At 65.5% G+C, this 52,888-nt stretch carries 66 protein-coding genes, 1 tRNA gene, 1 pseudogene and 1 riboswitch (1 of these 69 cut by a window edge); of the genes and pseudogenes, 41 read left to right on the forward strand and 27 right to left on the reverse strand.

The features are described 5' to 3' along the window. The 5 genes and pseudogenes from AUL32_RS25515 to AUL32_RS01285 all read left to right on the forward strand — a co-directional run. Positions 1-396 (forward strand): annotated as a pseudogene (locus AUL32_RS25515) (helicase); the annotation flags it as partial. Between the two features lie 16 nt (positions 397-412). Further along, positions 413-760, forward strand: a complete 348-nt coding sequence (locus tag AUL32_RS01270; RefSeq protein ID WP_062111080.1) for an RNA-binding S4 domain-containing protein — start codon at positions 413-415, stop codon at positions 758-760. A gap of 515 nt (positions 761-1,275) precedes the next feature. After that, positions 1,276-1,614, forward strand: coding sequence for a ferredoxin FdxA (gene fdxA / locus AUL32_RS01275; protein ID WP_061974273.1), 339 nt, complete (start codon positions 1,276-1,278; stop codon positions 1,612-1,614). 809 nt (positions 1,615-2,423) lie between these two features. Continuing rightward, positions 2,424-3,038 (forward strand): CarD family transcriptional regulator, encoded by a 615-nt coding sequence (locus tag AUL32_RS01280; protein WP_062111081.1) that lies wholly within the window; start codon positions 2,424-2,426, stop codon positions 3,036-3,038. Positions 3,039-3,327: 289 nt separating this feature from the next. Then, positions 3,328-4,194 carry an RNA polymerase factor sigma-32 gene (locus tag AUL32_RS01285; RefSeq protein WP_061974277.1) on the forward strand — a complete coding sequence of 289 codons (867 nt, stop codon included), beginning with the start codon at positions 3,328-3,330 and terminating at the stop codon, positions 4,192-4,194. 87 nt (positions 4,195-4,281) lie between these two features. Here AUL32_RS01285 and AUL32_RS01290 read toward each other — a convergent pair whose 3' ends face one another. The 4 genes from AUL32_RS01290 to thiB all read right to left on the reverse strand — a co-directional run bounded on the left by AUL32_RS01290 (position 4,282) and on the right by thiB (position 9,534). Further along, positions 4,282-5,826, reverse strand: a complete 1,545-nt coding sequence (locus tag AUL32_RS01290) for a M48 family metalloprotease (protein ID WP_082639187.1) — start codon at positions 5,824-5,826, stop codon at positions 4,282-4,284. A 276-nt stretch (positions 5,827-6,102) separates the two neighbouring features. Continuing rightward, positions 6,103-6,837, reverse strand: coding sequence for a thiamine ABC transporter ATP-binding protein (gene thiQ / locus AUL32_RS01295; protein ID WP_062111082.1), 735 nt, complete (start codon positions 6,835-6,837; stop codon positions 6,103-6,105). Further along, the gene (locus AUL32_RS01300; RefSeq protein WP_244497598.1) at positions 6,834-8,456 is read right to left on the reverse strand and encodes an ABC transporter permease subunit; all 1,623 of its coding nucleotides are present in this window, start codon (positions 8,454-8,456) and stop codon (positions 6,834-6,836) included. Before AUL32_RS01300 ends, thiQ begins: the two co-directional genes overlap by 4 nt. Positions 8,457-8,520: 64 nt before the next feature. Continuing rightward, positions 8,521-9,534: a thiamine ABC transporter substrate binding subunit gene (thiB, locus tag AUL32_RS01305; protein ID WP_062111182.1), complete on the reverse strand. Its 1,014-nt coding sequence runs from the start codon at positions 9,532-9,534 to the stop codon at positions 8,521-8,523. Positions 9,535-9,579: 45 nt separating this feature from the next. Next, positions 9,580-9,681, reverse strand: a riboswitch (TPP riboswitch). 367 nt (positions 9,682-10,048) lie between these two features. Here thiB and AUL32_RS01310 point away from each other — a divergent pair. Then, positions 10,049-10,699, forward strand: a complete 651-nt coding sequence (locus AUL32_RS01310; protein WP_062111083.1) for a thiamine diphosphokinase — start codon at positions 10,049-10,051, stop codon at positions 10,697-10,699. Between the two features lie 60 nt (positions 10,700-10,759). After that, positions 10,760-10,836, forward strand: a tRNA-Arg gene (locus AUL32_RS01315). A gap of 63 nt (positions 10,837-10,899) precedes the next feature. Here AUL32_RS01315 and AUL32_RS01320 read toward each other — a convergent pair. From AUL32_RS01320 to AUL32_RS24390, 20 genes are all read right to left on the reverse strand, one after another. Continuing rightward, entirely contained in the window at positions 10,900-12,123 is a 1,224-nt protein-coding gene (locus AUL32_RS01320) for a hypothetical protein (protein ID WP_062111084.1), read from the reverse strand. Then, complete coding sequence (locus tag AUL32_RS01325; protein ID WP_062111085.1) at positions 12,120-12,371, reverse strand: hypothetical protein; 252 nt, start codon at positions 12,369-12,371, stop codon at positions 12,120-12,122. The genes AUL32_RS01320 and AUL32_RS01325 overlap by 4 nt, the downstream gene beginning before the upstream one ends. Next, entirely contained in the window at positions 12,364-12,699 is a 336-nt protein-coding gene (locus tag AUL32_RS01330; RefSeq protein ID WP_062111086.1) for a hypothetical protein, read from the reverse strand. The genes AUL32_RS01325 and AUL32_RS01330 overlap by 8 nt, the downstream gene beginning before the upstream one ends. Beyond that, a complete protein-coding gene (locus AUL32_RS01335) occupies positions 12,696-13,373 on the reverse strand; it encodes a hypothetical protein (protein WP_156421275.1) in 678 nt (225 codons plus the stop codon). Before AUL32_RS01335 ends, AUL32_RS01330 begins: the two co-directional genes overlap by 4 nt. Positions 13,374-13,417: 44 nt before the next feature. Further along, on the reverse strand, positions 13,418-13,690 hold the full coding sequence (locus AUL32_RS01340) for a hypothetical protein (protein WP_062111088.1): 273 nt from the start codon (positions 13,688-13,690) through the stop codon (positions 13,418-13,420). A 4-nt stretch (positions 13,691-13,694) separates the two neighbouring features. Further along, on the reverse strand, positions 13,695-14,180 hold the full coding sequence (locus tag AUL32_RS01345) for a hypothetical protein (protein WP_062111089.1): 486 nt from the start codon (positions 14,178-14,180) through the stop codon (positions 13,695-13,697). After that, the gene (locus AUL32_RS01350) at positions 14,177-15,100 is read right to left on the reverse strand and encodes a DUF5131 family protein (protein ID WP_244497600.1); all 924 of its coding nucleotides are present in this window, start codon (positions 15,098-15,100) and stop codon (positions 14,177-14,179) included. Before AUL32_RS01350 ends, AUL32_RS01345 begins: the two co-directional genes overlap by 4 nt. Continuing rightward, positions 15,100-15,339, reverse strand: coding sequence for a hypothetical protein (locus AUL32_RS01355; RefSeq protein WP_062111090.1), 240 nt, complete (start codon positions 15,337-15,339; stop codon positions 15,100-15,102). The genes AUL32_RS01350 and AUL32_RS01355 overlap by 1 nt, the downstream gene beginning before the upstream one ends. Positions 15,340-15,387: 48 nt before the next feature. Next, positions 15,388-16,515 carry a DNA polymerase III subunit beta gene (dnaN, locus tag AUL32_RS01360; protein WP_062111091.1) on the reverse strand — a complete coding sequence of 376 codons (1,128 nt, stop codon included), beginning with the start codon at positions 16,513-16,515 and terminating at the stop codon, positions 15,388-15,390. Between the two features lie 3 nt (positions 16,516-16,518). Further along, positions 16,519-17,556 carry a DUF2303 family protein gene (locus AUL32_RS01365; RefSeq protein WP_062111092.1) on the reverse strand — a complete coding sequence of 346 codons (1,038 nt, stop codon included), beginning with the start codon at positions 17,554-17,556 and terminating at the stop codon, positions 16,519-16,521. Positions 17,557-17,583: 27 nt separating this feature from the next. After that, positions 17,584-17,937, reverse strand: a complete 354-nt coding sequence (locus AUL32_RS01370) for a hypothetical protein (protein WP_062111093.1) — start codon at positions 17,935-17,937, stop codon at positions 17,584-17,586. Between the two features lie 14 nt (positions 17,938-17,951). Beyond that, positions 17,952-18,632, reverse strand: a complete 681-nt coding sequence (locus AUL32_RS01375) for a hypothetical protein (RefSeq protein WP_062111094.1) — start codon at positions 18,630-18,632, stop codon at positions 17,952-17,954. After that, the gene (locus tag AUL32_RS01380) at positions 18,629-19,201 is read right to left on the reverse strand and encodes a hypothetical protein (protein WP_062111095.1); all 573 of its coding nucleotides are present in this window, start codon (positions 19,199-19,201) and stop codon (positions 18,629-18,631) included. The genes AUL32_RS01375 and AUL32_RS01380 overlap by 4 nt, the downstream gene beginning before the upstream one ends. After that, the gene (locus tag AUL32_RS01385; RefSeq protein WP_062111096.1) at positions 19,201-19,476 is read right to left on the reverse strand and encodes a hypothetical protein; all 276 of its coding nucleotides are present in this window, start codon (positions 19,474-19,476) and stop codon (positions 19,201-19,203) included. The genes AUL32_RS01380 and AUL32_RS01385 overlap by 1 nt, the downstream gene beginning before the upstream one ends. 25 nt (positions 19,477-19,501) lie before the next feature. After that, on the reverse strand, positions 19,502-19,789 hold the full coding sequence (locus AUL32_RS01390) for a hypothetical protein (protein WP_062111097.1): 288 nt from the start codon (positions 19,787-19,789) through the stop codon (positions 19,502-19,504). Beyond that, positions 19,780-19,983 (reverse strand): hypothetical protein, encoded by a 204-nt coding sequence (locus tag AUL32_RS01395; RefSeq protein WP_062111098.1) that lies wholly within the window; start codon positions 19,981-19,983, stop codon positions 19,780-19,782. Before AUL32_RS01395 ends, AUL32_RS01390 begins: the two co-directional genes overlap by 10 nt. Continuing rightward, entirely contained in the window at positions 19,983-20,369 is a 387-nt protein-coding gene (locus AUL32_RS01400; protein WP_062111099.1) for a hypothetical protein, read from the reverse strand. The genes AUL32_RS01395 and AUL32_RS01400 overlap by 1 nt, the downstream gene beginning before the upstream one ends. Further along, positions 20,366-20,506, reverse strand: coding sequence for a hypothetical protein (locus tag AUL32_RS24915; protein WP_156421276.1), 141 nt, complete (start codon positions 20,504-20,506; stop codon positions 20,366-20,368). The genes AUL32_RS01400 and AUL32_RS24915 overlap by 4 nt, the downstream gene beginning before the upstream one ends. Beyond that, the gene (locus AUL32_RS01405) at positions 20,503-20,853 is read right to left on the reverse strand and encodes a hypothetical protein (protein ID WP_156421277.1); all 351 of its coding nucleotides are present in this window, start codon (positions 20,851-20,853) and stop codon (positions 20,503-20,505) included. Before AUL32_RS01405 ends, AUL32_RS24915 begins: the two co-directional genes overlap by 4 nt. A gap of 445 nt (positions 20,854-21,298) precedes the next feature. Next, complete coding sequence (locus AUL32_RS24390) at positions 21,299-22,012, reverse strand: XRE family transcriptional regulator (RefSeq protein ID WP_244497602.1); 714 nt, start codon at positions 22,010-22,012, stop codon at positions 21,299-21,301. An 82-nt stretch (positions 22,013-22,094) separates the two neighbouring features. Between AUL32_RS24390 and AUL32_RS24395 the strand changes: the two genes are divergently transcribed. From AUL32_RS24395 to AUL32_RS01440, 5 genes are read left to right on the forward strand one after another with little or no spacing between them, the layout of a single operon-like run. Continuing rightward, positions 22,095-22,403 carry a transcriptional regulator gene (locus AUL32_RS24395; protein WP_082659061.1) on the forward strand — a complete coding sequence of 103 codons (309 nt, stop codon included), beginning with the start codon at positions 22,095-22,097 and terminating at the stop codon, positions 22,401-22,403. Next, positions 22,403-22,873 carry a hypothetical protein gene (locus AUL32_RS01425; RefSeq protein ID WP_062111104.1) on the forward strand — a complete coding sequence of 157 codons (471 nt, stop codon included), beginning with the start codon at positions 22,403-22,405 and terminating at the stop codon, positions 22,871-22,873. Before AUL32_RS24395 ends, AUL32_RS01425 begins: the two co-directional genes overlap by 1 nt. Further along, positions 22,870-24,120, forward strand: a complete 1,251-nt coding sequence (locus tag AUL32_RS01430; RefSeq protein ID WP_156421278.1) for a DUF7146 domain-containing protein — start codon at positions 22,870-22,872, stop codon at positions 24,118-24,120. The genes AUL32_RS01425 and AUL32_RS01430 overlap by 4 nt, the downstream gene beginning before the upstream one ends. Beyond that, the gene (locus AUL32_RS01435; RefSeq protein ID WP_062111107.1) at positions 24,117-25,472 is read left to right on the forward strand and encodes a DNA-methyltransferase; all 1,356 of its coding nucleotides are present in this window, start codon (positions 24,117-24,119) and stop codon (positions 25,470-25,472) included. The genes AUL32_RS01430 and AUL32_RS01435 overlap by 4 nt, the downstream gene beginning before the upstream one ends. Then, complete coding sequence (locus tag AUL32_RS01440) at positions 25,469-26,485, forward strand: helix-turn-helix domain-containing protein (protein ID WP_082659062.1); 1,017 nt, start codon at positions 25,469-25,471, stop codon at positions 26,483-26,485. Before AUL32_RS01435 ends, AUL32_RS01440 begins: the two co-directional genes overlap by 4 nt. Positions 26,486-26,490: 5 nt before the next feature. Here the strand turns inward: AUL32_RS01440 and AUL32_RS01445 are convergent, their stop codons facing one another. Further along, positions 26,491-26,925, reverse strand: a complete 435-nt coding sequence (locus AUL32_RS01445; protein ID WP_062111111.1) for a type II toxin-antitoxin system HicB family antitoxin — start codon at positions 26,923-26,925, stop codon at positions 26,491-26,493. 45 nt (positions 26,926-26,970) lie between these two features. Then, a complete protein-coding gene (locus AUL32_RS01450) occupies positions 26,971-27,165 on the reverse strand; it encodes a hypothetical protein (RefSeq protein ID WP_062111113.1) in 195 nt (64 codons plus the stop codon). Positions 27,166-27,273: 108 nt separating this feature from the next. On the opposite strand from AUL32_RS01450, the gene AUL32_RS01455 reads away from it, so the two are divergent. The 11 genes from AUL32_RS01455 (at position 27,274) to AUL32_RS01505 (ending at position 38,277) form a co-directional block, all read left to right on the forward strand. Next, a complete protein-coding gene (locus tag AUL32_RS01455; protein WP_062111114.1) occupies positions 27,274-29,013 on the forward strand; it encodes a DNA primase family protein in 1,740 nt (579 codons plus the stop codon). A gap of 272 nt (positions 29,014-29,285) precedes the next feature. Beyond that, entirely contained in the window at positions 29,286-30,164 is an 879-nt protein-coding gene (locus AUL32_RS01460) for a hypothetical protein (protein ID WP_062111116.1), read from the forward strand. A gap of 108 nt (positions 30,165-30,272) precedes the next feature. Further along, positions 30,273-30,851, forward strand: a complete 579-nt coding sequence (locus AUL32_RS01465; RefSeq protein WP_156421280.1) for a phage tail protein — start codon at positions 30,273-30,275, stop codon at positions 30,849-30,851. Between the two features lie 228 nt (positions 30,852-31,079). Further along, positions 31,080-31,727, forward strand: coding sequence for a hypothetical protein (locus AUL32_RS01470; RefSeq protein WP_082659068.1), 648 nt, complete (start codon positions 31,080-31,082; stop codon positions 31,725-31,727). Then, positions 31,724-33,700 carry a phage terminase large subunit family protein gene (locus AUL32_RS01475; protein WP_082659063.1) on the forward strand — a complete coding sequence of 659 codons (1,977 nt, stop codon included), beginning with the start codon at positions 31,724-31,726 and terminating at the stop codon, positions 33,698-33,700. The genes AUL32_RS01470 and AUL32_RS01475 overlap by 4 nt, the downstream gene beginning before the upstream one ends. Positions 33,701-33,711: 11 nt before the next feature. Then, a complete protein-coding gene (locus AUL32_RS01480; protein WP_244497604.1) occupies positions 33,712-35,337 on the forward strand; it encodes a phage portal protein in 1,626 nt (541 codons plus the stop codon). Then, positions 35,334-35,582 carry a hypothetical protein gene (locus AUL32_RS01485; protein WP_244497605.1) on the forward strand — a complete coding sequence of 83 codons (249 nt, stop codon included), beginning with the start codon at positions 35,334-35,336 and terminating at the stop codon, positions 35,580-35,582. Before AUL32_RS01480 ends, AUL32_RS01485 begins: the two co-directional genes overlap by 4 nt. A 7-nt stretch (positions 35,583-35,589) precedes the next feature. Further along, the gene (locus AUL32_RS01490) at positions 35,590-36,627 is read left to right on the forward strand and encodes a head maturation protease, ClpP-related (RefSeq protein ID WP_062111122.1); all 1,038 of its coding nucleotides are present in this window, start codon (positions 35,590-35,592) and stop codon (positions 36,625-36,627) included. Between the two features lie 12 nt (positions 36,628-36,639). After that, positions 36,640-37,017, forward strand: coding sequence for a head decoration protein (locus AUL32_RS01495; RefSeq protein ID WP_062111124.1), 378 nt, complete (start codon positions 36,640-36,642; stop codon positions 37,015-37,017). Positions 37,018-37,031: 14 nt separating this feature from the next. Beyond that, positions 37,032-38,057, forward strand: coding sequence for a major capsid protein (locus tag AUL32_RS01500; protein WP_062111126.1), 1,026 nt, complete (start codon positions 37,032-37,034; stop codon positions 38,055-38,057). 1 nt (position 38,058) lies between these two features. Next, the gene (locus AUL32_RS01505) at positions 38,059-38,277 is read left to right on the forward strand and encodes a hypothetical protein (protein WP_062111128.1); all 219 of its coding nucleotides are present in this window, start codon (positions 38,059-38,061) and stop codon (positions 38,275-38,277) included. Between the two features lie 34 nt (positions 38,278-38,311). Here the strand turns inward: AUL32_RS01505 and AUL32_RS24920 are convergent, their stop codons facing one another. After that, positions 38,312-38,515: a hypothetical protein gene (locus AUL32_RS24920; RefSeq protein WP_156421281.1), complete on the reverse strand. Its 204-nt coding sequence runs from the start codon at positions 38,513-38,515 to the stop codon at positions 38,312-38,314. 143 nt (positions 38,516-38,658) lie between these two features. Between AUL32_RS24920 and AUL32_RS01515 the strand changes: the two genes are divergently transcribed. The 18 genes from AUL32_RS01515 to AUL32_RS01600 form a co-directional block, all read left to right on the forward strand. After that, positions 38,659-39,468: a hypothetical protein gene (locus AUL32_RS01515; RefSeq protein WP_062111132.1), complete on the forward strand. Its 810-nt coding sequence runs from the start codon at positions 38,659-38,661 to the stop codon at positions 39,466-39,468. Further along, on the forward strand, positions 39,468-39,992 hold the full coding sequence (locus AUL32_RS01520) for a phage baseplate assembly protein V (RefSeq protein WP_062111134.1): 525 nt from the start codon (positions 39,468-39,470) through the stop codon (positions 39,990-39,992). Before AUL32_RS01515 ends, AUL32_RS01520 begins: the two co-directional genes overlap by 1 nt. Positions 39,993-40,003: 11 nt before the next feature. Then, entirely contained in the window at positions 40,004-40,393 is a 390-nt protein-coding gene (locus AUL32_RS01525) for a GPW/gp25 family protein (protein WP_062111136.1), read from the forward strand. After that, positions 40,390-41,310, forward strand: a complete 921-nt coding sequence (locus tag AUL32_RS01530) for a baseplate J/gp47 family protein (RefSeq protein ID WP_062111138.1) — start codon at positions 40,390-40,392, stop codon at positions 41,308-41,310. The genes AUL32_RS01525 and AUL32_RS01530 overlap by 4 nt, the downstream gene beginning before the upstream one ends. After that, positions 41,307-41,945: a phage tail protein I gene (locus AUL32_RS01535; protein WP_062111140.1), complete on the forward strand. Its 639-nt coding sequence runs from the start codon at positions 41,307-41,309 to the stop codon at positions 41,943-41,945. Before AUL32_RS01530 ends, AUL32_RS01535 begins: the two co-directional genes overlap by 4 nt. Positions 41,946-41,953: 8 nt before the next feature. Continuing rightward, positions 41,954-44,311 (forward strand): hypothetical protein, encoded by a 2,358-nt coding sequence (locus AUL32_RS01540; RefSeq protein ID WP_062111142.1) that lies wholly within the window; start codon positions 41,954-41,956, stop codon positions 44,309-44,311. A gap of 7 nt (positions 44,312-44,318) precedes the next feature. After that, the gene (locus tag AUL32_RS01545; RefSeq protein WP_062111144.1) at positions 44,319-44,498 is read left to right on the forward strand and encodes a hypothetical protein; all 180 of its coding nucleotides are present in this window, start codon (positions 44,319-44,321) and stop codon (positions 44,496-44,498) included. Between the two features lie 55 nt (positions 44,499-44,553). Continuing rightward, complete coding sequence (locus AUL32_RS01550) at positions 44,554-44,949, forward strand: hypothetical protein (protein WP_156421282.1); 396 nt, start codon at positions 44,554-44,556, stop codon at positions 44,947-44,949. Then, positions 44,949-45,260, forward strand: a complete 312-nt coding sequence (locus AUL32_RS01555; protein WP_062111148.1) for a hypothetical protein — start codon at positions 44,949-44,951, stop codon at positions 45,258-45,260. The genes AUL32_RS01550 and AUL32_RS01555 overlap by 1 nt, the downstream gene beginning before the upstream one ends. 1,124 nt (positions 45,261-46,384) lie before the next feature. Beyond that, positions 46,385-46,870 (forward strand): hypothetical protein, encoded by a 486-nt coding sequence (locus AUL32_RS01560; RefSeq protein ID WP_062111150.1) that lies wholly within the window; start codon positions 46,385-46,387, stop codon positions 46,868-46,870. Beyond that, positions 46,867-47,088, forward strand: a complete 222-nt coding sequence (locus AUL32_RS01565) for a hypothetical protein (RefSeq protein ID WP_062111152.1) — start codon at positions 46,867-46,869, stop codon at positions 47,086-47,088. The genes AUL32_RS01560 and AUL32_RS01565 overlap by 4 nt, the downstream gene beginning before the upstream one ends. Before the next feature lie 78 nt (positions 47,089-47,166). Continuing rightward, positions 47,167-48,393, forward strand: a complete 1,227-nt coding sequence (locus AUL32_RS01570; protein WP_062111154.1) for a phage tail protein — start codon at positions 47,167-47,169, stop codon at positions 48,391-48,393. A gap of 26 nt (positions 48,394-48,419) precedes the next feature. Next, the gene (locus AUL32_RS01575; protein ID WP_062111156.1) at positions 48,420-48,938 is read left to right on the forward strand and encodes a phage major tail tube protein; all 519 of its coding nucleotides are present in this window, start codon (positions 48,420-48,422) and stop codon (positions 48,936-48,938) included. Between the two features lie 3 nt (positions 48,939-48,941). Continuing rightward, the gene (locus AUL32_RS01580; protein WP_062111158.1) at positions 48,942-49,361 is read left to right on the forward strand and encodes a hypothetical protein; all 420 of its coding nucleotides are present in this window, start codon (positions 48,942-48,944) and stop codon (positions 49,359-49,361) included. 186 nt (positions 49,362-49,547) lie between these two features. Then, on the forward strand, positions 49,548-51,461 hold the full coding sequence (locus AUL32_RS01585; protein ID WP_280137544.1) for a phage tail tape measure protein: 1,914 nt from the start codon (positions 49,548-49,550) through the stop codon (positions 51,459-51,461). Positions 51,462-51,463: 2 nt separating this feature from the next. After that, positions 51,464-51,895 carry a phage tail protein gene (locus tag AUL32_RS01590; RefSeq protein WP_062111162.1) on the forward strand — a complete coding sequence of 144 codons (432 nt, stop codon included), beginning with the start codon at positions 51,464-51,466 and terminating at the stop codon, positions 51,893-51,895. Beyond that, on the forward strand, positions 51,895-52,116 hold the full coding sequence (locus AUL32_RS01595) for a tail protein X (protein ID WP_062111164.1): 222 nt from the start codon (positions 51,895-51,897) through the stop codon (positions 52,114-52,116). The genes AUL32_RS01590 and AUL32_RS01595 overlap by 1 nt, the downstream gene beginning before the upstream one ends. Before the next feature lie 3 nt (positions 52,117-52,119). Beyond that, positions 52,120-52,888, forward strand: partial view of a phage late control D family protein gene (locus AUL32_RS01600; protein ID WP_062111166.1) — the 5' portion only. It continues 302 nt past the right edge of the window; 769 of the gene's 1,071 nt are visible here — the first part of the coding sequence; the start codon lies at positions 52,120-52,122; its stop codon lies beyond the right edge, outside the window.

Raw genomic sequence — 52,888 nt, forward strand, 5'->3', positions numbered from 1 at the left:
GAAGCGCCGGTCGGGGAAGCCGGCGAGGCGCGTCCCGACAACCGCCAGCGCTTCGGGCGCGGCGGTCAGGGGCAGGGCCAAGGCCAGGGTGCCGGACGAGGCGAAGGCGGCGGCGAGGGTCGCGGCCAGCGCTTCGGTGGCAAGGGCGGCGGTGAGCGGCGCGAGGGCGCCCGACACGACGGCCCGCGTGAGCAGGGCCGGGGCAGCGAGGGCGGCAGCCGGGAGGAGCGTTTCGGCGGTCCGCGCGGCGGCGGCAAGCCCCACGCCAAGCCCGAGCGCGATGCTGGTCGGAACGGCAGCGGTCACGAGCCGCGTCGCTCCGACAACAAGGGGAAGCCGATCGATCCCGACAGCCCCTTCGCCAAGCTCGCGGCGCTCAAGGACAAGCTGAAGTAAGGAGGCCGGAGGGCGCATGGTGGCAGGCGGCGAACAGCGCATCGACAAGTGGCTGTTCTTCGCGCGTGTCGTCAAATCGCGCTCTCTGGCCCAGAAGCTCGCGGTGTCCGGCGCCGTACGCGTCAATCGCGAAAAGATCGGCCATGCCGCGCGCATCGTGCGGCCTGGCGACGTTCTCACCATCTCCGTGCACGAGCGCGTCCGCGTGCTTCGCGTGTTGGACCCGGGCCTGCGCCGTGGCCCGGCCAGCGAAGCGGCGCGCCTGTTCGAGGACCTGACCCCGCCGGCTCAGCGCCGGGCGGACGATCGGGACCTCAGCGATCTCGTCGACGCCGAGGACGAGGCGGCCGGCGAGGAGAACTGACGGCAGTTTCGGTCTGGAAACTTGGGATAAAGCCTCCCGGGGTCGATCGGGCGCGTCCCTTGTCGGGTTACTTCGTCGTGAGCGCTTAAGCTAAGCCGCCCGCCTCGACTGCACTTCACCCCCGTGAGGCGGATCAAGTCTTTCTCTCGCATCCTTGCTCGCAGGTTTTGTTTCGCGTTCCTAGCTGGCGCTCTCGCCCGTCCGTTCACCCCAGCACATCCGGTATTGATGGAGCCGAGCGGTTGCGAGCCATGTCGCCTTCCGTCCAACCCCCTGCGGCGCTTCGTCAGGGCGAGGACGATCCTTCCCGCATTGGCGGCAATTAGAGCAAGGAGTCCCTTGCCAGCGGGGCTGCGAGGGGCTACCTCCGCGATCAACCGGGCGCGGCCGATCCTCGCGCCCTCGCGAAGCGTCCCCGATTTCGGCGTGGCGTCTCGCCATCTCCTCAAGAGAGCGTTCTTTCCGGGCCAGGGTCCGTCCGGCACGGATTGGGCGCTCAGTTTCGGGAACATGCCATGACCTATGTCGTCACCGACAACTGCATTCGCTGCAAGTACATGGACTGCGTGGAAGTCTGTCCGGTGGACTGCTTCTACGAAGGCGAGAACATGCTGGTCATCCATCCCGACGAATGCATCGACTGCGGCGTCTGCGAGCCGGAATGCCCGGCCGAGGCGATCAAGCCCGACACCGAGCCCAATCTCGACCAGTGGCTGAAGCTGAATGCCGATTATGCCACGCAGTGGCCCAACATCACTGTGAAGCGCGACGCACCGGCGGACGCCAAGGAGATGGACGGCGTCGACGGCAAGCTTGAGAAGTTCTTCTCCACTGCTCCGGGGCAGGGCGACTGAGGACACCAGGGTCTCGCCCTCCCGAACGGACGGGTGAGACTTTTGACGGACACCCTTTGGCGGTAAGGCGTTCGCCTCCGCGAGGGTGGGGCGGCGCGCGGGGACCTGCACGGTCCGGTCCGATGGCTTGGTTGACCGAGCAAACCGCCTGCCGGTCTGTGTCTCGCAGACCCGGTCTCGAAGTCCAAGATTGCCGCCCATGTTCCTCAAGCGTTGCGCGCGAGCAGGCGGCACGTCTATGGGCTCAAGGCCTCGTTCCGGTTTCGAGACCGGGACGCAAGCTTCGGGACAGGGGAGGCGACTTGCCGCTTGATCCCGGCGTCGCCTGCTTCTAACGTCGGTTTCGTGTGCCGCCATGGGCGGGCCGCCTCGGTCGAGCCCGAGCGGCCTGGGCGGATCACCAGCGGTCGTTCAACCCGGCCCGTCACCCCTCGAATGCCCTCCGGTCGGCCGGCGGCGACGCATTCTCTTTCGCACACGCGAAAGATGCGCGCGTGCGTGCGTCTAGAGGTGCGCATTTTGGTTGAATTTTTGATCGGAAGAGGGTATTATTTCTGCAACAGTCGAACGTTGCCGCCGAATGCTCGCATCCGGCCGACGCTCACGGCGCTTCCGAAAGGTCTTCCCGAACGTCCGCGTCCTGCGACCGCCACCGCTCAGGCGGGCTGTCGCTTGGTCGTCGTGAAGGTCGGTCCCGGAGGTCCAGACTGCACCGGCTCATTCGGGTCGGCACGCTCAGTCCGCGGCCTTGCGGTCGTGCCGTGCATAGCGGCCTTCGTCGCTCTGCACAACAGGGAGTTTACCAGCGTATGAGCAATCAGAAGAAGACCTCCCAGCGTCAGGGTTTCAAGACAGGCGAGAGCATCGTCTACCCCGCTCACGGCGTGGGCCAGATCGTGGCGATCGAAGAGCAGGTGGTCGCGGGCATGAAGCTCGAACTCTTCGTGATCGACTTCGAGAAGGACAAGATGCGTCTCAAGGTGCCGGTCGCCAAGGCCGAGCAGGTCGGGATGCGCAAGCTGTCCGAAACGGATTTCGTGGAACGCGCCCTGAAGGTCGTCCAGGGCCGGGCCCGCGTGAAGCGCACCATGTGGAGCCGTCGTGCGCAGGAATACGACGCCAAGATCAATTCCGGCGATCTGATCGCCATCGCCGAGGTGGTGCGCGATCTCTACCGCGCCGAATCGCAGCCCGAGCAGTCCTATTCCGAACGCCAGCTTTATGAAGCGGCGCTCGGCCGCATGGCGCGCGAACTCGCCGCCGTGAACGAGGTCAGCGAGACCGAGGCGGTTCGCCTGATCGAGACCAACCTCAACAAGAACCCCAAGCGCAACGCCAAGGTTCTGGACGAGGACGAGTCGGAAGGCGAAGGCGAAGGCGAGGACGATCTCGTCGCCGAAGCCGAGCAGGAAGAAGCCGCCTAAGGCCCTTTCGCTTCTGCGCTTCCCTTGAAAAAGCCGGCCAGACCCCTGGCCGGCTTTTCTTATGCGTCAAGACCTGATACGACCGAAACATGGGTCGAGCCATGACTCCCCATGCTTTTCCCCCTTCTCCTTGACCTTGAAAATAATGCGCTATCTTGTGCAAAAAAGTTTCCGGTTGCCGGAACCTTCCATCGAGACACGCATTTTAACTCATGAAGGACGGCGTGTGCCCCGGGCTGGCGCTGTCCCATGTGATCTGTGTTTTCGACGTCCTCGGAAGGTTCCCGCCATGAAGTCCCAGTCCACGCGTCGCCACCTCATCCAGGCCGCCATGGCTGCTCCCTATCTGGCGAGGGAGGAGGAATACGAGTTGGCCGTGCGCTGGAAGGAGAACCAGGATCAGGAGGCGCTCCACAAGATCACCTCGTCGCATATGCGGCTCGTGATCTCCATGGCGTCGAAGTTCCGCCATTTCGGTCTGGCGATGAACGACCTGATCCAGGAGGGTCATGTCGGCCTGCTGGAAGCCGCCGCCCGGTTCGAGCCGGAGCGGGAAGTGCGCTTCTCCACCTACGCGACCTGGTGGATCCGCGCCTCGATCCAGGACTATATCCTGCGCAACTGGTCTATCGTTCGCGGCGGCACCTCGTCCGCCCAGAAGGCGCTGTTCTTCAACCTGCGTCGTCTGCGCGCCCGTCTCAGCCAGGGCAGCGAGAGCCTGTCGGGCACGGAGATGTACAAGGAAATCGCGACGGCGCTGAAAGTGTCCGAGGGCGACGTGGCATTGATGGACTCGCGCTTGTCCGGCCCCGACTCCTCGCTCAACGCCCCGCTGATGGAAGACGAGTCCGGCTCGGCCGACCGTCAGGATTTCCTCGTCTCCAACGAGCCACTGCCGGACGAGATGGTGTCCGCCTCGATCGACGACGAGCGCCGCGTCATCTGGCTGCGCTCCGCGCTGGATGTTCTCAGCGAGCGCGAGTTGAAAATCATCCGCGAACGCCGCCTGCAGGACGAGGGCGCGACGCTGGAAGCGCTCGGCTCCAAGCTCGGCATCTCCAAGGAGCGCGTGCGCCAGATCGAGACCCGCGCTCTGGAAAAGCTCCGCGCCGCGCTTCTCAAGGCCAACCCGGACGAGGCCGCCTTCATCAGCTAGAAGGCAGGTTCGCTCCGGTCTTGAAATGAGAAAGGCCGCCGAAAGGCGGCCTTTTCGTTGGGCAGGTTCGGCTCGTCGAAGTCGGCCCTACTCCGCGACGATCTTGTAGCGCTCGCCCGGTTCCACTTCGCTGTCGGCGGTCATGTCGTTCAGCAGACGGAACATGTCCACCTTGCGATCCACGCCCTGGATGCGATTGGCGATCGAGGCTTCTGTGTCGCCGGCCTTGGCGGTGACGATGCGGATGCGCAAGGGTTTCAGATTGTCGCGCTCGGCCGGCGAGAGAAGCCGGAACGACTGGGCGATGCCACCGGAAATGCCGGCGAGCCGGCTGGACGAGTCCGCCGGCAGGGCGGTCAGGAAGCGATAGACCTGCCCGCCGATGCGGATCACCGTGACGTTGAACACATAGGACCCGCCGGCGGCCTGCGCCGTCACGGCCGGCAACCCGTTCACCTGAATGGTGCGGATCGACGTCTTGTCGAGACCGCCGACCCAACCGCTCTGGATATAGTCGGTCAAACTGGTCGATTCCGGCACGGCGATGCCATCGAAGCGCACGGCCGTGTCGCCTGGGCCAGTGGCCAGAACCGCTTCGGCCGTGTTGTCGATCACGAAGCCTTCGGGCACCGAGAAGGTGATGCCGAGGCCGGGATGGTAGAAGGTGCGGGCGCGCACATAGCCTTCCGACGCCGTGTCGCCGAACAGCATGCCGTCGATGCCGTTGAGATAGCGGTTCCGGTCGGTGACGCCCGTGCCTTCCGGGCCGAAGACGGCCGCGTGCCGGCGTGCCAGCTCCATGCGCTGCGGCGCGGCCGGGTGCGAGGCGAGGAAGTCGAGCTGCGGATTGGTGGCCTGGAAGGCGTTGCGGAAATTGGAGAAACTGTCCATCGCCTTCAGGAAGCGGGCAGCGGCGTAAGGGTCGTAGCCTGCATCGCCCGTCTGCTTGATGCCCATCGCGTCGGCCTGGAGCTCCTGATTGCGCGAGAAGCTGGCAAGGTTCAGCCGCCCGCGCGCCAGGGCCGCGCGCGCCGCCGTGTCGCTCGACAGGACCTCGGACACGACACGCCCGGCCAGCTCCGCCGCCTCCTCGCGCTGCTGGCGCTCGATGCCGTGATTGGCGCGGACATGGCCCATCTCGTGGGCGAGCACGGCCGCCACTTCGGCCGAGTCGTTGGCAAGCGCGAGCAGGCCGCGCGTCACGTAGAGAAAGCCGCCGGGCAGGGCGAAGGCGTTGATGTTGGGCGAGTTGAGGACGGTGATGCGATAGGCGCGGTTCGGGTCCTCCGACACGGCAGCGAGTTTGCCGACGATGCCGGCCAGCATCAGCTCGAGCTTGGGGTCGGAATAGGCGCCGCCATAGGCTGTCAGGATCTTGGGATGCTGGGACTTGCCGATGGTCGACTGCGGGTCGGAGGCCTGCACCGCGTCGAACGACACGGGCTGCCGGCTCTGCCCCGGCAGATAGCCCGATTGCACGTCGGGGCTGACGGCCGCCTCCTCCAGCCCGGCACCCAGAGTGGTGCAGCCGGCGAGAAACCAGAGCGGTCCCGCGACGATCGCCCCCTTGAGCGCGCGGCGAACCATCGAGCTGGTTCGTGCGACGCCGAGCGGCGAAACCTCATGCACCATGTCCGACGATTCCCTGCGGTAACGTTCCTGCGAGATCGACCTGATCTATCCCAGACCCGCCGCACCGCGAAAGGGTTGGCGCGTCACACAGAATTTCAAAACGACACATGGGTCGTTTCTTTTCGCGATGCCTTGGGAAAAGGACCAAATTACGGTTTCCAGCGCCGGGCAGTCCGGATGCCTCGGGCTTTCGAAGGCGAGTGCATCGCCGCTGAGCCCTCGTACCGAAGCTGGGCCTTGCAGAATGCCTCCCATCGTCTCCGCCTTGAGGTTGCATCAGAGGCCTTCGCGTGGCGGAGCGCGCTCGCCGAGATAGGCGCGAAGTCGAGAGTCGGCGCTCCGGTCGAGAAGCTCGGCCACCGGCCCGGTCAGGCGGATATGCCCGTCTTCCAGAAAGGCGAGCCGATCGGCAAAGCCGCGCGCGTCGTCCGGGTGGTGCGTCACCATGACGATGGTCGGCGGCCGGGGGCTTCGGGTGCGCAGGGACGCGACGAGCGCCAGCATCTCGGCCCGCAGCGCCGGCCCGAGCGCGGCGAAGGGTTCGTCCAGAAGCAGAATGGGGCGCTCGCGCAGGATGACGCGGGCGAGCGCGACGCGCTGGCGCTCGCCGCCCGACATGTCCGACGGCCGCCGCTTGGCGAAGCCTTCCAGCCCGACCTCGGCCAGTGCCGATCTGGCGCGCTCGCGCGCGGCGCGGCCGAGCCGGGCGCGAGGTTCGATGCCGATCGCGACATTTTCCTCGGCCGTCAGATGGGCGAAAAGGTTGTTGTCCTGAAACATCATGCTGATCGGCCGCGTGGCGGGCTCGTCCCGCGTCCGGTCCACTCCTTGAAGTCGGACCGTGCCCGATTCCGGCCGCAGGAACCCCGCGACGAGATCGAGCAGCGTCGACTTGCCGGCACCCGAGGGGCCGATCAGAGCCAGCCATTCGCCTGCTCCCACTGCGAGGTCGAACCGCATTTCGACGCCCTCGTAACGATGCGTCACGCCGCGCAGTTCGATCGCCGTCATGCGGCCGGCCTTTCCTGAAACCCGCGCTCAGCGAGTAAGATGAGACCGAGGCAGAGCGCGCCCAGGAGCAGCGCCAGACCTTCCGCGTCGGTGGAGCGGTAGGACCCCATGCGCTGAAGAAGCAGGGTCGGCAGCGTCACGAAATCCTGGCTCCCGAACAGCGCGACCGAGCCGAGATCGCCCAGCGCCGTCGCAAGGCCCAAGGACGCGGCGAGCGCCAGCGGCCGGCGCAGCGCGGCGAGTTCCACATGCCGCAGCCGCGCCCAGCCGCGAAGGCCGAGGCTGGAGGCCAGACGCCCGGCCCCAACGGCCGCCGCCTCGGCCTCCGGTGCCAGAATGCGCGTGGCATAGGGCAGGATCACCATGGCGTTGGAGAGCACCGCGACGAAGGGCGCAAAGCGCGTGACGTCCCCGAGCAGGCGGAGCGCCAGAAACCAGCCCGCACCGATGACGATCGAGGGCACCACGAGCCCGAGCGCCGGCACGAGGCGCAGGACCAGCCCAAGCCCGCCCGACAGGCCGGAGGACAGGACGAGGGCCAGCGACAAGGTGAGACCCAGCACCGTCGCGCTGCCGGCGATGGCGAGGCTGGTCAGCGCAGCACGCTGGAACTGTGGATCGGCGACGAGCCTGCCGAGATCGGCCTGCAACCCGCTCCAGACGATCGCGGCGAAGGGCGCCAGTAGGAACAGAAGGCCGAGGGTCAGCACCAGCCAGTCGGCGGCGCGTTTGAGCGGGGCGGGCGGGTCGAAGCGGCGCTGCGGTGCGCCGAGCCCGAAGCCACCGAGGGCCCCGCCCGCGCGCGCTACGATGGTCGGCAGCAGGAACAGCGCGACGAGGGCGACCTGCGCCAAGGCCAGCGCCAGCGCGCGGCCGGGCGCGAAGTCATAGCGCAGTGCCTGATAGATCGCGACCTGAAGCGTCGTCCCCGCCGGCCCACCGCCGAGCACCAGAACCAGGGTGAAGCTCGTGAAGCAGAGCATGAAGACGAGGGCGGCCGCGCCCGGCAGCACGGCGCGGAGCGCGGGCGCTTCCACGAGGCGAAAGGTCGCGAGCGGCGACAGCGCCAATTGGCCCGCGAGCCTCCAGCTTTCCGCCGGCACCGCCTGCAACCCGCCCATCGCCATGCGCGTCACCAGCGGCATGTTGAAGAAGACATGGGCGATGAGAATGCCGGGCAGGCCGTAGATCGAGGGGCGGGGAAGCCCGGCCCAGACCATGAGATCGGCCACCACGCCGTTTCGCCCGAACACCGTGACGAGCCCCAGCGCGCCGACCAGCACGGGCAGCGCCTGCGGCAGGAGCAGAAGCTTCAGGAGAAGCGCGCGGCCGGGCAGGCGGTTGCGATGCAGCGCCAGGGCGAAGGGAACGCCGAACAGGAGGGACAGCAGCGTCGAAAGGATCGCCTGGGTCAGCGTGAAGCGGATGACGCCGAGGAGATAGGGATCGGTGAGGCTCGCCAGCGCCGGCGCCAGCCCCTCCGTCCCGGTGCCCAGGATCAGGAAGGGCGCGAACAGGAAGGCCAGAACAAGCGCAAGCGCACCCAATGCCGCCCCGCGCCGAAAGCGCCGGTCGGCAGCGGACAGAAACAGGCGATCCTGCTCGGCGCTTCGGTTCAAACGCTTCGACCGCCCGTGCGCAAAAGGCGGTCCGCCGACAAGCCTGCGGCCGGCTGCGTCCCGCTCAACGCCCCAGCGCGCGAAGCCATTCGGCCGTCCAGGCTTCGCGATGGGTGGCCACCGTCTCGGCATCGATCGCCAGCGGCTTGGCCGGCTGCACCAGCGTTTCGAAGGCCGGCGGCAGCGGCTCGGCGGGTTTGGTGGCGGGCAGGGCCCAATTGCCGGTCGGGATCAGCTTCTGGAAAGCAGGCGTCAGGGTGAAGGCGAGGAAGCGCTGCGCGAGCTCGGGCTGTTTCGACGTGCGCAGCCGGCCCGCAAGCTCCACCTGGAGATAGTGCCCCTCCGAGAAGGCCGCCGCCTTGTAGCGCTCGGTGCCTTCCTCGATCTGATGATAGGCGGGGGAGGTGGTGTAGGAGAGTACCATCGGCACCTCGCCCTTGGTGAAGAGCCCGTAGGCCTCGCTCCAGCCGGGCGTCACGGTCAGGATGCGGCGCGAAAGCGTGCGCCACTTTTCCTCGGCACCATCGCCATAGACCGCCTTCATCCAAAGAAGAAAGCCGAGACCGGGCGTCGAGGTGCGCGGATCTTGGATCGCGATCTTCTGCTCGGGATCGCCGTTCACCAGCTCGTCCAGGCTGGCGGGCGGGGTCTTCACCACCTCCGTGTCGTAGACGAAGGCGAGATAGGAATAGTCGAAGGGCACGAACACATCGTCCGAGAAGCCGCCGGGAATGGCGAGCGGCGACAGATCGACCCCTGAGGGCGCGAAAAGCCCGGTCTTCTTGAACTCCGGCACCAGCTCTGCGGTGAGGCCAAGCGCGATGTCGGCCTGTGTACTCTCGCCCTCCAGCTTCAGCCGGTTGAGAATGGCGACGCCATCCTCCAGCCCGACGAAGCGCAGGTCGCAGCCGCATTCGGCCTCGAAGGCCGCCTCGACCTTGGGGCCGGGACCCCAATCCGGTACGAAGCTCTCGTAGGTATAGACAGTGAGAACCGGCTTGCCGCCGTCCTGCGCCAGTGCAGGGGAAAGACCCGCGAGGGAGGCCAGAAGTCCGGCGGCGAGGGCAGGGCGAAGCATCCCGTTCTCCATGGTTTCAGATGAACGAAAACGCCTTCGGGCCAGTGCCGCGACGCTCTCCATCCCTCCGCCGGTGCGAGCCGGATCAGGTTCGTCGGGTTGGGCCGTAGCGCCTCTCAGCCCCGAAGGGCACCCCGTGTGAGCGGGATCTTAACTAGCGGGGCAGAGGAAACGCGGCAAGGGCGTTTGGGGCGCGGGGCCGAGGAGGGGCAGGCGCCTGTCGATCGTCACTTGCTAGCCGGCGCTGACCAAACCTTGCGGAGCATTGAGCCGCATCGCGTTCAGCCAGGTTCAGGCAGCGGACGGCACCATCGGACCCCAGCGCGGGGGCCGGCCTGCCCCCTGGCATTCGGCCTGGCTCCACCCTATGAGGCGTTGATCGAAACCCTTGCAAGGCGGGCTGCCCTCGCGGCTTTCCGGTCGGGCGTGATACCGCTCGGGTCGGTCTTGCATGCCGCAACCGAACTGGCCCCATCTCGCGGGTGGGGGCCGACGGAGGTTCGGAGGAATTCACATGAGCCGTTTTGCCATCCTTCTGGCCGGGCCGATCGACCCGACGCCCGCGCTGCGCCAAGCCGTTGCCGGCCGTCGCGTGATCGCGGCGGATGGCGGCATTGCGCATGCCGTGGCGCTGGGTCTCTGCCCCGAACTCTGGATCGGCGATTTCGACTCCGCCCCGCCCGAGCCGCCGGCTGCGCTGCGCGACTGCGCGATGGCGCGCGAGGCCTTTCCGCGCGACAAGGATCGCACCGACGGCGAACTCGCGATCGAAGCCGCGAAGCTTCGCGGCGGATGCGACCTTCTCCTTGTCGGTGCGCTAGGCGGGCGCAGCGACCACGCCTTTTCCCATCTGGTCATCGCTTTGCGGGAGGTAGAGGCAGACCCCGCCCTGAGGCTTGCGCTGTTCGACGGGATCGAGCACGCCCTGCCGCTGCGCCCCGGCTGGATGGAGATCGAGGCCGCGCCGGGCGCGCAATTCTCGCTGCTCAAGTTCACCGACCTCACAGGCCTGACGGTCGAGGGCGCGCGCTTTCCGCTCGCCCGCGTGGACATTCCCTTCCCCTCGATCCTGACCCAGTCCAACGAAGCGACCGGCCCGATCCGCCTCGGCCTGGAAACCGGCCGCGCGATCCTTCTTCTCCAAGCCGACCCGGCGCGCCGCTGACCCAGCGAATGCAGCGCCCACCCTTGGCCAACCCCGCCGCGTCCGCTATAAGTCTCTGAGGGTCCCATAGCTCAGCAGGATAGAGCACCAGATTCCTAATCTGGGGGTCATAGGTTCGAATCCTATTGGGATCACCAACGAACTCAGTGCTCTAGCCTACGTACTGGGTCGCACATTGCGACCATGTTGCGACGGCGTTGTTACCCTGCCGTTTTCGGTCTGTTCCGAGCGGCAATCCGGGCTGCTGCCACGCCTCTCGTTTTCTCCAAGGTTTTGCGGCTGTAAAGGGCAGTGGTCGCGGCTTGGCTGTGATTTGCGTGATGCCGCATCGCCTCCAAATCCACGCCTGCGTCGGTGCCCTCCGTGACGCCCCCGGCCCGGCTGTCTCGGCTCCAGACCGTTTTTGGAACTCCGGCTTTGGTAGCGATGGCGCGCCACATCTGCATGAAGTTCCGGTAGCGATAGGGTAGTCCAGTTGTCTCGTTCACGATGATAGGGCCGACGCGCTTCTCTGCCGGCACGAGGGCGAGCACCTGGGCCACAAGCGGATAGGCATTCGTATCATGGACGGCTTGCTGGCCGGTCTTGGTGGTGCGCTTGCGTAGGATGCCGGTCGAATCGATCTCGCTCCAGAGAAGCCCGCCGGACCAACGTCGGCCGAGATGAACGATCCCTGCCTTGCTGCCGTCCTCCACGATCGTCCAGATTCCGATGACATCGATCTGGCGGAGCGTCAGTTCGAACTGGAGGGCCTGGGCGATGGCAATGCTCGGTCGCTTCATCTCGATAGCCCTGGCGATGATCGCGGCCGACTGTTCGAAGCTGAGGAAGGTCTCCCGCGCTGGCGGCGCTTCGAATCGCATAGCCTCAAGGACGGTCGCAAGCCGAACGCATTCGGCTAGGTTCTCCGTGACGCCAAACTTGATGCTGATACGCAGAAGCTGGATCGCCTTGAACGCACGGCGAACGCGCTCGGGGCCGGGCAGCTCTCCTTCCTTCTTCGGCGGGGCGGGCTCGCGCAGCTTTTTGTACCAGCGGCGGAAGTCCGATCCGCTAAGACGGGCGAGCTGCCGATCGCCAACGGTTCGCTCCAGAAGGTCGAGCGATTCGTCATACATCGCGCGCGAGTTCGGTTTCAGGTCGTGATACGGGCTGTCCTTGCTCTTGCGATAGAGCGTGGTCAAACCCTTTATCGTGCCATCAAAACGCTTGGGGCGCGGATTGGTCTGTTCGCTTAGCCATTCCAAGAACTCAGCCGAGTAGCGTCGGCATAGAGCCGCGATTTCCGTCTCGTCGGTTGAGTGGATGCGGATGGTCGGCGTTGGATAGCCCTCAGACCTCTTCGAGATCGCGCGGGCCACCCAATAAAGTGCATATCCATCCGCCCTTTTCCTGCGCTGCAGGCCGGGAGTTTCGGTCTTCACCAGTTTTCCTTTCCATCAGGGTTGAGAGGCATGGCCCCCTGGTCATCCTGACGGACCCCATGCCGCCGGTCGAGGTAGGAGCGGCAGGCAGGCCAATAGCGCTTGTCCTCGAACATCGGATCGGGACGGGGAAAGCCGTCTTTTTCAAGTGTGCGGGCGATGGCAGGAAATAGCTTTGTATTGACGCCGAGCCGAGACGCGATCTCCTTATCGTCGAGGAAGAGCTTGTCCTGAGCCCTCTCACTCATAGGGCATGCTCCGATTTTTCGAGATGCGATCAAGCCTTTCGATCTCGGCAAGGATCAACGCTCCAGCGGCGACGAGGCTGGCGCGGTCGTCCTGGTGCTTGAAGCTCTCGGGTTCGAACGGCCAAAGGGACATGGCACGGTCGAGATCGCCCACGCGGCGAAGCCCGGTGCAGACCGCATAGGCCGCGCCGGCACGGGCAAGCTCGCCGAGGCGGTGCGTGTCGTCGTGCTCGGGCGTATAGCCTTCGGCTTCGATCTGCCGGCGGCGCTCCGCGAGGACGTCGCGAGCGGCGCGCGTCAGGCTGGGGGTGTCGGCGAGCGGGCTCAAAACGGAAGCTCCTCGACGTAGCCGATCTTGGCGCTGGTGCGATCGAACTTGTCGCGAACGGCCTTCGGCAGGTCGACGCCGGCGGCTTGGGCCATCAGGTCGAGATAGATGAAGGCGTCGGCGAGCTCGTCGGAGAGATCCTGCCGCAGCTGCGCCTCGGTGCGATCGTTGCCCGGAATGCCGTCGCGCACGCGGTTGAGCTTCTTCACGACGTTCGCCGCCTCGCCGAGTTCGCCGAGGGTCGCGGTCATCCAGTCGGAGAGCGACCATGCGTCAAGCGGCTGGTTGAAGCCGTTCTTTGCCTCGCAGCGGGTCCGGTTCTCGCGGCTGAAGGACTCGAGGTGGAAACCGAGCGTGTGGAAGGCCGGACCGAACAGCGCGCTGCAGGTATCCGCCATCACCATGGCGGCCGCAGCGAGTTCGGCGGCGCTACGTGCGACGTGCTGTTTGGCGACGGGATCGATCGGCGCCCGTACGTCGGCCTCATCGACGGGATTTGCACATTGAAGGTTCTTGGCCTTCGCCGCTTTGTAGGCCGCAACCTGGGCGCTGTAGCAGGTCTCGGCCGCGCGTCGAAGATCGGCTGACTTCTGCATCATCGCGGGCGCGAAGTAGGAGGGAGCCGGCCCCTTCCATCCACCGCGCGGATACTGGGCACGCAGCGCGAGTTCCATGTGGACCGCGAAGGCAAGGACCTCCGCGCGGGGAAAGATATGCGTCATGGGGCGGTCCTTTCGGAGATCTCGCGACGGCCTTTGGCCGTGATCAGAAGGCGGGGATTGCGGCCTCGGTAGCTGACGCGGGCGAGGCCTTGATGGGTGAGGAGGGGTGCGTCGCGCAGGCCGACGCGCCCGGCCGTGCCGAACCATCCGTTCCGGGCGCGGGTGCAGCCGATCGGCATGGACGCCTCGATGACCGTCAGCTGCCGGCACATCGCGTCCGTGATGCCGGGCGGCAGGTCGAACAGCGTCGGCGCTGGCTCGCGGCGCATGGGGTCAGGCCTCGCGCTCGGGCAAGCCGAGGAAGTAGCCCTGCGTCCGCAGGTCCGCCTCGATCTCGCGCGCGGAGGTTTCGGCCTCGTCCATCGCGCCGGGCTCGTCAGCACGCGACTGGAGTGCGCGCAGGATCGGGCCGGTCGCATGGTCGAAGGCCGAGCCCTCGACGATCGCGAGATAGCCGGTGTCGATCAGGCGCCGCAGGAGGCAGTAGAGCGCCAGACCCTCGTCGGCGAGTTCCGCGCCTTCGTTCCGCCGGGGCGCGAAGACGGCGGTGTCCAGCCGCTCCAGGCGGCTTTGCGCCTTGCGAAACGTTTGGGCCCTGCAGAGCGCGACGGTTTCGAGCCGTGACTGGGTCAGAAGACGCAGCGTTTCCGCCGTCTCGGGTTCCTGAACATCGCGCGCGCCGATGGTGATGACGTGGCGCAACTGATCGATGAAGAGGAGCTGCTCGACGCGCTGCCGATCGGTGACGAAGGGCATCATGCGGCACCTGTCGGAAAGCCATCATGCGTTTGGCCATCCAAGTTGCGACCGGCGGCCTTCTTGCCGACGCGTTCCATGCGTGACCGGGCGCCAAACAGATCGATTTGGCGCGGATAGGCATCGACCTGATGCATGGTCGTTCTGTCGAAATCATAATCACCGAAGGCGAAACGACCGGGTTTGCCCGAGGGAATGAAACGGGCCGGTGGCGCCCATTCACCCCACTGCTTGAACAGGAATGCCACGCCTGCCTCGGCGCACTGATCGCGGAGTTCCCGCACCCATTGGATGCTCATCGGGCGCGCTCCGGAGCCGCTCTCGCCACCGGCGATGATCCAATCGAATGTCAGCGCCGATTTGCGGAGATCAAGCGGGCTCAGGAGTGGCTCGGCGCTGGCGAAAAGGACGGCTGGATAGAACCGCTCCGCGAACACGTCGCGAACTGCTCTGGAGCGGCGTTCCAATTCCTCTTGGTTCTCTGTCGAGATGCCAAGCCAGACAGACCGGCGAACATCGCCCCAGAAGGCGGGGAGCATCTTGGCAATGTTCTGGGGGCGCTTTGTGAGGAGCAGCCAATCGAGGTCCGGGCACTCGCGGATCAGCGCCCACAAGTCCTCGCGTGCGCCTTCCGGTGCCTGATTATCGAAGACGTCCGCCAGGGATGCGCAAAAGACGCGCTGGCGTCGGCCGTGCTCTTTTTGAAAGGCGTCGGCCTGCCGCTGCCAGCGACGCGGGAGCGCCCAATTGGCGGGCGAAGTCCGAATTCGGGCGCCATGAGGCCCCCATTCCACCCTTCCGTAGCGCTTATCCATGAGTGTTTCGGCGTAGCAATTGTCGCACGCCGACGAGATCTTGGTGCAGCCGATCCAAGGATTGAACGTGGAGTCGCACCATTCGATTGCGGATACCTCGGCCATCATCAGTGCCTTTCGGCCTGCGCCGGCGCGAAGCGCTGGGCGATGACGGATCTGCAATCGCCCGTATGGGCTTCCAATCCCTTGAGGGCGTCGGCTTCATCGCCCGACCAGTCTGCGATGGTGTTGGCCGATACGGTTCCCAGTGCGCCCATGACATCGACCGGATGCATGCCCCGAAGAGCTTCGAGGATTCGCTCGACGGCGCGGGTCTGCGCGCGTTTGTCGCCAGCCCATTCAGCCATCGTTCCGCACCTCTGCTTCGAGCGCCGAGAAGATGATCTGAACCATCGTCACACCCTCATCGGCATCAGGACGACGAGGCGGTGCTCGTCGTTGGGGTTTCGGATGACGGCCGGGGAGCCGGGCTCGCCCAGCGCGAACTCGACCCTGGCGAATGGGAAGGTGCCGAGAGCGTCGTTGACGTATTTGGCGTTGAAGCCGAGCTCGAGATCGAACGGCTGCGCCATCTCGACGGCGATCTCGTCCGTGCCGATCCCGGCGTCCGGGGACTGGACGGTCAGCGTCATGGTGCCATCCGCCAGGGTGAGCTTCACCGCGCGGCCGCGCTCGGAGGATACGGTGGCAACGCGATCGACCGCGCCCTGCATGGCTTCGGGGTCGACCATCATGCGGTTCGGGTTGCCGGTCGGAATGACGCGCTGATAGTCGGGAAAGGTGCCGTCGATCAGCTTCGACAAGAGGCGGAAGCCGGTGGCCGAGAACTCGATCTTGGACGTGTCGACGCGGATGGCGATGTCCTCGCCCTCCGGCGTCCAGTCCGTCATCTCCTTGAACAGGCGGACGGCCTTGGTCGGGACGATGACGCCGGGCATCTCGCCAATGCTGCCGATCGCCTCCTGCTCGAGCTTGGCGAGGCGATGCCCGTCCGTCGCCACGCTGACGAGGCGACCGTCCACCGCGTGCAGGAAGACGCCGTTCAGGTAGTAGCGCGTCTCCTCGCTAGAGATCGCGAAGCCGCAATCGTTCAGGATGCGCCGCAGGCGCGCCTTGGGGAGCGCGAATTCGACCGCGTCCTTGTCATGGACGCCCTTGATCTCGGGATAGTCCGCGTCCGGCAGGGTCAGCAGCTTGAACGAGGAGCGACCGGCCGAAACGGTCGCGTTCGTCTCGTCGGCCTTGAACCGCACCTGGTTCTTGCCGAGCTTGCGCAGGATGTCGGCCAGAAGCTTCTGGGGAACCGTGGTCGCGCCGGCGGTCTGGACCTCGGCGGCGATCTCCGTCGTCGTGTGCATTTCGAGATCAAGGTCGGTGCCCTTGATCAGGAGGGTGCCGTCGACCTCGGCCTGCACGTGGACGTTCGACAGGATCGGGATCGTGTTGCGGCGCTCCACGACCTTATCGATCTTGGCGACGAGCCCCGCGAAGACGTCCGCTGCGATGGTGAAGTCGACGGCCATGGGTCAGGCTCCGCCGACGCCGGAGACGATCGCGCCGTCCGAGCGCATCTCGGGCGTGCCTTCGAAGACCTGAAGTTCCGTCTTCGCGGCCACGTCCTGCATGGCGGCGCGCACGGCCTCGGTGATCGAGGCGTCGGGCCGGTAGATCTGGTAGAACCACATGATCTTGCCGGAGCGGACGCGGTAACGCAGACGGACCGGGATCAGAATCGGATCACCCATGAAGAAAGGCGAGACGCGGATCACGAAGACGCCGGGCACCGCCAGGGGCTGGCCGTCCGCGCCCGTGTGCGTTTCCTCGAACACGACCTGGCTGGCGCCGCTCTGCAGCGTGCGCATGTCCTTGACCTTGGACTCGACATTAATCTGCAGCCCGCGCGAGAGCGTGATCAGCTGCGAGGGCGTCGCCACGGTGGTCTGGAAGTCGCGTTCGACCATGATGCGCAGGCCATCGTCCGGCGCGGCGAGTTCCGTCATGCGATCTTCGATCATGGCGGCGAACTCGGCCTGCTCCATCGGCTGGCCGTCGTCCTTGATCCAGCGCTTCCATTCTTCGGAGAGCGGGAACGGATAGTGGACGCGGTGCTTGCCCCAGCCGGGGGCGTCGGTGTCCGCAGCGTTTTCGGTCTGGTGATAGTCGATCACCGCCGTCAGGCTCGGCGCCTTCCAGTTCGAATCCGCGAAGACGACCGAGGTGTCCGGCACCTTGTGGCGGTTCACGAGGGCGATGAAGCTGTCGAGCGTCAGCGCCTTGGCCTGGCCGCGACGGAACTCGGGCGTGTCGCGCCATTCCTCGGCGAAGGACTTGAGGCTCTGCAGCTTCGGGTTCTCGCCGTGGACGAGGGCCAGCGGGAAGGACATCAGCCCGATCGAGCGCAGGCTGGCCGGAAGATCGTCGATCTTGAGGATCTCGACGCCGGTCGCGCGCGAGCCGAGTTCGGCCAGCTTGTCGACGGCGTCGCCGTCGAGGCGTAGCGTCTCGTTGAGGTGCAGGTTGCTGGGCAGCAGGACGCCTTCGGCGTTCTCGGTGGTCTGAGACATGGATTGCTCCTTGGGGTTGGGGAGGGGTTAGGCTTCGTCGCCGGCGCGGCGGCGCTCGCCGTCGATGTCGCGGGGGCCGCCGAACATGCTCATCTGGCGGGGGTGCTCGGTGGACAGCGAGCCGTCGTCGAGGACGAAGAGGACCGACGCCGCGCGGCCGGACTTCGGCGTCTTGGCGGCGATGTCGGAATTGATGGTGACAGTGCCGCCCTCGGCGGTCAGGTCCATCTTCAGGGTCACGGACCCCTTCGCCTTGCCCTTGGGGCCGGCGAGTTCCTTGAGGTCGGCGAGCGTCTTCTGCAGGAGATCGGAGAAGTCCTGGGCGAGCTGGCCGTCCTCGAGGAGGCCGATGACGGTTTGAACGTCGCGAATCTTCTTCATGGGTTGGGCTCCTGTCAGGCGGTCGCCAGCGCGGGCGTTCGGGGGGGGGAGAGAAGCGGGCAGAAGCTGCGCAGCGCGGACTGGTAGCGTTCCTCGGCTTCGGGCCATGCCCAGCACTTCAAGCGGGCCGGGCGGAGGAGGAAGGGCTTGGCGGCCTCGACGCGCGCGTCCCAAAGCTCGGTCTGGCGCGGCAGAAGCGCGTCGCGCTCCGTGCGCAGCATGCGAATGTCCGCGACCTCGATATCGGGCGTCCTCGCCTCGAAGCGCGGGAAGCTGAAACCGGCCGCCGTGAGGACGGCCTTGTCGATGCGACGCTTGAGGAGCGACAGACCGCGCCGGACGCGGGTCGGGAACACGCGAGCGACCTTTGCCGCCACCCCGGCCTCGACCGCGTCGGACTCCATGATCTCGCAGAGGGCTTCGACGGCCGGGCGCGTCCAGTCTCCGAGCCAGGCCTCGTGCCCGTCATGGAGCAGGAAGAAAGCCGCGAGCTCGACGTCGCCGGTCTCGCGAAGGATGGCCTCGGCGCCCATGACGCAGTGCTGCGCCACCGAATAGGGCATCGGCGTCTGGCCTGCGAAGCGGTTCGCCGTGGCGAGGCCGTGTGCCATGTCCTGAAACAGGGCATCGCGATCGACCTCGGGCTCGGCGAAGCGCAGGACGCGGCCCGAAACGGTGGGCATGAAGGCGCTCATGCGTCGGCCGTCTCCGGCTCGCGCGAAGCGTCGGCCTCGACCTCTTCGGCCGCTTCCGGCTCGTCCACGATCTGGCGGAAGCCGAGCGTCCCGTCCTGGCTGATCGCCAGAACGAAGGGCACGTCCTCCGACCAGTGGAAGAGTTCGACGGTCACCATCTCGGGTTCGGAGAGGATGGTGTTGTTGGCGAAGTTCTGGGCGAGTTCGTCGAGCGAGTAGGCCAGTGTCTCGCCGTCGCCTTCCTCGCAGAACATGGTGGCGCTGGGTGCGATCGGCAGCGTGTCGGCGCTGGACCATGTGCCGTCCGGCGAGACGAGAATGTCCGTGGTGCCGAGATCGAAATAGGCGAGGAACGTCACGATCTCGCCGGCGGCGATCTTCGTGCGCCCGGTCGGATGGCCTTCGCCCTCGTTCGGGCCAGCCAGAAGAGCCTGAGCGATCTCGGCATGCGAGTTGCTCCGCGCCAAGATCCAGGCATTCGGCGTGTCGCGGGGCGGGGGGCTCCATTCGTCGCTGTGGTCGGACGGAACCCAGCCGGTCGGCGGCGAGAAGGGAAAGTCGGCGCGCATCAGATCGACCGAACCGAAGCGGCGTTGGCGATCTCGCGGGCCTTGACGCCGTGGCGCCGGAGGGCGTCCGGCGTCCAGCCGCGTCCGAGCAGATCCTCCTCCTCGCAGCAGCCGCGCACGGCGGCGACGTCGAGCATGTCGTCGGCGATCTGGCGCGCGACGACGTGGACCGCCGCTTCCTGCGGCTTGGGGCGCGCGGGGCGGCTGGCGGCGGTCCGGTGCTGCGCGGCCCAGGCGGCGGCCCGGGCGAGGATCTGTTGACCCTGGGTCTGCATGGTTCGATCCTTTCGAAAGGATGGGTTAGTGCGCCGCGATGGGCGGGAAATCTTCGAGGTCGAGCTTCTCGGGAGCTTCGAGCGCAGCGTCCGCGCCGGCGCGCGTCAGGGCGAAGTAGTCGAGCCGACTGCCGTTCGGGGCGGCCTTGCCTTGATCGACGCAGGCAAGGCCCTGCGTGACCATTGACGTCCAGAGGTCATGGTCGGGACCGCCAGTGAAGGCGTGGAACCGGTTGCGGTAGGAGCGGCGCTTGCGGTTGGGCAGGCCCAGCGCATGGCGCGCCAGGTGCTTCTGTTCGGGTGTCAGCGACATGGCGGGGCTCCCTTCGTGTCGTGGGACTTGCGGGTGATGCGCGGGCGGCGATCGGTGGCGCCGAGGCGGTCCCGGTCGAGCTTGACCTTGACGACAGGCCCCTGCTTCTCGCCCTGCTTGCGGGCGTCGGACGGGCTGCTGGCGGCGAGGACGCCGGACGTGCCGTCCGCGAAGAAGACGCGGAAGAAGGCCATCAGGCGTGGCCGATCTGCGCCAGGATGGCGGGCACGCCGGTCGGGGTGTCGTCCCGCTCGAAGGCGTCGACGACCTCTTCGACATGCGCCAGGAAGAGCGCGACGGTCTCGGGGAAGGTGCGACCGATCACGGGCGCCGTGTTCCAGAGCGCCGACGCTACCGTGGAAGCCAGCGCCGCGAGCGGCATGTCGACGGGGAGGCCCTCGTTCTGGCCGCGCATAGCCTCGACCACCGGCAGGATGGCGGTGTCCCGCAGCCGGTTCTGCATGAGACTGAAGGCGCGATCTTCGGCGTCCGCCGACTTGGCCATAGCGTTCGCGAAGGCTTCGATCTCCTCCCGGCGCATCTGCGTTTCGTTGGCGGCGATATCGTAGTGGCGGCTCATCTCCGCACCTCCGCCAGAACGGAGGGGTTCGGGGTGGCCCGCTCGTCGTGGAGCGTCACCAGTCCGGCGCTCATCGCGGCGACGAAGCCGATCACGCAGGCCAAGGCGGCGAGTTCGCGGACGAGGGCGCCGATCACGACCGGCCTCCGAAGGCGAACAGGGAAAAGGCGAAAAGGATGGCGACGAAACCGCCACCCGCCAGGAAGAGACCGGCATCGACGATCAGCTCGGCGCGTCCGAGAACGGCCGGGCTGCGCGCCAGATGGACCTCGCCGCCGGCGACGAGGCTGGCGCAAAAGCTCGGATCGTGCCGCACGATCTCGGCCGCGCGCTCAGTGTCGGCCTCGGTCTCGCGGTAGGCCCGGCGCGCGAGGGCGATGGGGGCGCGGCCCGCTGCACCGAGGGAGGTTTCGGGCGCGGGCCGCTTATCGCCCGGTGCGCAACGCATCCGGGCGGGATGGGAATGGGCTGTGGAGGACAACACGGAGTGCTCCGATCTGAGGTGATGGGAGCAAGGTAGGTAAAACAGACCTGACATGTCAAGCGCCTGGGTATGAAATGCCTACCCAAGTTATGCACAGGTGTCAGAACACCTGTTGATATCGGCCCAAATGTTCTTGTTGTGTTCTCATTTAGGCGACACGTTCAGGGGGTGTTTTTGGATAGGAGTGCAAGTCTATGGCGACCTTCCACGTCGTTCAAACCTTCAGCCGTGGCAAACGAGGGGTGATTGTTCCGGACCTGCCCCGACAGGTTCATAGCGCCGAATTGGCGAAAGGGGCCGCTAGGCGCGCATTGGCAACGAGTGGGAAGGTGGGTGCAGTCGCGTTCTCGCGGTCTGGCGACCCGGTCACGGGCGACTGGGATGAAGCCGTCGTTCTAAGCGCTGAGGGCGATCTGCCCGCAGAAATCTACGAGCAGCTTGAGGGCTAGCGGCTTGCGTACTTCCCCACGCAACGGTGGCAGATGGGCCATTCCTTCACGAATTCAGTGAAGGTCGTGTCAGGATTGTACTGACGAAGGGTCCATTCGCGATCGTTGAAGCCGACCAGCGTTTTGATGATTGCCTCGGCCGAGTCGTCGGGCGGGGTATGGTAGAGGACGACTTCCGTATCTCGCATGGGCGGGAGATGCGGATTGATCAGGGCAATGTCTCCTGATCGGTAGGCGGGATACATCGAATCGCCGGTTATCAGCAGGCCGTAGCCGCCTTTGACGTTGCGCAACGGCTCCGGGCGTTTCACCCAGTCGATGGCATCGAACGTCACGATAACATGGCCGTCGCCGCCCCGCGCAGCAGCGAAAACGGGAAGATCGGCAGTTGGCGACACCAAGTCCGAGCCCGGGATGGCCGCCACGCGAGGCAGGTTGGCGGTCGTGACGCCGGGTGTCGTCTCAGACTCGGCGTTAGGGCGCTTGTATTCGAGATTGACCGGTTCAGGCCCGTCGCCGCTTATCAGCCAGCTGACATCGACGCCGAGCAAGCGAGCCAAAGGCTCAAGCTTGGATCTGTCCGGTCCGTTATCATCGTTTTCCCAGGCACTGAGATTGGTCCGCGCAATACCGAAGTGCTGCGCAATGTCAGATTGCTTGAGCCCTTTCTCTTTGCGGGCCTTACGGATGCGGGAGCCGAGCGTGTCCATGACGAATTGGTAGGCGGAACCTACCGATAAGTCACTTACCTGACCTTGACATGAAAAGGAGGTTTCGCCTACCTTTCTTGACATGTCAGAGATCCTCAAAGAAGCGGCTGAGATTGTTGGCGGGTTCAAGCGGCTCGCTGCTCTCCTCGGCATCCGCCACAACAGCATGTATTCCTGGCGGCAAATTCCGCCGGCTCGCGTGCTCGACATCGAGCGTCTGACGGGCATATCCCGCCATCGTCAACGTCCTGATGTCTTCGGCGACTGTTCCGAGCATGATCATCCGTCCCCCGTCTTCGCTGGTAAGCAATGCGGCGAAGATGAGGCGATCTGCGTTCGTCGTCACGTAAACGCGAGCCCCTCGGCTTTACCGAGTGGGGGGCGGCACTGATGCGCCCGACGACGCCGCAGATGCTGAAGGCCCTGAAGCTCGCGACGCGCGCCGCTATCGCAAATGCGGGCGGGGCTGCCGCTCTCGTCCGCGATCAGTATGTGCGGATCAAGGAAACGGCACTGTCCTTCGCGGCCTCGGCCGAGAAGGAACACGCCGAGCGCTTCGTGACGATCGACACGGCGCTGGATCTCGACTTCGCGGCAGGCGCCCCGCACCACGCCCGGGCGCTGGCGAATGCGCAGGACTATGAACTCGTGCCGATGCGTCGGCCGAAGGGCGTCGGCGCCATCTGCTACCGCGACATCCGCGCTTTCAAGAACGGCGCGCATGGTGTCTTCGGCGAGATGTTCACCGCGCTCGAGGACGAGATCGTCGATGCCGACGAGGCAAAGGCGATCCTGCGCGCTCTCGACGATCACGACGAGCAGAGCCGGCTTCTGCGGGCCAAGTGCGAGGCGGTGCTTTGAGTGACCGCTCGCCCGAAATGGATGCCTTCGTCGCGGAGGCGAAGGGTGTCGGCATTCTCGACGCCTTCTCGCGGTGCGGCCACTCGGTCTCGCGCCTTCGCGGCTCGCGAGACGAATATGTCGGCCCGTGCCCGGCCTGCGGCGGCAAGGATCGGTTCTCGCTCAACAGCCGCAAGAACGTGTTCAACTGCCGGGGCTTCGGTGGCGGCGACGCGATCGGCCTCGCGCAGCATCTGACCGGCGCCGACTTTCTGGACGCCTGCGAGATCCTGACCGGCGAGAGACGCCCCGATCGCGAGGCCGACGACGAACGCGATCGTGCGGCGCGGCGGCGGGACGCCGAGCGGCGGCTGGCCGAGCAACGGGCCAAGGCCGAGGCCGAGGAGGCACGGGCGCAGGCTCAGGAGAACCATTATCGCGCCCGCGAGATGGATCGCTGCCTTCAGTTCTGGCGCGAGGGCGCGGTGTTCGCGCCCGGCGATCTCGCGAGCCGCTATCTCGAGGCACGCGGCCTCGGCGCCGCCGCCGCGCTGGTCGACCGCGCGTATTTGCGCGTCCATCCGCGCCTCGGCTTCTTCGCCAAGCCGGAGCGCGGGCCATCCGTTCAAATCCATTCCGGCCCGGCCATGCTCGCGCGCTTCGTCGCGTTGGGCGAGGGATGCTGGCGGCCCATCGGCCTGCATCAGACATGGCTCGACCTCGACGCCGCGCCTAAGTTCCGGCCGACGCTGGCGCACCCGGAAACGGGCGAGCTTCTGCCATCCAAGAAGATGCGCGGCTCGAAGATGGGCGGCCTTCTGCCGCTGATCGGCAAGCTTTCCCAGGTGACGCGCATGGTGGCGGGCGAGGGGATCGAGACGGTTCTCGGCTTCGCACGCTTCGACGGCTTCCGGCCCGACACGTTCTATTGCGCCGCCGGGGACCTCGGCAATCTCTGCGGCAAGGCCACGGCCGAGAGCCGGTTCCGCCATCCGACGCTCCGCCGTGCCGTGAAGGGCGGGCGCTCGCTGCCGGCCATGGTGCCCGGCTTCGAGCCGGACATGGACGCCGTCTGCATGCCGGTGCCCGACCATATCCGAGAGCTGGTGCTCCTCGGCGACGGCGATTCCGATCCGGTCATGACACGCGCCGCCCTTCGGCGCGGCGTGACGCGGCATCAGAGGGACAGTCGCGTCGTGCGCTCGCTCTTCGCGCCGGCGGGCGGCGATTGGGCCGATCTCAAGTTCGAACAGGAGGACGCGGCGTGAGCGCGCAAGAGTTTCTCGATGGGCGCGTGACGCTTCATGGCGGCGACTGCCTCGCCATCCTCAAGACGCTGCCGTCCGCCTCGGTCGATAGCGTCGTGACCGATCCGCCGTATCACCTCACTTCGATCGTCAAGCGCTTTGGCTCGCCGACCGCCACCAGCAAGGCCACTGGCGCGCTGGGCCGCTCCACCAAAGGCTTCATGGGTAAGACATGGGACGGCGGCGATATCGCGTTTCAGGTCGAGCTTTGGGAGGAGGTGCTGCGGGTGCTCAAGCCCGGCGGTCATCTCGCGGCCTTCAGTGGCACGCGGACCTATCACCGCATGGCCGTGGCGATCGAAGATGCCGGATTCGAGATCCGGGACCAGCTGGCCTGGACCTATGGATCGGGTTTTCCGAAAAGCCATGACGTGTCCAAGGCCATCGACCGCATGGCGGGTGCTGAACGTGAGATCGTGAGCGCTGGCAAGCCGGTGAAGCGCATGATCCCGGGTGCGGATCAGAACGCCAACGGTTCGTGGATCAAGGATAATGGGCGCGAGTTCGTGCCAACCGTGACCGCGCCCGCAACGGACGACGCACGGGAATGGGAAGGATGGGGCACGGCGCTAAAGCCTGCCTGGGAGCAGATCTGCCTCGCTCGGAAGGCACTGCATGGAACGGTCGCTGAGAATGTACTGGAGCATGGCGTTGGCGCTCTGAACATTACTGGGTGCAGGGTCGAGACCGACGAAACAATCGTGGCGACACGGAATGTGGCGTTGGGATCCAGTGGCAGCGGCGTTTTCGGTGGCGCTGATAAGCCTGGAGTCTACGAACAAAAACCCGGCGGACGCTTTCCTGCGAACCTGATCCATGACGGCTCGCCGGAAGTGTTGGCCGCATTCCCGAATGCGCCCGGCCAACAGCGTTCGGTTGGCCCCGAACATGGCGAGAAAGCCAGTGTTCGTGTCTTTGGAGACTACGGGGCACGGGAGACCTTTTCGCCCCGCGGCGATGCGGGCTCCGCTGCCCGTTTCTTCTACACCGCGAAAGCGGATGCCGACGACCGCATTGGTTCCAAACATCCGACCGTCAAGCCGGTCGATCTCATGCAATGGCTGGTGCGCCTCATCACGCCGAAGGGCGGATTGGTGCTCGACTGTTTCGCCGGAACGGGAACGACCGGCGAGGCGGCATGGCGCGAAGGGATGCGCGCGCTCCTGATCGAGCGCGAGGCCGAGTATCAGGCCGATATCGCCCGCCGGATGGCCCTGGCGACCGAGGGGCAAGCGACGCGCCGGGCGGCTATGGCAAAACTGAAGCCTGCCGACGATTTTGGCCCCTTGTTTGCGCTGGGGTTGGCCGAATGAGCGTCATGGAGATCGGCTCGACGCGGCGCGCCCAGGCAATGGCCATCGCGGCGGAAGTCGCGGCCGAATTCGGGGTCAGCCTGGCCGATATCCTCGGCCCTCGACGGTGGCGCCGTATCAGCATGGCGCGCCATGTCGCGATCGGCGTTCTTCTTCGCCACCCGACCGTCTGGGGGCGCCATCCCGCAACCCTCCCTCGCCTCGGCAAGCTTCTCGGGCGCGATCACACGACGATCCTGTGGGCGCGAGACCGCTACGAATCGTGGTGCCGGGAGGCGAACCTCGACCCGGCGGACGTGTCGTCGCCGATGAAGCGGGCGCGCGTTCTGCGGACGCATCTCGGCTTGCCCGAGCTCGCGCCTCCTCCCGCGCCGGAAGCGCCGGTGCCTGCCGAGCCGCCGAAAACGCCCGCGCCCAAGCCGCCCTCCATTCCCGTTCCCGTTCCGGAGCCTTCCATGACGGCCTTGCCCGTGTCCCTGCCTCCCTTGATCTCGGGCGACCTGTTCGGGCCGATCGAACCCGGCACGTTGGAGGCGCTGTCGCCCTTCCATCGCCGCGAAGCGATGTTGCTCCTCGAGGACCGGATTTCGGCCGAGGACCCGAAGCTGCCGGCCTATGCGCTCCACGCGCGGATCGGAAACGCCTTCGGGATCGAGGCGGACGAGGTCGTCGCCATTCTCGCCTCGGCGCCGGAGATGCAGAAACCGGCGGGCGTGGGCGACGAGGACGAGCCGCGATTCCACGCCGGCCCGACGATCGCCGATGCCGGCGAGCGCACCTTCCTGGTCTTCGCGCAGATCTACCTGACGGCCGATGCCGGAGGCGGTTTCGTGGTGGCCGAGGCCTATGACCAGTACGTGGCCTTCTGCCGCTCTCGCCTGGACATGCCGATGCCGAGGGCGAATTTCGGCGCGTCGTTGCGCCGGCTGGGCGGCCGACGCGAGGGCGCGCGCATCGCGGGGCTCCGCCTGCGCGCGCCGGTGGTCAATGCCGCCTGTGAGGCGGCCGAATGAGCCCGTCAGGCCGCTTCCAGCACCTCCAGCGCCGCCCGCTTGCCGAGCACGGCCAAGGCGCGCGTGAGATTGCCCGCCTTGGTCGTGTGGTCGGGATCGAGCAGGCGGTGCATCTCGCTATCGGGCTTCCCAAGCCGGCGGCCGAGTTCGGTCTTGGAGATGCCCGCCGCGCGAAACGCCTCAATGACGGCGAGCTTCAGGGCATCCTCCAGTTCGAGCTCAACCGGAACGAGGTCCGGCCCCGCCGGCGTCGCCGGCAGGGGGATCGGCTCGCCCTCCTTGGCCAGAAAGAGCAGGGCCGTCGCGAGCGCGTCGACCGCCGCTTGCCGCGCCTCGGCTTCGGTCTCGCCGAAGGTCGTCACCATGGGCACGTCCGGCATGGTGACGAGGATCGGGCCGTCCTCCTGCGGCGTGAGCTTGGCCTGGTAGATGTATCGCATGGGTCTCTTCCTCTCGTTCGGGTCTTTCGGCGCGATGGCTGGGGATCAATCGATCCCCAGCTGTCCTTTGATCAGAGCGACGTAAGTCGGGTGGAGTTCACCGCTTTTCACGATGGTTCTGCGGGACCCGTAGGTCAGGACGCCGTGGCCTCCCTTTCCGCTGGAAGGGTCCCATTCGAAGTGGACCCCTTCCTTTCTCGCCCGTTTCCGAAGCTCCCGTATCAGGGCTTCGCGCTTCATTTCGACCTCCTTTCCATGACCCCAATATCTATCATTTTTGCTAGGAACGCAAGCGCGTTCTAACAAAAATGCTAGGATTTTTGACGGCTCTCTTTCAGGACTGCCCCCATGCTTGACCGCGCCAAGGACGGTGTTTCGCTGATCGCGCTCTGCGCTGCGGAGCCGGAGACCGATATCGGAAACGGACGCCGCTTCATTCATCGCTTCGGGAAGGACGTGTTTCATATCGCCAAGATCGGCTGGCACGGCTTCGACGGGCTGCGCTGGCGCGAGGACGATGACGGGTCCGTGGTGCGGCCGCTTGCGCAGAAGTCGGCCGAGGCGATCGTCTTCGAATGCGCCGAGATCACGATAGACGAAGGTGAGGAGCTTCTCGTTGAGGCCGGCAACGATGCAGAGCGCGACCTGCCGGCCCTTCAGAAGGCGAAGGATGCGGGGCGCGTTCGCGAAGCCGAGCAGGCCATTCGCGCTCGCGACAGGATCGTCGAGCGCCTAGAGAAGCGCACGGCGCGCCGGGCGGCGCACGCCAAGAGCACGGCCGGATCGGGCAAGATGGACAACATGTTGAACGAGGCCGCTCCGCACCTCAAGAAGAGGCTGGAGGACCTTAACGCCGACGCTCTGGCGCTAAACTGCCGGAACGGGACGCTCCGCTTCGTGCGTGTCGAGGACGAGGAATCGGACCCCGACGACCCGCGCTTCCGTTGGATGGCCCGGCTCGACCCTCACCGCCGGGAGGACTGGATCACGAAGCTCTGCGAGGCAGACGTGCTGGGGCCGGACGGGAAGCCGCTCCATCCGTCCGACCGGCTGTATGGGCAGGACGACTTCTCGCTCGCCGCGTCGAAAACGACGCCCGTGTTCACCCCCTTCATCCAAGAGGTGCAGCCGGAACTGCCGGAGCGCCAGTATCTCCAGCGGCTCTCGGGCTACATGCTGACCAAGCTGACGTCGGAACAGATGATCGGCTTCTGGTACGGCATCGGAGCGAACGGCAAGTCGACCTTCGCGGACGCGGTGAACCGCATCCTGTCGGACCTTTCCGTCACGCTCTCGATCGACAGCTTCACGGGCGACGCCAAGCGGGACGGGGCCTCCGCCACTCCCGACCTCGTGCGCCTGAATGGCGCCAACGTCTGCTTCGCCAACGAAGGCGACGAAGGGGTGGCGCTGAAGGAGGGCCTCATCAAGACGCTGACCGGCGGCGACACGCTGCCCGTGCGCAAGATGCGCGAGGAGTTCGTCGAGATCCGGGTGCAGGCGAAGTTCGTCATCATCGGCAACCACAAGCCGCGCATCCGCAACGATGACGACGGCATCTGGCGGCGGCTCCAGTTTCTGGAATGGCGCATCCAGATCCCGCCCGAGAAGCGCGACAAGAGCCTGCCCGACAAGCTATGGCTGGAGCGGGACGGCATCCTCGCCTGGATGATTGCCGGGGCGCTGGAATTCCTATCCCTTGGAGGGCTCTCGCCGCCGGCGTCGGTCGTGGCCGCCGTGCAGGAACATCGCGAGGAAAGCGATTCGATCGGCGCCTTCATTCGCGGGGCCTGCGAGGTGACGGGTGAGCAATCCGACTACGAATCGCCTGGCGCTCTGCATCCGGCCTATGTTGAATACTGCAAGGCCGAGGGGCTCTTCGCGCACAACCAGTCGACCTTCAATCGGCGCATGCCTGAGATGACGCGGCGCACCTTCAAGGCGCCGGACGGAAAGCATATGACGCAGTTCGCCAAGTCCAAAACGGGCGGGCAGACCGTCTATCGCGGCATCCAGATCAAGGAGCGCTGGCGACCGGGTGCGAACGGCTATGCTGCCGATCGCGAGGTGCCGGAACAGCGCGGATGATGTCGTTCCGCGACGGATTTGGGGACGCTAGGGACGCAAGCCGGCTTGCGAAGCGCTTCCTTCCCTGCCGAAAGGGTGTGGGAAATCAACGGTTTCGGACGCTAGGGCGGCTGGGGACGCAAGGTCCCCGCGCCACGCACGTGAACTGACGATGGATTAAGGGGACAGGCTTCTTCGAAGCCTCTTATGTGGTGACGGGAATTATCTTCCCTAGCCTCCCTTCCTTCCTAATCTACTGAAATCATTTGAAAATTAACGAGGGACGCAAGAAAATGACGAAGAGTGCTTCTGCCCTAGCGTCCGAAACCATTGAAAAGAATGGGAAAAAGCTGATTGGCGTCGAGAAGTTCTTGGGCTGGGCGTATCGCAACGAACTCCCCAAGACGCTTCGCAACGCGACGGTTCAGACGGTCTCTTCCATGCCCGACGCCTGGGGGGCGATCGAGCGCTATGGCGAGCTTCTGACGATCGTCGATGTGTCGCCGAACGGATTCGGCTGTATCCCCGATGTCTGGTCCGAGGACGAGATGGCGCCGCATGCGGACGCCCTCGTCGCAGCCGGTGCCGTCGCCGAGCTGGCGGCGACCGAGATGGAGTGGGAGGAGGGGCTCGACGTGCTGGCCGACCTGCCGGAACTCACCGACGCCGAGCGCGCCGACTGCAACCGCCGGGGCTATGCCATCGCCCGCGCGCGCGGCCAGCAACTCGCCGCCCTGGTGATGCGCCGGGCGATGATCGGCGGCGCGCCGGACTGGACGGATCATGGCCCGGTGGATCGGCAGTTCGTGCGCAACGGACCGCGAGGTGTGGCCTGGTTTCGGATCGTATCGCAGACCTTCGGCAAGAACATGCCGGCACATGAGGTCGAAGTGGACGGCTATGACGCGGTCGCCAAGCGTCCGTTTTCAGACGCCTACCGCAAGACCTTCCTCAATCCGGATCCGGCGCTGCTTGCGGCCGAGCGGATTGACTACCAGGCTTGGGTGATGGCCTTGGAGCACGTGGCATGGCGTGTCATGGAAATGGGACTGGTCGCCCATCAGGTGCTCGGGCCGAACAAGGCCATGTTCCCATGGGAAGGCGAGGCGGTGCCTTATCCAAGACCGCGCGTCCTCCTCGCCGCGACGAAGAAAATTGCGGAGCCCGCTTAAGCCGCTTGACTTGCGGACTAAACTTGACTTAAGCATTGGACACTGAAAAAGGTTAGAGACGCTCCGAAGCGACCGCTTCCGGGGCGTTTTTCGTTTGGGCACGCTGCCATGGCATTGCGGATCACCTGGGCGAATGTCGAAGGGCTCAAGCGCTTCGAGCATGCCATCGATAACCTTGGCTCGGGGAAGTTGGCGGATGCTGCTAACAAGGCGGTCAATCGTGCCGGCGATATGGCTCGCACCAAAGTTCGCCAGACCTTGCCAAGGCAGACCGGCTTGAAGCGGGCAGTGATCCTGAAGGCGGTACGATCTACGGCATCCAGCGCCGGGGCGCTAACCTACCGGATGAAGTCCGAGGGTGGCGACATCGCGCTGAAGTTCTTCGGGGCTCGTGAAACGCGGAGAGGTGTCGCTGCCGCACCATTCGGCAAAAGGAAGGTCTTCGCCGGCGACTTCATGAAGGGTGGCCGTTTCCCGAACCGTCAGGACATCGGGATGGGCGGGCAGGTCTTTCATCGCGCCGGGGGATCACGGTTTCCGCTCGTCAAAGAGAAGTCCGGCGTCATCATCCCGAAGGAGATGGTGTCAGGCGAGACAGCGAAGGCTTTCGAGGCGACGGTGCAGGACGTGCTGCCGCGCCGCATGGAGCACGAGCTTCGGCGTCTGACAAAGGGCGTCGTCGGCTAGGCCGCCTCTGCGCCCTGTCCCCGGGGTCGGGGGGGTGTTGCAATCATGTCACAGACCCCGGGGACCCCCCCATTCAGGGACCGTACCCAGCCCAAACCAGCCTCACGGGCGGGAAACGCCCGATAGGTCGCCAGTCTGAGAGCATTTGTGAAGCCTTAAGACGGGGCTTAAGGGCGACTTGAAGGGGGTTAAGTCGCTGTTTTTGTGAACAATCGCGGGATGGAAGCCATGTCGGAAACGCTGGCAGCCGATGCGGTCATGACTAAAGGCGATTTCGCCAAGCATATCGGCGTATCGGCCGCCCGCGTTTCTCAGTATCTCACCGAAGGCAAGATCGGCAGCGACGCCCTAGTCGGAGAAGGTCGCTCGGCTCGCATTCGCGTTGCCCTAGCACTTGGGCAGATCCGCGATCGACGCGACGTGTCGCAGGCACTGGGCAACGGGCTCTTCACTCGCCTGGAGGGACCAGCTGCCTCGGCGTCTGCTCCGGTGGAGAGCGCCGCTCCGGTGCCCCGGCCTGACTCGATCGAGGAGCAGATCAAGCGAGAGAAGCTGCGCGCCTCCCAGATGGCGAACCGCAAGGCCGCTGAAGAGGAGGAGGAACGCAAAGGCCGGTACATCGAAGCCGTCGCCGTGCGGGCACAGATGGCGCGCCTTGCTTCGTCTATGATGCAGACCGTGGAAGCCGGTTTGTCCGACATGGCCACCGTGCTCGCGGGGCAGTTTGGGCTGCCGCAGCGGGACGTCGAGCATGCGCTGCAGATGGGCTTCCGAAAGATCCGCGATAAGGCCGCCGAGCGCCATCGCAGCCGGGCCGAAACGCTGCCGGGTGTCCTCGAGAGTGTAATAGTGGCGGAAGAGGACGAACTCGCATGACGGCGATGATCGTCCAGACGGCTAATGCCGAGCGCCTAGCCGAAGAGGTGATGGCCGAGGTCTGGCAACCGCCGCCACCCGTCGATTATCTCGCCTGGGCGGTCGATAACATCGTCTTCACCGAACAGGAAAGCCGCTTCCACGGCGAATATAACCGGGAGCGCTTCCCTTACTTCGACGAGATCCTTCGCGCCCTCTCGCCAGATGACCCTTGCCGCGAGGTAACGCTGGCCAAGTCGGCGCAGATCGGCGGCACGGTGCTCGCCAACATTTTCACCGGCGGGTCCATGGAGATGGACCCCTGCTATTTCCTCTACGTCCATCCCACGGCCGACAACGCCATGCGATGGTCGAAGATGAAGTTGGCACCAATGCTCAAGGGCACGGCGTCGCTTGCGGCGCTCTTTCCCATGAGGTCTCGCGACGGGCTCGACTCGGTCCTCTATAAGGAGCGTGTCGATGGCCGGGGCGCGATCCAGATCTCCGGTGCGAACTCGCCTGCGTCGCTCTCCCAAGTGACGATGAAGCGCCAAGTGCAGGACGACTTGGCGAAGTGGGAAATGAACAGCGCCGGTGATCCGGAGACGCAGGCGAATAGCCGGTCGCGCGGAAGGCCGGACGCGAAGATATTCAAGATTTCGACGCCGTTGATCGAGCCGGGATGTCGGATCACGGCAAACTTCGAGGCCGGAAGTCAGGAACATTTCTACGTTCCATGCCCGCACTGCGAGCACTTTCAGGTTTTCGAATGGGAGAACATGCTCGCCGACCTCGACGAAGATGCGCCCGAGAAGGCGCATTTCACCTGCGTCGAATGCGGCTGCGAGATCGAGGACCATCATCGCGGGGCGATCCTGCCGCGCGGCGAGTGGCGCGCGCACAACGCTTCGGCCCGCCGGCATCACCGTTCATTCCACATCTGGTCGGCCTATTCATTCCTCCAGAGCTTCGAGCAGATTGCCCGCGAGTTCCTGGCGGCGAAGGGCGTCCCTTCGAAGGAACAAGTCTTCTTCAATGACACGGTTGGCCGGGCCTACAAGACGCTTGGCGAAGCGCCGCCGTGGGAAGCGCTGCGCGATCGGGGCGGCGTCTCCTTCTATGCGCGAGGCTTCATCCCTGCCGGCGGGCTCGTCGTAACGATCGGGGTCGACTGCCAGGGCGATCGCGTCGAATGGCAGGCCGTTGCGTTCGGCCGGGACTATCAACGCTTCATCGTCGATGCGGGCGTCATCCCCGGTCACATCTCGACAAAGGGATGCCAGGAGCGGCTCGACGCCTTGCTTCTGCAAGCCTGGCCCAACGCGGTTGGCAATCGGATCAAGGCCGACCGCCTTGCCATCGACGGCAACGCGTACACTGAAGAAGTCTGGGCTTGGGTGAAGGGTAAGCCGTCGAGCCAAGTCATCATGGTTCGCGGCGTGCCGAGCGAAAGCGCGGCGCTGATCGCGCCCGTCAAGAAGGAGCGCAACGCCAAGGGCAAGCTGCTTCGATACTCGAAGCGGTTCTTCAACTTCGCGACCTCGGTCCTGAAGATGGCGCTCTACCGCAACATCATTCGCGACGACGTGGCGGCACGTGGTTTCGTTGGGCTGCCCTCGGGCATGGACGACGAGTTCTATCGACAGCTGACGTCCGAAAGCCGCCGCGCTCGCCAGAACAAGCAGGGCTTCACCGTCTACGAATGGGTGAAAGACCCTAACGTGCCGAACGAAATGCTCGACACGCATCTCCAGGCGGAAGCGGCTGCGATCCACTACGGCATTCGCGGTTTGCCGGATGCCATATGGGACCGTCTTGAAGCCGAGCGGGAGACCCCGCCGAAAGAAGCTCAACTCGATTTTGAGGATGGGTTGTTCGGTCACCTCCCTTCCAGTCCCGCTCCTGGCCAAGCGTCTGCAATGGTCGTGGTCCAATTGAGCGAACCCGCCCCGAAACCGGCCAAGGCTCGTCGCCGCTGGGAGGGCTATACGTAAGGACGTGACCGATGAGCGAAGCCAAGCCGAGGATTCGAGTTCCTGCGGGAAGTTCTCAAGGTGCTATTCGAACCCAGCAAGGCAAGGCTACGAGTGGACGTTACCTGCGGTCGGACAATGCCCGACTGCTTCCCATGCGCCAGGCCGTATTGCGCGATGCCAGCCTCGACGTTCGCGAGGCTGCCGGGCGAGCGTCGGCCCTAGCGCTGGATTTCCTTCACAATTCCGGTTGGCTCGCCGGGGCGGCTGATCAAGTCGTGGCCGATACGATCGGTACGGAACTGAAGCTGAATGCCCGTCCCGATATGACCGGCCTCGGCTACACCGATCGGCAGCGCTCGGGTTGGTGTCAGTTCGTTGAGGCGGAGTGGCGGCGCTGGGCTTGGACCCCCAGCGAATGCGACCTCGCAGGCCGGGCAACGGTCCCCGAAATGCTGGATTCCGTCGTTCGCTCCTATCTCGCTCAGGGTGAGGCCTTCGGCGTCTTCGACTTCCTTCCACGCGCCGAGCGTCCGGCATTGGGCATCCGAACGGGAACCAAGGTCACGCTTGTTTCACCGCATCGGCTGCCCCGCGAGACTCGCGAGTTCGAGGGGATTGATCAGGGCATTCGGCTCGGCGGGCAAAATCGCGCCATTGCTTATCGGTTCCGACGAAAGCTGCGGGGCATCGAGGCGGATCATGAGGTTTCTGCTCGCGACGTCGTCCATGTCATGGATCGGAGCGAGAACCCTGGAAGCCTGCGCGGCATCTCAGTCATGGCGCCGATCCTGAAGGTTTCAGCTCAGTGGGACCAATTGGCGGACGCCACACTCTCGACTGCGCTTATCCAGACCATATTCGCGGCGACCATCAAGAGCCCGGAGCCGAGTGCCAGCGCCTTCGAGGCACTTCAAACATTGCGAGACGACTTCAAGGACGTCGAAGGCGTCACGAACATCGTTGAAGATCTGATCGACGTATGGGGCGCTCGGCTCGATGCTTTGAAAAGCAAGGGCCTCTCGATCACTGGCCCCTCTCAGGTCAATCATCTAGGGCCGGGCGAAGAACTGGAGATGCACACGGCGGCCACGCCTGGCTCGCAGTATCTCCCGTTCTCGCAGAGCCTCCAGCGGGAAATGGCGCGGCGCATCGGTGTAACCTTCGAGAGCTTCTCGATGGATCATTCGAACGCCAACTATTCCTCTACCCGCATGGGAATCGCTTCCATCTGGCCAATCGTAATCCGGCGCCGGGAGCGCATCGCAGCACCCTTCGCACAAGCGATCTACGAACGCTGGTTGGAAGAGGGGATTGCGGAAGGTCGCATCCCGTTTCGTGGCGGGTACGCCGCTTTCTTGGCAAATCGGGAGCGGATCGTCTGGGCTGAATGGCAGGGTCCAGCCCAGCCCAGCGCGGATGACTACAAGAGTGCGATGGCGGCCAAGGTCCGACTTGAACTTGGTGTCTCGTCGCTTTCGGACGAAGCCGCATTGCTCGGCCGCGACTGGGAGGAGAATGCCCAGCAGATCGGCCGAGAGATTTCCATGCTGACGAGTCTCGGCATTCCGCATCCGTTCGGGCGTTCGACCGGCGGCGCGGGCCAGAACGGCATGGCAGCAGACGGCAACCGGGACCCTTCAAAACAGGACGCATGATGGCGGACGGAATAGATTGGTGCGCCCGCGCCTTGGCGCTGCGTGGGGTCGAGATGGCCTTGCTGAAAGGCGAGATGGTGACCGAAGCTCGCTTCGGCTCCGATATGACCCGGTTCGCTGACACCGCGAATCTTCCCGATGTCCGCAAGGCGATTGCCGAAGCGGATCGCAACTGCGCGATTTCGCGCGGCGAGACGCCGGCGCGCACGCGCTTCGCCATGGCAGCGACTGCTCGCCCATACTGAGGTTCCCATGGAAATTTACCGGGACGGCGCGCTGTATCTCTACGGCGTGGTTGGTGAGTCGTATTGGGACGAGGGTTTCACCGCCTCTCAGGTCCTGATGGCCCTCGCCGAACATGGACGCGACCAGGACGTCGTCGTTCATATCAACAGTGGTGGCGGGTTCGTCGATGACGGAATTGCCATTTACAACGCCCTCGCGGCGCACAAGGGCAATGTCCGGGTCGAGGTGGATGCGGTCGCGCTGTCGAGCGCATCGCTGATCGCGATGGCCGGCGACGAGATCGTCATGCGTGCTGGCGCGCTGATGATGATCCATGATCCGGCGACTGTGACGTTCGGCTCTGCCGCCGAGCATGTTCGGACGATCGAGCAGCTCGAAGCCTATGCCACACAGATGGCGGCCATCTACGCCGAGCGATCCGGAAAGTCACCCGACGAGGCTCGAGCCGAGATGAAGGCCGAGATCTGGCTGACATCAACTGAGGCCGTCGAACAGGGCTACGCCGACCAAGCAGAGGCCGCCAAGGCCAAGGCCGTCGCCTCATTCGATTACCGGGTCTACGCCAAGGCCCCCAAAGAACTTCGCGCGACGGCCCGCAGGAAGGGCTGGTCGATGGGCGAAGCCCATTCCAGTCCGGACGCGTCGGCGTCCTCTTCTCCGAGCAAACAGGAGCCTCTCATGGCCGATAAGCCGAACGGGGCAGATGCCCCCGACCATTCCGCTGCGGTCGCTGCCGCAGTGAAAGCGGACCGCGACCGTCGCCGCACGATCCTCGGCCTCGATGAGGCCAAGGGGCGCGAAGGTCTCGCTGCCCATTTCGCTGATGAGACCGATGACTCGGTCGAGAAGGTCAAAGCCGCTCTCGCCGCTGCGCCGAAGGCTTCGGCCGAGCCTTCCAAACCGCAAGGCACTGAGGTGTCGGCGGCTCTGCACGAGCAGCGCCGTCTCAACGGGGACGGCCTTGCCGGTGGCGACGGGCCGAAGGCCAGGGGCGACAAGTCCATTCTGGCCGCCGCAGTCGAGCGCGGCAACAAGCGTCGATAAGGAGGTCTGACCATGCCGAATGTTTTGACGGAAGACCGCTTCTCGGGCGCGGGGCATTACATCGTCTCGGAAGCTAACGGCTATCGATCGCGCGAGCAGGGCGTGGTCGCGTCTGGCTCCGGTAAGATCCGGGCAGGCACCGTTATGGGGCGGCTCACCGCCACCAAGAAGCTGAAACCCTACACGCCGGGAGCCTCGGACGGCTCGGAGAAGGCGATCGCGATCCTTTACGAAGGTTGTGACGCGACATCCGCCGACGTGCGACGCACCTACACAGCCCGCGACTCCGAAGTTCAAGCCGGCGTTCTTCAGTGGGCCGCCGGCGTCACCGATTCTCAGAAGACTGCCGCGCTGGTCGATCTCGCCGCGCTCGGCATTGTCGGCCGCTAAGGAGGGCCGCATCCATGGCGCTTGTCACCGACGTCTTCAATCAGAACGCCTGGGGCGTGGTCGAGCTTCAGGAGGAAGTTGTCGAACGGACGGAATTCCGCCCGAACCTTCTTGGCTCGCTCGGTTTGTTCGAACCCATCTATTCACGTTCGCGCACGATCGCGATCGCCTCGCGGAAGGGGACGCTTTCCCTTATCCCGACTTCCGAAATGGGGGCGCCGCCGGAAGAGCTGATCCCCGAAGGTTCGGACGTTCGACCGTTCAACACTTCGCGCCTTGCGAAGGGCTCAACGATCTATGCGTCCGAACTCGCAAGCACCGTTGCGCTTCCGTTCGATGTTCAGACGAAGGAGGTCAGCGCGGAAGTCGCCGACCGCACGCGACAGATTCTTGAGGACTTGGAACTCACCTGGGAGCACATGCGCTTCGGCGCAATTCAGGGAAAGGTTCTCGACGCTGGCGGCGGCGAGATCATCGATTGGTTCGCGTTCTGGGGCATCTCCCGCCCGACCGTCGTCAATTTCGAGCTCGACAAGCCCGAAACGGACGTTCGCAAGAAGTGCCGCGACATCAAGCGGCAGATGCAGACGGCGGCACAGGGCGTCTGGACACCGTCGACGCGGGTCGGGGCGTTGGTCGGCGACGAGTTCTTCGATCTTCTCGTCAACCATCCGCAGATCAAGGAGACCAAGCTCGGGACCGAAAAGGCTCCTCTCTTGGAGGACGTTGAAGGCTACTCCTCGATCGAGATTGAGGGCATTACCTTCATCAATTATCGCGGCACAGACGATAAGTCGAAGATCGCCATCGGCTCGACCGAGGCTCGCTTCTTTCCGATCGGCGCACGCGGTGCCTTCAAGGTTGGCTTCTCGCCGGCCAACGAGTTCAAGCCCTTCTTGAACCAGCGCGCACGCGAGTATTACGGTTTGCTTCTCGCCGATCCTTCCGGCCGTGACGCTTGGGATCGCGTCGAGATCTACAGCTACCCGCTCTTTGTAGCGACCCGGCCGGAGATGCTGATCCCGGGCAAGGCTAAGTAGGATGGGTATCGTCACCACTCCAGGCTTCTATGGTGGCTCCTTTCTCAAGGCTGGTCAGCACATCGAAACGGCCACGTTGCCCCCATCTGACAAGGCGGCGGTGGATGGCTTCTCTGCGCTGACACGTTCCGAGCTGCTTAAGCTGGCGGAGGAGCGAGGAATGTCACCTCCATCCAACGCATCCAAGCTCGATCTCGTCGCGTTGTTGGAAGCGCCCTAAAATGCCAGTCCTCGGGAAGGCGGGCGATCTCCGGTCAAGCGTCGTCCGTTGCGCCGATCGCATCTTCGCCGAGCAGGTCCGCTTCTCCTTTCTTCGGAAGGGAGAAATAGATCCTGCTCGGCTTCCAATAGAGATCGCCGCCGTTCTCCGGGCCGGGCGCGGCGATGAACGGAACATGTCCGGCGGAATGGCGCAGGAGTGGAGCGCCCGGATTGCAGCCGGGAAGGCCGAGCTTCACGTCGATCGCGGCGCCTATCCCGACTTGATCGTTCGAAACGACGATCGCGTCTGTGCCTTGGAACGTCCCGGCCAGCCCTGGTTTCAGGTGCTGCGCGTGGACGATCGGGGCGATACACGCCTCGTCCTGGCCTTGGGGGAAATATGAGCCTTGCGCGCATTGCCCTTCGCACCGCTGCCGTCGAGGCCATCAAGGGTCGGACTATGGTGGGAGAGAACGTCCTCGACAGTCCGAACGGCGCGCTCGATATCCAGTCGGACGGCACGCTTCGGACGGAAGAGGACAAGCCGTTCGTCGCGATCTACACCGACGAGGGCGTGGCCGACGATGTTGCCGAGCGCGATCTGACCGAGAACGGCTCCTGCGTCCTCGTGATCGAGATCGGCATTTCCATGGCGATGACCGAACTCGACCGCGAGACCGGGCAATCGACGATCGTCGGCGTTTCCGTGCCTGCCAGCGATCGGGCCTTCGAGTTCTTTCTGGAGCTCGTACAGCGTCAGGTTCTCGACGCCCTCAGCGATCCCGACAGCGTCTGGGCTGATATTTTCCGCGCGCTCCACACGCGCGTGGAAAAGATGGAGGTTGGGGCGCGTCGCACCAGCGATAACGGTCAGAAGCTCGCCGGGCATCAGACGAGGCTTCAGCTGGCTCTCATGCCCGACCCCGTTCGCGGCGCTCCATTGGACCCGCGTTCCGCCATGGCTCGATTTCTGACGGCCCTCGAGGCCGAGGGCGAGGCGACCTACGTTGCCCAGGCCGTTGCCATGCGCAGCGTGCTGGGTGGCATCGCTCCGGACTGGAAGCTGCACCAGGCTCGTCGTGGGCTGACCCGGATGGAACTCCATGCCTTGGGGCTCGGTCCGCTGGAGGCGGACACCGACCGCACGACGCCGCCCTTCGCTGGCGCGCGCGTCGATGCGGGCGGCGCCGGCGTCCGCGAGGTGCCCTGATGTCGGTTCACAAGACGATCGCCGAGCTGCGGCAGACCGTCGAGGAACTGCGCACGACGGTCGCCAATCTGCTTCGGCCCGGCGCGGTTGCGCAGGTCGACGCCGAGAAGGGCTATCGCCTGAAGCTCGGGCAGGACGGCGAGGGCGGGGACTGGCTCTCACCCTGGCTGCCGCATCCCGACACCGGCAAGACGAGCGTTCCGCTGAAGGTCGGCCAGGTGGTCGGCCTGATCAGCCCGAACGGCGACATGCGGCAGGGCTTCCTCCTGCGCGGCGGCTACGGCGGCAACCACAAGAGCCCGAACGGGAACATGGACGCCAACGTCTTCGAGGACGCCGGCGTCCGGTTCGAGGTGGCAGACGGCGCGCTCGTCATCACGGCGGGCGGAACGACGATCAAGGTTTCCGGGGAGGGGCTCTCCATCACCGGCGGCCGGGTCGAGCACGACGGCCAAAACATCGGCTCCAGCCATGTCCATCCCGGCATCCGGCGCGGGGATTCGAGGACGGACCCGCCCGAGTAGGAACCACACCCATGGACTTCGACCGACGCACCGGCGCGCGCCTGACCAACTATCAGAGCGCCCTGCAGTCGGTGGAGATCCTGTTCTTCTCGCGCATCGGCTCGCATGTGCTCTTGCGCGAGTTCGGGGCGGGGCTGGTCGAGTTGCTCGGCCGCAAGCTCAATGCCCGTCTCTTCTCCGCCTACATGCTCCTGATGGCCGCCGCGATCGACCTTTGGGAGCCGCGCTTCCGGGTGCGCCGGATCATTCCCGGCGGAACGGTCGACGAGCTGCGCCAGGGCGCGGCCAAATTCTCCATCGAGGTGGAGTTCCGGCCCCGCGCGCACTTGGGCGACCCTTCAGTCGAGGGCGTCCGGACATTCGGGCTTCGCTTCGGGCGGACGGCAGGGGTGACGGAATGAGGGCACCGACCGCGATCGACCTGTCCGCCGTGCCGCTACCGGCGGCGATCGAAACCTTCACGCCGGCGGCGATGCGCGCCGCCTTCAAGGAACGGTTCCTTCTGGCATGGGCCGAAGAGCGCCAGCGCGACCCGACCCTGCCAGAGTTCACCATCGGCGAACTGGAGGCGAACCCGGTCGCCATTCAAGGCCGCGTCTTCTCTTTCCTCCGCCTTCTCGACCGCCAGCGCGTCAACGACGTGGTGCGCTCGGTCTTCGCGACGACGGCGACGGGCGCTGATCTCGACGCGCTGGTCGCGCGCCAGAATGTGCAACGCCTCGTTCTTCAGGCTGCCACGCCGACCAGCGCGGTGGTGATGGAGAGCGACGCCGCGCTGCTGCGGCGCTATCTCCTATCCTTCGATCGCGGCTCGGCCGGGTCGGCTGACCGCTTCCTCTACGAGGCTTGGACCGCATGGCCTCTAATGGGCGATGCGCGGGTCAACGGCTATGCCGTCCACAAGCGCCGTGGCGACACCCATATCGTGGTCGCCGGGCCGGGCGGGCGCGAGCCGACCAAACCCGAGCGCAAGCTCGTCGAGGCCGCCTGTCTCGCGCCGCATGTCGCGCCCGAGGCGATTGCGGTGTCGGTCCTGCCGGCAACGCCGGCAACCTATCGCGTGCGGTTGCGCCTCGACCTCCGGCCCGGTCCCGATCAGGCGCTGGTCGAGGCAGACGTTGCCGCGCGCATCAAGGCCGCTGCGGAGACGCGCTGCGTCATCGGCGGCGAGGTGCCCGCGGGCTTCTTTCGCGGCATCGCCTTCGGCAACGTCAATGTGCTGGCGGCCGAAGATCTGGCGCCGGTCGAGATCGTGCCGGACCCCTACGTGATCCCGTCGTTCCTCGGTTTGGCCGTTGAAGCGAGGGTGCGCTCGTGAGCTCCGGCAGCGAGGTCATCTACTCCGAGGCCGGACCCTTCGAGCGAGCGTTGGCGAAGGCCTTCACCGACAGGCTGCCGATCCCGATCCGCGACCTGCTCGACCCCGCTCTGACGCCCGAGGCGTTCCTGGCGTTCCTCGGCTCCAGCGAATCCGCTGACCTGTGGTTCGGGGACTGGCCGCTCGTGCGCAAGCGAGAAATGGTCCAAGCCGCGCGCGATGGGCTGGCCGCGCTCAAGGGCACGCGGGACGGGCCGGACGCCTTCATCCGCTTCGTAGGCGGCGCGATCCTCGATCGCATCTCCTACCCCACGCGCTTCGTGCTGGGGCGGGCCCGGGTCGGCCGCACGCCGATCGGGCATCCGCCCTTCGCGGCGCGCTACCTCGTGAAGGTCGCCACAACGCGCCCGCCTCGCGCCCTGGTGCTGGGGCGCGGGATGCTGGGGCGCGCCACGCTTCGCACGCCGACCCGCGAACCGCTTCGCCGATGCCTTGTGGCGCTCGCCGCGTCGAAAGGCGAGGCCACCGAATATCGCGTCGACTTCTCCCATCGTCGGACGCTCCGCCTCGACGATGCCCCTTCGCTGGATGGCGGCTTTCGCCTGGGCCAGTTCGTCGATCGCGTCCGCTTGTAAGGAACGCCATGAGCAAGCTCATTCTCTTCTCGGAAGCCGAGACCGCCGAGCCCTCGGATTTCGAGGCCATCTCGAAGGCGGCACGCGAAGGCGGCGAGAACATCGTGGGCGGTGCCATCGCCTATCCGCACCACTGGGCGCGCTTCTCGATCGCCACCCCATCCTCGGCCCGCATCCGGGTCGGCGCCGGCACGGTCTGGCAGGACCAAATCCTCTACGATCTGGACCAGGCGGTCGATATCGACCTGACGCCGCACATGCCGCTCATCATCGGCGACCAGCGCTATGTCGCGATCCTTGCCAGCGGCGCGACGGTCACGGACCAGGAGCAGCGCTTCGTCGAAACCGACGTCGAGACCGGCGCTTCCGTTCCGGTCAACGTGCCCAAGGTCGAGCGGCGCACCGTCGAGTTCCGTGTCCAGCAGGGGCTCAACTCGCCGACGCCGCTTCGTCCGGTGATCGCGGCGACGGATTGCTGCATCGGCTTCGTGCTGCTTTCCAACACCAAGATCGAGGCGATCGAGAGCGCTCAGGATTGGCGCGTCAAGACGCTCTACGAGGTCGAGGGACGCGTCACCGTGCTCGAAGGCCAGATGGCCGTGTCCTTCGCGCGCACCCAGACCCTCGCGACGGATCTCGCCAACCTGCAGGCCATGCTGAAGGACTTCCCCCGCAAGGAGATCGTCCAGCAGCTGCAGCGCGACACCGCGCAGCTCCGCCGCCTGGCGAACCTACCCGATGCGGCGCGCGGCTATTTCTACGACGCCGCGCTGGTGAAGGACCAATGGGCCGTCACGAACGCGCAGTTCCTCGCGCGGATCGCGGAAGGCGTTCGCTTCGGTTGGGCGGCCGAGCGCGACGAGCGTCTGGAGATCCTGAACCCTGCCCAGGCCGGCATCCGCATCGAGGGCGATATCCTCATGCCGGCATGGACCGAGAAGACCAAGATCGAGGTCGACGGGACCGGATCGACGAAGAACATCTCCCAGCAGGTCCACACCGTGACGACGCCGGTCGAGCGGACGGTCTCCCGCTCCTCGGTCTCCTACGGCCCGACCGTCGCCATGTGCGACAACTATAAGGAATGGGCGCAGATCGGCACGGCGCGCGAAGGCGCGGTGTTTCAGGCGAACGGCGAGAGCTTCGTGAAGCTCGGGCTGATCGACGCCTCCTATGCTGGCCAGTCGCTTGACGTCTCGATCTTCAACCAGACCCACGGGTCGAACATCACGGCGGCGGACGTCATCGTCCACAACAGCCAGGTGGCGCAGACCGGCTATCGCCAGATCTACGCGGCCAAGTCGATCGAATATAACTACTGGACCGAGACCTATTGGGACTACGTGACCGAGACGTTCGGGATCAACGGTTCGGTCTACGGCCAGACGTTCCTTCTCACCCAGCCGATCATCCTGACGTCGATCGAGGTGAAACTCGACCGCGTCGCGACGGACGGCGAGGTCACGCTCCTGCTCTGCGAGGTCTCGGCGACGGGCGAGCCGCTCTTCGACGCGGTGCTCGCCCGCTCGACGCTGGCCGCGAAAGACCTGGCGCGCGGATGGGTCCGCTTCCCGTTCAAGCCGCGTTTCATGCCGCCCGGCAAGCGCTATGCGTGGGTGACGGTCACGACGGGCAATCACTCCCTCGTCACCGTCACCGGCGCGAAATACGCTCAAGGGACTCTGTTCTGGTCGACCGATCAGGGCTGGTTCCAGGGTGCGCCCGAGGAGGACTTCGTCTTCCGCGTCAACGGAGCCGAGTTCACCACGACGCGCGCCGTTGTCGAGTTCGATCCGCTCGAGCTCGAAAACGGCATGACCGAGCTCAAGCTCCTTTACGAGAGCTGGTGCCCGGACGGCACCTCGATGATGTGGGAGGTCAAGCCGAGCGGTCGGGAGGAATGGGAGCCGCTTCGCGCCGAGACGGCCGAGGCGCCCAATCCGCTTCGCGGCCTTCCGGCGCTCTGCCGCCTCCGCCTGACGATGATCGGCACGACCGGCCTCGCGCCCGCGATCGTCCTCAACGCCAAGGCGCGGGCCATGACGCGGCGTCCGCGCGGCGACATGCGGGCGCTGACGAAGGAGCTGCGCTTCGGCTATTCCACGACACGGATCGACGTCGAGATCTCGCTCGACCAGTTCGACCCCGCGCTGCACGATCTCGATCCCAAGATCGTCGCCGGCGGGGTGGTCTACACGCCGACCGTCGAGAGCCTGTCGCGCGATCTGTCCAAGGCGACGCGGCGACTCCTGACCGCATCCTTCTCGATCCCGGCGAGCTCGGCGGCCGTGCTCCGGCTCGATGCGATGACGACGGCGGTCCAGTCCGTCCCCTTCGTCGAGAACGTCTCTCTCTACGCCCTCTGAGGATGCCATGAAGCCTTTCGAGATCGACGAGGGCGCGACGTATCGCGTCCTCATCACCAAGCCCGTCACGCTCGAGACGATGCGGCTTCTGCCGCGTGACCAGCACAAGATGCAGGGATCCGTTCTCGCCGGCATCGTCCGGACGGACGGTTGGGAGGCGATCCATGAAGCCAACCCCATCGCCTGAGACGGACTATAAAGCCCCACCCGGGATGGATCTAAACCGGGAGATTTGGGACGCCGTGTTCGGCGACCTCTCCAAGCGGGTTCGCCGAATCGAAGGCAAGGCCATCGAATACGACGACACCATCGACCGCCTGACCGATCAGGCGCTCGCGCTGATCAGCCAGAACGTTACGACCGAGATCATCGCGCGCCGGGCTGAGCTCGTTGAGCTGCAGGCCCTGTCCGACGTTCTCGAGGGGCGCATCAATACGCTCCTCACGAACGGCGTCTCGACCGATGACGTGCGGATCCAGACGGCCATCGCCGGTCTCACCGCCAATCGTCTCCACCCCGCTTTGGCGGAGCTCCTCGCGAAGATTGCTGCCAACGCGACCGGTCTCTCTGACCTGAAAACCGCATTCGAAGGTCGGCGCCGGATCACGGTCGCCAGCCTCTATCTCGGGGGGGCGTGATGCCGTCGCCAACCAACTCGAAGCTGACAACGACTGATTGGTCGGCGGTTCTGACCGTGCCGCCCAACAAGCGCGGCGTCTACACCGTCAACGTCGCCCCGCTCGGCGCCTGCAAGGTCAAGCTCGCCGTGACCGGGGGCGCGGCGCCAGGCGATGCCGACATCGTCGAGAACGACGTCGCGCTCGCGATCGGCGCCGGCCCGCTCGCGCGTGACGGGATCGTTCTGGATGCCGGCTCGAAAATCTACGTGAAGACCGACACGGCCAACATGGCCGCCGTGCAAGTATGGTTTGTCGAGGAGGCCGCATAATGGGCCGCATTGCGCCTGGCTCCAATGGGGGGCCGCTGAAGAATCCAACCAAGAAAATCCGCATCGCCTTCCAGGCCAACGACACGATAACGCCGACCGATAAGTGGGCCGAGGTCTACGCCATCGTCTTGGGGGGTGGGGAAGGTGGTGAAGGCGGTCGTTCTGCCATAGACGCTAACAAGCATGCTTCCGGCTCTGGTCGGGGCGGCAGCGCAGGTGGTTATGCGGAAGGACCGATCGCATTCACTCCAGGCGTTGCTATTCCGATCACGGTTGGCGTGGCCGGTGTAGGGGGTGCCGGCGGTGGACCTAATACAGGCAACAATACTTGGAGTAGCACACCGGACGCCGCCGGCGGCCTCGGAACGGCTGGCGGCACATCGAGCGTTGGAACTCAAATTTCTGCAACCGGCGGTTCGGCCAGTGGCCCGGGCGTTGGATATGGAGGGATTGTCAACCGAACTGGGGGGCTTGGGGGAATTCGAGCGCTATACGCATCCACAGCCTTGAGTAACGGGGGTGGCCCTGGCGGCGGTGGCGGCGGCAGCGCCGGTAACCGACACACCAACGGGTATCGAGGCGGCAACGGCGCACAAAGGAGCAGTTCTGGTCAAGCCTCAACTAATCCGACATCAGGTGGCGGCGGAGCTGGAAACGGTGGGCCGGGAGTGGATGCTACACCGGGAGGAACATTGATCAACCTCGGCGGACCTTCGCTCGTAAATCAGGCGACTGTCGCGAGAACTTACTTTGACGAGTTTTTCGATCCGAACGCTTCTTTCTCAGTTGCGGTTACCACCGCAGACGCAAACACCGTCTATGGAGAGGGGCAGGGTTCCGCCGGTCTATATGGGAACGTGGCCTCGTCCAGCGACTTGGCAGGCGTCGCAAAGCCCGCCGGGAAGTTTGCAGGCGGTGGTGGTGGAGCGGGGGCGGCAAATACTGCGAACGGTAGCACTGGTCCTTCAGGTCAGAAGGGGTCCGATGGCTCGTTTGGATGCGGCGGCGGTGGTGGCGGTGGTGGCGGCTCCAACGCTAGCCAAGGCTATTACGGCCAAGGCGGTCGTGGTGGAAACGGTGGTCCCGGTCTCGTTCTTCTCGAAATCACGATGGGCGTCTAAGCCATGAAGGTGCGTTTGATTGGCGGCGTCGTCGTAGAGCTTTCCGACGATCCCGCGAGCAAGTTTCACCCTGACATCGCGAAGGAGTTTGTCGCCGTTCCCAAGGGCGTTCCTGAGGGTTTCGGCGTCGGATATCGGCTTGAGGGCAAGAACTGGATTGCCCCTTTGGCATCCGCCTCGGCCGATCAAGCGGAACCCGAGCCGGCCTTCCGCCTCAAGCTCACGCCGAGCGAGTTCCGCAACGCCTTCTCGGCTTTCGAGGAGGTTGCGATCGTCGAGTTCTCCGCCGGCCAGAGCGAGAGCGACAGCGCCGAACAGAAGACGCTGCGCAAGGTGATCGGTGTCTTCTTCGACCGCATCAAGGATCCCCACCTGACGACGGTCGACCTCACCGACCCGCGCAACCTTGCCGGCCTCGATATCCTCGTCTCGGTCGGCATCCTCACGCCGGAGCGTCGCGAGGTGATCGCGCGCGGCTTGCCGGGGTGACCGACCATTGCACCGGCTGGTTCGAAGGGGCCTGGGGGCACTGCTGCGCCGCCCATGACCTCGCCTATTCGAGCCTTGCCGCCTCGAAACTCGGTGCTGATCTCGACTTGGTGCGCTGCGTCTCCGATGCCGCCGGCTGGCCTATGGCTCTGGCCATGGGAGCCGGCGTCGTTCTCCTCGGCCTTCCGTTCTGGATTCGGGCGCGCCTCAAGCGCTGACGGTCCCCCTTCGATTGCCTTTCCCAAGCCCGGCCCTCGCGCCGGGCTTTCGTTTTTCCGACCTTCAGGAGACCCCCGATGTCGAACCCGATCTTCGGCATGTCCGTTGCGCGCCCGAACGACGAGCCCGTGCCGACTGCCGGTGCCGACTTCTCCAAAATGCTCCTCATCGAGACGAGCTCGGACGCCAACGCCACGGCCTTTCCCGTGATGACGCCCAAGCGCTTCTCGACCAGCGACACTGCCACCGTTGCCAAGCTCGGCACCGGGCCGCTGCGCGACGCCGTCGCCGGCATCAACGCACAGCTGACCGGCTTGAACGTCGGCGCCGACGTCACGGTGCTCCGCGTTCAGGAAGGCGCCAGCGTCGCCCAGACCGTCGCCAACATCGCCGCTGCACTGTCGCAGGTCGGCTATATCGCCTCGGCCGTGAACGCCACGCCGCGCCTTGTCTGGGCCGGGCGCACCGCCTGGCGTGCCGACGCGGACACGGCGAACCCGATCGTCGCCGCGCTGCCCGAGGCGCTGGAGAAGCTGCTGGCCATCGCGCCGGTGGACGTCGACGACACCTCGGCCGCGAACGCGATCGACGCGCGTGAGACGATGAACTCGCAACGCCTCATGCCGATCGGCGTTGCCGGCCGTGTCTACGAGGGCGCGAACCTCGTCACGCGCCCGATGGGTCCGCGCGTGCTGGGCCTCTTCGCTCGCGTCGACAACGAAAACGAGGGCAAGCCCTTCGACCCGATCGCCAACCGCGCGATCTATGGGCTCGCTGGCCTGTCCCGGCCGATCGCCTTCTCGCTCTTCGACGGCTCGACCGAAGGGCAGCAGATGCTCGATGGCGAGGTGTCGATCGTCGTGCCAGGCGAGGTGAACGTCGACGGCGCCATCGCAGAGGGCGGCTTCACCTTCATCGGCACGGACAACACCGACACGGGCGAGCTCTGGAAACAGATCCACCAGGTGCGCGGCGCCGACTACATCACGGTCAAGCTGATCGAGATCACGCGCCGCTTCCTGGGTCAGAAGATCACGGTCGACATGGCCGAGGCCTACGTCAATTCGATCCTCTTCATGCTGCGCGACCACAAAGCGGCCGGCGACATCCTCGGCTACGACCGCAAGGTCTTCATCCCCGACCAGAACTCGCCGGAGAACATTCGGCTGGGGCGCATCAAGCTCGATCTCGGCATCGAACCCGCGCCCGTCTTCAAACAGGCGGCGATCGACCTGCGCCGCTATCGCCCGGCCGTCGAGGCCCTGGTCGCCGACATCGTCGCCCGTCTCAACACCGTCGCCTGATCGGCGCGCGCCAGAGGAACCCCATCATGGCCCAGACGCCTCTTCTAATCCTCACCGCCGTCGACGTGCGCCGGGCGACCCAGACCGGCCTTAGCCGCGCCAACACGATCTCGACCCTTACCATCCCGCCGATCAAGCGCGTGGTCGCCCCTCACAATCCGGGCGGCGGCATCATGGAGGTGGACTTCACGCTGCCCCGGATCGAGAAGCTGGAGCCCGCCTTCAAAGCGATGGGTCTCGACGAGGACGTGTTCCGTGGCATGGGCGAGCGGGACAAGTGGACCTTCGCGTCCTCCTATGTCGACAAGCAGGCCGGGGTGACCCGCGCGGCGCGCGGCATCATCGAAGGCTGCATCACCAGCTGGGAGCCGGACGAGAGCGACCCCAAGGAGTTCAAGGGCTGCAACCACGCCTTCGCCGAGGTGGTGCATTTCGAGTTCACCGTCGACGGGATCGAGTGGTGCTACTTCGACTTCTGGGAGCGCGAGGCCCGCTTCATGGGCAAGTCCATCTTCGAAAGCCAGCGACGTGGGCTGGGGGCCTAAGCCATGGTCGAGGATCGCGATAGCGAATTCGAACGGCTCCGAGTGGTCCCGTTCGAGGAATTGCGGGCAGAGATCGCGGAGCCGGTGGCCGCTCCGGTGCCCGTGTCTGTGCCCACGCCGCCTCCCGAAGTGACCGCCGCCGCTGTTCGCAGCGGCGCGGTCTACGATGAGAATCCGACCGATCGGCCGTTTCTGCTGCGCTATCCCTTCAAGATCGGCATCGTGCGGTACGACAATCTCCTGTTCCGCCCACCGGCCTTCGAGGATGTGGAGGCGGTCGTGCGGGGCGAGACCACCGAGCAGGAGATGCACGCGCGCATGGCGGACGTGCCGGTTGAGGCACTTCGCGCGCTGCGCTGGGTCGATAGCGAGATCGCGACCTTCATTGCCCGAAGCCTCTGCCCGGAATTCAATCGGAGATAACGCATGGCCCGGCTGTCAAGCGAACTGATCCTCAGCCTGACCGATCGCGTATCCGGTCCGGCTCGAGGCGTCGACCGGTCGCTTGACCAGTTGGAGCGACGAGAGCGCTCGCTGGCACGACAATCCCGCCAAACAGCCGAAGACGCAGCCGATATGGGGCGGTCGCAAGATGTCGTCGCAGCGGGGATGGCTCGCGTTATCGCTCCACTCGCTGGCGCCTTTTCAGCGCAGCAAATCATTGCGTCTGCCGCCGACTTCGAATCGTCTATGACGGGCATCCAGAAGAAGGCCGGCACCACGGCGGAACAGACCAAAGCCTTGGGCGAAGAAATCAAGGCGCTCGCGGCCTCGGGCGAGCTTGCCGTGCCGATCGAAGAGATCCTCGGCGCCTACGAGCGCGGCGCGGCGGCCGGCATTCCGATCGCCGAGCTGAAGGAGTTCGCGCGGCTTTCGGTTAAGGCAGCCGATGCCTTCGAGATGCCGGCCGAGGAAGTCGGCAACTTCGCCTCCAAGCTCAAAACGAGCATGGGCCTGTCGGAGACAGCCATCAAGCGTGTCTTCGACCTAACGAACTCGCTCGCCGACAGCGGCATTTCGGACGAGAAGGACATCGTCAACTTCGTGGATCGCTCGGCCGCGTCGCTCAAAACGCTCGGCCTGACAATGGATCAGACCCTGTCGCTTGGATCGACCCTTCTCAATCTGGGCATGCCGGCCGAGGTCGCCTCGACGGCCATGGAAGCGCTGTCGACCAAGATGCTGACGGCCACGACGCTGACCGGTGAGAGCCGTAAGACGTTCGAAAAGTACATGGGGCCAGTCAAGAAGTTCTCGAAGGCTGTAAAAAAGGACGCCAACGGCGCTCTGCTTCAGATGCTCGATCGGCTTCAGGCCTTGAACTCCGAACAGCGGATGGATTTCCTGTCCTCGTTCGTCGGCCAGGAGCACGCCGGCAAGATCCTACGCCTTGCGGAAGCGGCCGACGAATATCGGCGCAACCTCGCGCTCGCGGCCGACGAGGCCAAGTGGACCAATTCGCTCGACACGGCTTACAAGCTGAAGCTCGACGACTTCTGGTCGCAGTGGCAACTGGTGAAGAACGCCTTCCGCAACCTGACGATCGACGCTGGCTCTATGGGACTTCCCGCGCTGACGGATGGTCTCTCCGGCATCAAGACGCTGATCGCCGAGATCGGGCAGGGGTTGAAGACGCTCGAAGCCAAGGTCGACTGGACCGACATCGACCGCGCGAAAGCAGCCGTTGTCGATCTGGGCGGGTCGATCGCCGACCTTCTCCAGATGGACACGTCGAAGTCGCCGATCGGCGACTTCTTCTCCGATATCGCGAAGGGCATCAACGAGGTCTCGCGGGCCACGAAATACGTTTCCGACGAGCTGAAGGACGTCGCCGACTTCATCAAGGATCCGGTCGGGTTCATGAACGACCCGGCACGGCGCCAAGCCTCCGGAGAGCGGAACGGCTTCAAGGCTTGGACGCCCGAGGAAAAGGCGGAGGCAATCCGCCAGCACCAGGCGGCTGAGCAACAGCAGGTCACCGATCGCGAGGCGCGGTCGCGGTCCGCCAATCCGCTCGAAGCCGTTCAGGCTCGAACCGAGATCGGCGCGCTGGGCGGCACGCTGCCGCCGTCACCGCAGCAGCGCCGGCCGGATCCTGTGCGCCGCGCGATCGGTGCTGCCGAGACGGTCGGCGAGGAACAGGCCAACCTCAATCAGGCGACCGGCTTGCGGCGCAGCTATTTCGGCAAGCGTCTCGCGACGGCGAAGGCAGAGTTGGCGGACCTGAGCGCCGGCTTGCCGGAGGCCGCGCGCGCCTCGCTGGATGCCTACGCTGCGGCAGTGGCTGCTGGTGGCGGGCAGGTAACCGACCAGGCGCGTCTAATCGGCGAGAACATCCGCTCGGCTCTGTCGGTGACGGCGACGCCTCAGGTGGACACGTCCGGCATTGATGCGGCGCAGCTGAAGGTCGACCAGCTGCACCGATCGCTGACAGCGCTCCCGGGCGCCGTCGAGGGAGCAGCCCTGAACGCGCGGCGCGCGGCCGAGGACTACGAAGACGTCAACGCCGATATCGGGAACTGACCATGCTCTACAATCTCGGCGCGGTCGCGATCGACACGACGCCATTCTCGATTGACGAGGTCGAGCGGGTCGCCTCGGCGGACTTCGCCGTGAAGGCGCTGCTCGGCACCGCGCCGCAGCGCGAGTTCATGGGCGAGGGCGACGACACGCTGACGCTCTCGGGCCAGCTGCTGCCCGAGCGCATCGGAGGATTGACCGAGCTCGAAGCCCTGCACGGCTTCCGCCGCGCCGGGCAGCGCATCCCGGTCATGCGGGGCGACGGCAAGATGGAAGGATGGTTCGTCATCACCGAGATCCGCGAAGCCCATGCAGAACTCGGCCGGCGGGGCGTCGGCGGCACCCTCAATCACACGCTGACCCTGGTGAAGGTCGAGCCGGACGGAACGAACCCCAGCATCCTCGGCAGCCTCATCTCGCTCTTCGGATTGCTCTGATGCCGACCCGGATCACGACACGCGGCCGGCCGCTCGTCCTCGACGAAATCCTCGCGGCGGAGTTCGGGGCCGAGCTCGCGCGCACGCTGCTCACCGCGACGCTCGACTTGAACCCTGGACTGGCCCAGCTCGGCGCGTTCATTCCGCCCGGCACGGATCTGCTACTGCCTGACCGACCAACGGTTTCCGCCACCCGCACGGTGGTCTCGCTCTACGGGTGATGCATGGCATGGACGGTGGATTGGGCCGTGACGATCGACGGCCGGGACGCCAGCAGCGCCATGCGCCCGTACCTGATCTCGATCGACATCTCGGACAAGGATGGGACGTCCTCCGACAACTGCCGTCTCACCTTCGACGATCGCGGTGGGCAGGCGCTCCTGCCGAAAGAAGGGGCCTCCGTTCGTGTGACCATGAACGGCGTGGTCGCCTTCGAGGGCATCGTGGATTCGACGCCCTGGACACTGACCCGGGGCGGCGGCCGTCTGCTCGAGATATCCGCCAAAGGGCGCGATCCGCGCGGGAAGACGAAGCAGGGCCAGCGCTGGCATCTCGACGATGCGACGCTTGGTGAGGCGCTAGAGAAGGGTGCGAGCGAGGCGGGCCTTTCCGGTATCGTCGTCGCGCCCGATCTGGCGGCGATCCGTCGGAGCTACTGGTCGCCGGATGGAGCCTCGTTCCTCGGCTGGGCAACGCGCCTAGCGCGCGATCTAGGCGCCACGTTCAAGGTTCGCGGCGACCGCGGCGTGTTCGCAGCTCGGGGAGAAGGCCTCGCCGCCACCGGGGCGGCGATGCCGACCATCCGGGCCACCATTCCCGGCAATGTCATCTCCGTTCGCCTCGACCCCCTGAAAGGGCGCTCTCGCTACAAGAAGGCCCGCGTGCGCTCGTTCGATCGCGATAAGGCCGAGTTCAAAGTCTCCGACTTCGAGTTCGACACGGGCGAAGATGAGCCGGCGAGCGAGGAGCGTCGGTTCGACGCGGCGGACGAAG

This window comes from Aureimonas sp. AU40 (genome assembly GCF_001463785.1).
GTDB lineage: Bacteria > Pseudomonadota > Alphaproteobacteria > Rhizobiales > Rhizobiaceae > Aureimonas.

Excerpts from the sequence above, each read along its gene's own strand:
- AUL32_RS01480 (WP_244497604.1), top strand. The coding sequence starts at position 33,712 with ATGAGCGAAGCCAAGCCGAGGATTCGAGTTCCTGCGGGAAGTTCTCAA.
- AUL32_RS01355 (WP_062111090.1), bottom strand. The coding sequence starts at position 15,339 with ATGGCTGAATGGGCTGGCGACAAACGCGCGCAGACCCGCGCCGTCGAG.
- AUL32_RS01345 (WP_062111089.1), bottom strand. The coding sequence starts at position 14,180 with ATGATGCCCTTCGTCACCGATCGGCAGCGCGTCGAGCAGCTCCTCTTC.
- AUL32_RS01495 (WP_062111124.1), top strand. The coding sequence starts at position 36,640 with ATGCCGAATGTTTTGACGGAAGACCGCTTCTCGGGCGCGGGGCATTAC.
- AUL32_RS01545 (WP_062111144.1), top strand. The coding sequence starts at position 44,319 with ATGAAGCCTTTCGAGATCGACGAGGGCGCGACGTATCGCGTCCTCATC.
- AUL32_RS24390 (WP_244497602.1), bottom strand. The coding sequence starts at position 22,012 with ATGGACACGCTCGGCTCCCGCATCCGTAAGGCCCGCAAAGAGAAAGGG.
- AUL32_RS01530 (WP_062111138.1), top strand. The coding sequence starts at position 40,390 with ATGAGGGCACCGACCGCGATCGACCTGTCCGCCGTGCCGCTACCGGCG.
- AUL32_RS24395 (WP_082659061.1), top strand. The coding sequence starts at position 22,095 with ATGTCAGAGATCCTCAAAGAAGCGGCTGAGATTGTTGGCGGGTTCAAG.
- AUL32_RS01375 (WP_062111094.1), bottom strand. The coding sequence starts at position 18,632 with ATGAGCGCCTTCATGCCCACCGTTTCGGGCCGCGTCCTGCGCTTCGCC.
- AUL32_RS01385 (WP_062111096.1), bottom strand. The coding sequence starts at position 19,476 with ATGCAGACCCAGGGTCAACAGATCCTCGCCCGGGCCGCCGCCTGGGCC.
- AUL32_RS01570 (WP_062111154.1), top strand. The coding sequence starts at position 47,167 with ATGTCGAACCCGATCTTCGGCATGTCCGTTGCGCGCCCGAACGACGAG.
- AUL32_RS01460 (WP_062111116.1), top strand. The coding sequence starts at position 29,286 with ATGACGAAGAGTGCTTCTGCCCTAGCGTCCGAAACCATTGAAAAGAAT.
- AUL32_RS01325 (WP_062111085.1), bottom strand. The coding sequence starts at position 12,371 with ATGAGTGAGAGGGCTCAGGACAAGCTCTTCCTCGACGATAAGGAGATC.
- AUL32_RS01270 (WP_062111080.1), top strand. The coding sequence starts at position 413 with ATGGTGGCAGGCGGCGAACAGCGCATCGACAAGTGGCTGTTCTTCGCG.
- AUL32_RS01280 (WP_062111081.1), top strand. The coding sequence starts at position 2,424 with ATGAGCAATCAGAAGAAGACCTCCCAGCGTCAGGGTTTCAAGACAGGC.
- AUL32_RS01290 (WP_082639187.1), bottom strand. The coding sequence starts at position 5,826 with ATGGTGCATGAGGTTTCGCCGCTCGGCGTCGCACGAACCAGCTCGATG.
- AUL32_RS01505 (WP_062111128.1), top strand. The coding sequence starts at position 38,059 with ATGGGTATCGTCACCACTCCAGGCTTCTATGGTGGCTCCTTTCTCAAG.
- AUL32_RS01525 (WP_062111136.1), top strand. The coding sequence starts at position 40,004 with ATGGACTTCGACCGACGCACCGGCGCGCGCCTGACCAACTATCAGAGC.
- AUL32_RS01490 (WP_062111122.1), top strand. The coding sequence starts at position 35,590 with ATGGAAATTTACCGGGACGGCGCGCTGTATCTCTACGGCGTGGTTGGT.
- AUL32_RS01370 (WP_062111093.1), bottom strand. The coding sequence starts at position 17,937 with ATGAAGAAGATTCGCGACGTTCAAACCGTCATCGGCCTCCTCGAGGAC.
- AUL32_RS01445 (WP_062111111.1), bottom strand. The coding sequence starts at position 26,925 with ATGCGATACATCTACCAGGCCAAGCTCACGCCGCAGGAGGACGGCCCG.
- AUL32_RS01585 (WP_280137544.1), top strand. The coding sequence starts at position 49,548 with ATGGCTCGCGTTATCGCTCCACTCGCTGGCGCCTTTTCAGCGCAGCAA.
- AUL32_RS01575 (WP_062111156.1), top strand. The coding sequence starts at position 48,420 with ATGGCCCAGACGCCTCTTCTAATCCTCACCGCCGTCGACGTGCGCCGG.
- AUL32_RS01395 (WP_062111098.1), bottom strand. The coding sequence starts at position 19,983 with ATGGCCTTCTTCCGCGTCTTCTTCGCGGACGGCACGTCCGGCGTCCTC.
- fdxA (WP_061974273.1), top strand. The coding sequence starts at position 1,276 with ATGACCTATGTCGTCACCGACAACTGCATTCGCTGCAAGTACATGGAC.
- AUL32_RS01485 (WP_244497605.1), top strand. The coding sequence starts at position 35,334 with ATGATGGCGGACGGAATAGATTGGTGCGCCCGCGCCTTGGCGCTGCGT.
- AUL32_RS01400 (WP_062111099.1), bottom strand. The coding sequence starts at position 20,369 with ATGAGCCGCCACTACGATATCGCCGCCAACGAAACGCAGATGCGCCGG.
- AUL32_RS01440 (WP_082659062.1), top strand. The coding sequence starts at position 25,469 with ATGAGCGTCATGGAGATCGGCTCGACGCGGCGCGCCCAGGCAATGGCC.
- AUL32_RS01540 (WP_062111142.1), top strand. The coding sequence starts at position 41,954 with ATGAGCAAGCTCATTCTCTTCTCGGAAGCCGAGACCGCCGAGCCCTCG.
- AUL32_RS01350 (WP_244497600.1), bottom strand. The coding sequence starts at position 15,100 with ATGATGGCCGAGGTATCCGCAATCGAATGGTGCGACTCCACGTTCAAT.
- AUL32_RS01365 (WP_062111092.1), bottom strand. The coding sequence starts at position 17,556 with ATGTCTCAGACCACCGAGAACGCCGAAGGCGTCCTGCTGCCCAGCAAC.
- AUL32_RS01390 (WP_062111097.1), bottom strand. The coding sequence starts at position 19,789 with ATGTCGCTGACACCCGAACAGAAGCACCTGGCGCGCCATGCGCTGGGC.
- thiB (WP_062111182.1), bottom strand. The coding sequence starts at position 9,534 with ATGCTTCGCCCTGCCCTCGCCGCCGGACTTCTGGCCTCCCTCGCGGGT.
- AUL32_RS01465 (WP_156421280.1), top strand. The coding sequence starts at position 30,273 with ATGGCATTGCGGATCACCTGGGCGAATGTCGAAGGGCTCAAGCGCTTC.
- AUL32_RS01590 (WP_062111162.1), top strand. The coding sequence starts at position 51,464 with ATGCTCTACAATCTCGGCGCGGTCGCGATCGACACGACGCCATTCTCG.
- AUL32_RS01425 (WP_062111104.1), top strand. The coding sequence starts at position 22,403 with ATGCGCCCGACGACGCCGCAGATGCTGAAGGCCCTGAAGCTCGCGACG.
- AUL32_RS01580 (WP_062111158.1), top strand. The coding sequence starts at position 48,942 with ATGGTCGAGGATCGCGATAGCGAATTCGAACGGCTCCGAGTGGTCCCG.
- AUL32_RS01450 (WP_062111113.1), bottom strand. The coding sequence starts at position 27,165 with ATGAAGCGCGAAGCCCTGATACGGGAGCTTCGGAAACGGGCGAGAAAG.
- AUL32_RS01475 (WP_082659063.1), top strand. The coding sequence starts at position 31,724 with ATGACGGCGATGATCGTCCAGACGGCTAATGCCGAGCGCCTAGCCGAA.
- AUL32_RS01310 (WP_062111083.1), top strand. The coding sequence starts at position 10,049 with ATGAGCCGTTTTGCCATCCTTCTGGCCGGGCCGATCGACCCGACGCCC.
- AUL32_RS01595 (WP_062111164.1), top strand. The coding sequence starts at position 51,895 with ATGCCGACCCGGATCACGACACGCGGCCGGCCGCTCGTCCTCGACGAA.
- AUL32_RS01340 (WP_062111088.1), bottom strand. The coding sequence starts at position 13,690 with ATGCGCCGCGAGCCAGCGCCGACGCTGTTCGACCTGCCGCCCGGCATC.
- AUL32_RS01520 (WP_062111134.1), top strand. The coding sequence starts at position 39,468 with ATGTCGGTTCACAAGACGATCGCCGAGCTGCGGCAGACCGTCGAGGAA.
- thiQ (WP_062111082.1), bottom strand. The coding sequence starts at position 6,837 with ATGACGGCGATCGAACTGCGCGGCGTGACGCATCGTTACGAGGGCGTC.
- dnaN (WP_062111091.1), bottom strand. The coding sequence starts at position 16,515 with ATGGCCGTCGACTTCACCATCGCAGCGGACGTCTTCGCGGGGCTCGTC.
- AUL32_RS01560 (WP_062111150.1), top strand. The coding sequence starts at position 46,385 with ATGAAGGTGCGTTTGATTGGCGGCGTCGTCGTAGAGCTTTCCGACGAT.
- AUL32_RS01515 (WP_062111132.1), top strand. The coding sequence starts at position 38,659 with ATGAGCCTTGCGCGCATTGCCCTTCGCACCGCTGCCGTCGAGGCCATC.
- AUL32_RS01285 (WP_061974277.1), top strand. The coding sequence starts at position 3,328 with ATGAAGTCCCAGTCCACGCGTCGCCACCTCATCCAGGCCGCCATGGCT.
- AUL32_RS01555 (WP_062111148.1), top strand. The coding sequence starts at position 44,949 with ATGCCGTCGCCAACCAACTCGAAGCTGACAACGACTGATTGGTCGGCG.
- AUL32_RS01380 (WP_062111095.1), bottom strand. The coding sequence starts at position 19,201 with ATGCGCGCCGACTTTCCCTTCTCGCCGCCGACCGGCTGGGTTCCGTCC.
- AUL32_RS01335 (WP_156421275.1), bottom strand. The coding sequence starts at position 13,373 with ATGGAACTCGCGCTGCGTGCCCAGTATCCGCGCGGTGGATGGAAGGGG.
- AUL32_RS01470 (WP_082659068.1), top strand. The coding sequence starts at position 31,080 with ATGTCGGAAACGCTGGCAGCCGATGCGGTCATGACTAAAGGCGATTTC.
- AUL32_RS01455 (WP_062111114.1), top strand. The coding sequence starts at position 27,274 with ATGCTTGACCGCGCCAAGGACGGTGTTTCGCTGATCGCGCTCTGCGCT.
- AUL32_RS01500 (WP_062111126.1), top strand. The coding sequence starts at position 37,032 with ATGGCGCTTGTCACCGACGTCTTCAATCAGAACGCCTGGGGCGTGGTC.